The organism is Rahnella sp. 1L-D-7-B-C2 (assembly GCF_057290995.1).
This window is the reverse complement of the sequence record NZ_JBXAVQ010000007.1, coordinates 1-56,596: the sequence shown is the minus strand read 5'-3', so window position 1 is coordinate 56,596 and position 56,596 is coordinate 1. Positions and strand designations below refer to the sequence as shown.

Here is a 56,596-nt window from a genome sequence, read left to right as displayed (position 1 = left end):
CATGCGCCCAATACCACGCGGTGGCCGGTTTTATCACCGAGCGGCACGTCGTGGACTGCGGGGCGATGCGTGTGGCCGTGAATCATCCATTCAACGCCTGCCGCCTGCATTTCGCTGACCACCGCCTGAGGATTGACATCCATAATTGCCAGTGATTTTCCCTGATTTGAGGCTTTGCTGTTGGCGCGCATTTTGGCGGCAATGCCCAGACGCCATTTTAGCGGCAACATCAGGAACAGCTTTTGGATCAGCGGATTGTGCACTTTTTTGCGGAAGTTCTGATAGGCGACGTCATCGGTACACAGCGTGTCACCGTGCAGGATCAGCACGCGGCGACCATAGAGTTCGAGGACTTTCTTTTCCGGCAGAAGCGTCATCAGGCTGTCGCGCGCGAAACGTCTGCCGAGCAGAAAATCGCGGTTGCCGTGGATGAAGAAACAGGGCACGCCTTGCTGATGGAGGTGGTTTAACGCCGCAGCGATTTGCTTATGCAACGGCTCAGGATCATCGTCACCAATCCAGGCTTCGAATAAGTCACCGAGAATGTACAGCGCGTCGGCCTGCGGCGCATCTTCGCGTAAAAAACGCAGAAAACCGGCAGTGATTGCCGGTTCCTGTGCGCAAAGATGAATATCTGCGATAAAAAACGTGGTCATCCCGACGTGTTCTTAATAAACGTCGGTTATTCGCTGACTGTAACGCTTTTGATCACAACATCTTCTTTTGGAACGTCCTGGTGCATGCCGCTGCGACCGGTTTTTACCGCTCTGATCGCATCAACCACGTCCTGACCTTCAACCACTTCTGCGAATACGCAGTAACCCCAACCTTGCGCGTTTTTGCCGCTATGGTTCAGGAAATCGTTGTCAGTCACGTTGATGAAGAACTGTGCAGTGGCAGAGTGCGGATCGTTGGTACGCGCCATCGCCAGGGTGCCTTTGGTGTTTTTCAGGCCGTTGTCTGCTTCGTTTTTAATCTGAGCATCAGTATTTTTCTGGTTCATGCCTGGCTCAAAACCGCCGCCCTGGATCATGAAACCGTCGATAACACGGTGGAAAATTGTGTTGTCGTAGAAGCCTTTACGGCAATAGTTCAGGAAGTTTTCAACCGTAACGGGCGCTTTGTCAGCAAAAGTTTTTACTACGATGTCGCCGTGGTTGGTGTGGAAAGTGACCATATTAATCATCCTGCTTATGTTGATGTGTGCTCTTAGTAAGAGTCGCTACTATAGCCTTTTCTTATACCATAACTCAAAAGTTGCCGTAAGCAGACGGTTTGTGACGACTAAAGCCCGTCCTGCGGCCTTATGCCGTTTCGGTGAAGGCGTTTTCGTTATATTATGAGGCGGAGTGTCGCGTAAGCGCACAACCATCATTTTCTACGCCCAACACACGGAATAGCCTGATGCTGAAGATTTTTAATACCCTGAGTCGCCAAAAAGAGGAATTCAAGCCAATTCATGCCGGTAAAGTCGGGATGTACGTGTGTGGGATCACTGTTTACGACCTGTGTCACATCGGCCACGGTCGCACCTTTGTATCTTTCGACGTGGTTTCGCGCTACCTGCGTTACCTCGGTTACGACCTGAAATATGTGCGTAACATTACCGATATCGACGACAAGATCATCAAACGTGCCGCTGAGAAGGGCGAACATTTTTCGGCCTTAACCGACCGTATGATTGCCGAAATGCACAATGATTTCGCTGCACTGAACATTCTGCCGCCGGATTCTGAACCGCGTGCCACACAGCACATTGATGAAATCATCGAAATCGTGCAAAAGCTTATCGATCGCAACCACGCTTACGTGGCGTCGAACGGCGACGTGATGTTCTGGGTGGAAAGCGATCCTGATTACGGTTTGCTGTCCCGTCAGGATCTGGATCAACTGCAGGCCGGCGCGCGCGTGGAAGTTGAAGCGAATGTGAAACGCAACCCGATGGACTTCGTGCTGTGGAAAATGTCCAAACCGGGCGAACCGAGCTGGACGTCCCCGTGGGGCGAAGGCCGTCCAGGCTGGCACATCGAATGTTCGGCGATGAACTGCAAACAGCTGGGCGATCATTTTGATATCCATGGTGGCGGTTCTGACCTGATGTTCCCGCACCATGAAAACGAAATCGCTCAGTCAAGCTGCGCGCACAACGGCCCGTATGTGAATACCTGGATGCACTCCGGCATGGTAATGATCGACCGTGAGAAGATGTCAAAATCACTGGATAACTTCTTCACCGTGCGCGACGTGCTGAAATATTACGATGCTGAAAGCGTGCGTTACTTCCTGATGTCCGGCCATTACCGCAGCCAGCTCAACTACAGCGAAGAGAATCTGAAACTGGCGCGAACCTCGATGGAACGTCTGTACACCGCACTGCGCGGCACCGACGCCAGTGCGACTCCGGCCGGTGGCCAGGCGTTTGTCGCCCGCTTCCGTGCGGCGATGGACGACGATTTCAACACGCCGGAAGCCTATTCCGTGTTGTTCGATATGGCGCGTGACATCAACCGCCTGAAAACGGAAGACATGGCGGCGGCCAATGGCATGGCGGCAGAATTGCGTCAACTGGCGGCGGTGCTCGGCTTGCTGGAGCAGGATCCGGAGCAGTTCCTCAAATCTGGTGCGCAGGCGGATAGCGACGACGAAGTGGCTGAAATCGAAGCGTTGATCAAACAGCGTAACGACGCCCGCGCCAGCAAAGACTGGGGCATGGCGGATAAAGCGCGCGACCGTCTGAATGAAATGGGTATCGTTCTGGAAGATGGAGCGGCAGGCACCACCTGGCGCAGAAAGTAGTCCTTTCTCCGTTTTTTCAGCTACGCTCAATGGCTCCCAACCGGGGGCCATTTTTATAAGGATCGTCCTGTGACAACCATGCTTCTGACCTATCAGCCACCCTATGACTGGCAATGGATGACAGCCTTTCTTGGCGCGCGCGCTTTGCTGGGCGTTGAGCAGCAGGACGGCGAATTCTACCAGCGCACGCTGGCGGTAATGCACAAGGGCGAACGTCTGACCGGCTGGTTCAGGATCCGACCATTGCCTGATCTCAACAGCGTTGAACTCGAGGTCTCGCCGTCGCTGGAACCCGTTGCGGATAACGTGGCGAAGCACGTGCGGCGGTTGCTGGATCTGGATGCTGAACCGGAGCAGATCGCCGCCGGGCTGGGGGCGCTGGCGGAAAATGCCATCGGGCTGAGATTGCCGGGCTGTGTGAACCGTTTTGAACTGGTGGTCAGGGCGATCCTCGGACAACTGGTCAGCGTGAAAATGGCCGCGACGCTGGCGACGCGGCTGACGCAAAAGTGGGGTGAACCGGTGAGGACGCCCTTTGCGGCGCTGACGCATCTATTCCCATCCCCGGCAACCCTCGGGCAACTGACGGTGGACGATTTACGCGGAATTGGCGTGCAGGCGAAACGCGCGGCCTGTCTGATCGGGCTGGCGCAGGCGGTGGAAGAGGGGCGGTTGCCGCTTGATGAAATGACCGATGCGCAGGAAGGAATCAAAATGCTGCTGGCGATGCCCGGCATTGGCAGCTGGACCGCCAGTTATGTGGCGATGCGCGCATGGTCAGCGCCGGATATTTTCCTTGGTGGAGATTATCTGATCAAACAGCGTTTTCCGGGCATGACGCCGGGTAAAATTGCCCGCTACGCCGAAATCTGGCAGCCGTGGCGCACTTACGCCACGTTGCATTTATGGTTCAACCATGACTGGCAGCCGGACACACCTCAGTGAATGCCGAAATAGCCGGTGTTGAGCAGTTTTTCCAGTGAGGTTTCCGGGGCGATGGTGTCGCCGCCAACCAGATCGATGCCGATCCCGGTCAGTTTCTCCAGCGTCTCGGTGATATCGGCCGGTCCCGCCAGCGTCTGAGCATTCAGCCGGTGGGTGTTGCCGTGCAAAATAGTCACCAGTACTTCATGCATCTGGTTGTAATGGATCTGCGCCATAAAGCTCGGGTCGATCTGCACGTAATCCACCGTATCAGCCGGCAGCTGGTTAAATTCCACCATGTTCTTACCAATGTTCTGCACCACAATTTTGCAGCCCCGACGGCGGATTTGTGCAATAAACACCCGTAAATCTGGATGCTTTAGCAGGACTGCGTCGTCAATCATCAGGTTGATTGATGACATTGGCAGCGGCGTTTCATTGAGCATCTCCAGCAAATCAGCGCGCAGCGATGGCAGCAACAAGCCTTCCGTCGACACCGGGATCGCCACGCAAATGCCTTTATTAGCGATGCCCTGTCCGTAATCGATCAGCACGCGGTGTAACAACCAGCGATCAACCTGCGGCATCATGTCGTAGAAATGAGCGGCCTGCAGGAACAGATCGGCGGTTTGCGCCATCTGATTGGGGAGCGCGAGCTGTAAAGACATCTGATAGAAGCACACCGACAGCGGCGTTTTGGGCGGCGACGCCGCACGGCAGTGCAGGGTTATCTGATTTTCACTCAAAATACGGGTGACGTCTTCGGGGCGGAACAGCGCCGTGTGCGAGGAAAGTTGCAGTTTTTGCCGTGATTCAAAGGTGAAAACCCGTCCGCGCCCGTTATGTTTGGCGGTGTAACAGGCGACATCAGCCTGTGCCATGTACTCACTGCCGCTGATATTGGCATTGTTAATCAGCGTGAGCCCGGCGCTGGCACCGATGCGGTAAATCTGATCTTCCCAGATAAACTGGTACGCATTGATCTTATTGACCAGCTGCTGAAGGGTATTCAGCCCCTGATCCAGCGGACAATCGAAAAGGATCAGCGCAAATTCATCGCCACCCAGCCGCGCCAGACGATCGCTGTTGCGAATGTGATCCTTCATCAGCGTACTGATTTGACGCAGTAATTCGTCGCCTGCTGCGTGGCCCGCCGTATCGTTTATAGCCTTGAAACGGTCGAGATCGATAAATGCCAGACTGTGCGCCTGCTGCTGTACCGCCGTCAGGCTGAGGGCTTTTTTCAGGCTTTTTTCGAAACTGCCGCGATTGGCTAAACCGGTGAGCAAATCATGCGAGGCGCTGTAGCTGAGTTTGCGCATCAGCTCACGGGATTTGCTGACGTCCTGCAAGACCAGCACAATGCCGATCGGTTCATCTTTCAGCGTGCGCAACGGCGATACTGCCAGCTGAACGTCAAACAGGCCGGTGCCGTGGCCGTGCAATACCAGAGACTGCTCGACCGAAGAGTGCAGATTCTCGCTGATATCGAACTGCTGCAAATTATCGAGCAACGGCCCTTCCGGCCCTTTGGTGATATGTACGATAAGGCCAACCGGCTGCCCTTGCGCCTCAGACTCTTTCCAGCCGGTCATCTTCTCGGCGACCGGATTCATAAAGGTGATGTTGAGATCCCGGTCGGTCGAAATCACGGCCTCGTTGATGGAATTGAGCGTGATGTGCAGCAGCTCTTTCTCTTCATGCAATGCTTCGGACAGACGTTTATTGGTGATTTCGGTGTGTTTCAGCTCGGTGATATCTTCAATCTGAGAGATGAAATAGAGCGGATTCTGGTTCTCATCGCGCACCAGAGAAACCGCCAGCAGCACCCAGACCATTTCGCCGCTGCGGCACAGGTAACGTTTCTCCATGTTGTAGCTCTGAATATCGTCGTCTAACAACTGCTGGAGCAGAGCGAGATCTTTACCTAAATCTTCCGGGTGAGTGATCTCCTGAAACGACAGTGTTTTCAGATAATCTGCCTCGTAGCCCAGCAGTTTGCACAGTGATTTATTCACCTGTAGCCATTTGCCCTGCGGCGAGACCAGTGCCATGCCAATCGCCGAATACTCCATCGCGTTACGAAAACGGTTTTCGCTCTGTGTGATGTGCGATTTTTCCGTGCGCAGGGCATGCATCGCCATCGCCATCGCATTCGCGGGCAGCAGAATCAGTAACAGCGGCAGGAAGATCAGCCCTTGTGGGATCTGGATGGCATGAGGCTGGACAGTAATAATGCCGCTGGTTTGCAGCAGGGCAATCATCAGCGTCATCGACAGGAAAATAATAAATGCCTCAATGCGCGGCAAACGAATGGCAGCCCAAAGCAGGGGGATCGTGATAAAGGCGAAGGTATAAGGCAGCCATTTGAGCGCCATAAAACCGAGCGACAGCGTCACAATCAGCGTGACCAGCAATTCAACCAGACGGCGGGAAGTCAGAATTTGCGTGAAATAACCTCGCTGATAGATAAGCCCCAGAGGAGTCAGCGCGAGGATTGCTACCGCTTCGGACATAAACCAGGTCGCAAAACGCTCCTGCAATTGCGCCGAGGTGTGGATGTGCAGAATGTACATCACCATGACCACTGAGCTGAACAGTGGACAGAAAATCACGGCAATGACTAAAAATTTCACCCAGTGACTCAGGCCGGAAAGCGGATCTTGTTGCGGCAATGCCCGACGCAGCAGCAGGGCGCACAGCGTGGCCTCGATCAGATTGTTGAGGGTGTAGGGCAGATAACCCAGGATGTGTGATCCCATAAGGGTATGCGCGGCGGCAATACCTAACGCCGCAGCGCAAAGCAGCGGGATCCAGTCCAGATAACGGTGATGGAACAGCACGGGGATCAGAAACGCCGTGGGTAACCACAATCCTGCCAGACTGGAGGTTTTTTGGATGATATTCAGACAGGCCAGAGCCAGCAGACAAATGGCGATGCCAGTCAGCAGAGGCACTTTCCAGTTGACCTTTTCCACAAGGAACGCGGTCGGTTTGCTTTTTTCCACGGTGAAAACCTTTTTCTGTCTGGCAATGAGCAGCAGGCAGTAACATTGACGTTTGTTTTTGCTGTTATTTATCACCGGCTCACTGGAGATAAGGCCTGTTCAGGCGATTCACTTTGTGTCGGTGTGAATGATTATTATTTTAGGATTATTAGTATGAATTCTACATCACTCTTTCGGCGATAACGAATAATCCGTTAATCGAAATAAAACGAGGTTTTCAGAGCTATTGTTGTGATTGTTTTGCGAAAAGGGGAATTCCCGGCCCGAGGGCCGGAAAACGCCATCAGATCAGGAAGATTGTGGCGAGGCCGAGGAAGATAAAGAAGCCGCCGGTGTCGGTCAGCGCGGTAATCATCACGCTGGAACCGATAGCCGGATCGCGGCCGATGCGCACCATGGTTAACGGAATAATTACACCCATCAGAGCCGCCAGCAGCAGGTTGAGAATCATCGCCAGCGTCATCACACCGCCCATCTCCCAGTCGCCGTAAAGCAGCCAGGTGACGATGCCCATCAGGCCGCCCCAGACCAGGCCGTTGATCAGCGCCACGCCGAGTTCCCTGAACATCAGAAATTTCAGGTTTCCTACCTGTACATGGTGCAAGGCCAGACCGCGCACGATCATCGTGATGGTCTGATTACCGGTGTTACCACCAATCCCGGCGACAATCGGCATCAGCGCAGCCAGTGCTACCAGCTGCGAAATCGTGTGTTCGAACAGGCCAATAACGCGCGACGCAATAAAGGCGGTACACAGATTGATCGCCAGCCACGCCCAGCGGTTACGTACCGCTTTGCTGACCGGAGAAAACACATCCTCTTCCGGGCTCAGACCGCCCATGCGGCGCAGATTGCTGTCAGTATCGTTATTGACGAAGTCGACGATTTCTTCCACCGTCAGTCGCCCCATCAGCTTGCCCTTTTTATCTACTACCGGTGCAGTAATCAGGTCATAACGTTCGAACGCGCTGGCGGCATCTTCGGCTTTATCTTCCGGTTCAAAGCTGGTGAGATCGGTAATCATCACGTCGGCGACTTTCGTCTCCGGCGGATTAAGCAAAATCGCGGTAAGGGGCAGTTCGCCGAGCAGGGTGTTTTTGCGATCGGTGATAAACAACTTATCGCTGGCCTGCGGAATACGTTTTTGCAAACGCAGAAAGCGCTGTACGGTCGCGAGCGTGACGTCCGGGCGGACGGTCATCAGCTCGAAATCCATGATACGGCCCACGCAATCTTTGTTGAACTTCATGACTTCGCGGACTTTTTCCCGCTGCTTCGGTTCCAGCGACGTGAGTACGCGGCCTGTCAGATCACGCGGCAGGTATTCCGCCAGATATACCTGATCGTCCACGTCGAGCAGCGACATGGTTTTCAGCAGGTCTTTGTCGCTCATTTCTTCGATCAGGCTGTCCCAGACGGTTTCTGAGACTTCGACCAGCGCTTTACCGCGCGCGGCCGGTTCGACCAGCCGCCACAGCGCCAGACGTTCGCGGATCGGTAACGCTTCGAGTACGTCGGCGACGTCGGCTGCGTGGAGTTTTTGTACCCGCGCGCTGAGCTCTGCGGTGTAGTCCATAAGCTGTGCGCGCGTGGCGTCATCAACTTCAATCTCTTCCCCGAGAATACTGTCGGCGAGTTCATCGGTGTTAAGCAGGAGATCGAGGATCCGGCGGCGACTTTCCGCCAGCTTTTGGCCGTAATTCTTTGGTTTTTCGGCAGACATTCAGGGCCCTTTCTCTTTTTTACGTCCGGCAGGCCTTCAGGGCGCCGGTATGGATTTCGTCGTATCGGTGTGTTCAGGACGGGCTTCGGTCTGCGCTTCGCGTTGAATTTGCTTTTGATTCTGATGATGCGAATACGCGCCGACAGCGGAGTAGACCAGACGTCCGAACAAAATAATAAAGCTTATCGACAACACGATTTTCGTCATCAACTTGATGTTGGATTTTCGAGACATAGTAAAGTCCGTTAAGGGGATCTTTGCTCCGGTGGCAGTGATAAAAGATGTAAATGATAACGGTTACAATATAACGCACAACTAAACGACTCTCCAGATAAAGGCAAAAAGCAAAAAGTGCGGTTTATTTTCACTGATAAGTGAAGTCGCACGATGACATTACCATTCAGAAAATCTATACGTTTAAAGTTAATCTCATGGATTTGAATGTATTTGTTAATTTGTTAATAACGTGAGAAATTGTTTAAGGTCTTTTTGGTCAAAAAATTGAAGAATGTGTTTATTGATCAGTATCAAGAGCATTAATATAAAGCCCATTAGAATTCAGCTCTATTTTAAGATTTTTGACACCGACCTCCGCTGTTTTTCTTTTTTCTGCTGGTTTCTGTGAAATGACATTTTTGTGACGATAATTGAATGCGGAGCCTGTCGTCACTGTCGCCCGGCGATTTCATGACGCCCGTTTCATCCTGATACCTTTTACAGCGGCATGACTCCTGTCCGCAAAACTTACGATGAACCCGATGCAAAAATTCTTTTCCTGGAATGAACTGCGCCATAAATGGTGGGGACTTCCGATCTTCTGCGCGCTGGTGCTGATCCCCATCACCTCTTCGCTCTCTCCGATCATTATGTTGCCGGAAGGTCGAACGTATCTGATTTACATGCCGCTCGCGACCTGCGTGGCGCTGCTGATGGTCTTTGACTGGGCGGCATTCCCCGGCATTGTGCTGGCGCTGTTTCTGCGCTATTACCTGCGCGTAGGGGCGGAAATGGGCACGCTGATGACAGTGATTTACTTCACGTCACTGTTTCTTGCCTGGCTGGGATATCGCTGGCAGGCGGGAAGTCGCTGGTCCGCCCCGCTTGGGTTGATGAATCAGCCGTGGGTGCGCGTCGGCTGGCTGCTGATTTTCCTGACGTTCTTCTTCATCATCGTGCTGCAAATCGTAGTGGAAAGTGGTCTGCTGCCGCAGTATCTGGGCATGGCGACCCGCGAATTCATGACGCTGCGCACGCTGATTAATCTTCAGTCCATGATTCTGGGGATACTGCTTAACTCGCATCTGATTTATCTGGTGATCCGTATTCTGCGACAGCCACGTTACTGGCGCGTGTTACGCATGATGCTGCGTAAGCAGTGCGCGCCCAGTGTGAAGCCTTGGGAAATCGTGGTGTGGTTTATCCTCCTTAGTGGGATGGTCGCGTTGCTGTGCATCGAGGGGCTGAGCGAGCCCTTCATGAAAATTTTGCTCAGCGATTATACGCTCACACTGTTGTTCCCGGTGCTGCTGTTCGGCGCACTGCGTTACGGCTATTACTTCATCAGCATCGTGTGGACCGTCACCCTCACCATTTTATTCCATAACTATCAGGGCTTTATTACTGAGCAAAACTTTATTCATAATCTGGTTTTTGTCTCTGCCCTGATGCTGGTTTATACCTCCACGCTGTTGCTGATGGCGGTGATTTCTTCGCGCCAGCGGTTGCTGATGAAAAAGTTCAAAGCGGCAGCGCTGCAGGATCCGGTATTCGGACTGCCTAATCTGCGCGCTTTTAACCGGGATTTGGCGGTATATCCGCGTTCGCTGCTGTGCTTTGTACGTGTTTCAGATATGGATGTGCTGAGCCGTAATTACGGGATGCAACTGCGTATTCAGTTCAAACGGCAGCTGGCGATGGGGCTGAGGCCTTACTTACGGCCCGGTGAAAAAGTCTATCACCTGCCGGGCTACGATCTGGTTCTGCGGCTGAACTGTGACAATGTCGAAGAAAAGCTTATTCAGTTGTATGAGTACGTTGAAGATTTTCGGCTGATCTGGAATGGCCTACCGCTGCATCCGAATATCGGTTTGTCATATTGCACCGTCTATTCGCCGGTCGAACATCTGCCGATTTTACTGGGTGAACTGAGCGGAATTGCCGAAATGTCGCTGACCACCGGGAAGCCGGAATCGAATAAAAGCGATCATAGCCAGGTGCAGACTGAAATCAGAGATAAAGTTGATATGCTGCATAAGATCCAGCGCGCGCTGGATGATGACCGCTTTGTACTGATGGCACAACCGATCCTGGGCGTGCGCGGGGACAGCTATCATGAAATTCTGCTGCGCTTGTCGGAAGGTTCAGATAACGCGCTGATCATGCCGGATAAATTCCTGCCGGTAGTGCATGAATTTGGTCTGTCGTATCAGATGGATATGTGGGTACTCAGGCACACGCTGATGTTTATCAGTCAGAACCGTGTGCGCCTGCCGAGCCTGCGTTTTGCCGTCAACTTTACGCCATCGACTCTGTGTCGCCCGACCTTCACCCGCGATTTCAAAGCGCTGATGAAGGAGTTCGAGGTGGAACCCTTCCAGATCGTGCTGGAAGTTACCGAGTCGCACTTATTGCAGGATGTAACGTACGCTAACCATGCCATGCGTGAGCTGCGCCATTATGGCTGCCGTATTGCTATCGACGACTTTGGTACAGGCTACGCCAGCTATGGCCGCCTGAAAGCGATTGAGGCCGATATCCTCAAGATTGACGGCAGCTTTGTGCGCAACATGCTGACAGATTCGCTGGATGGTTACATTGTGCAGTCGATTTGCCAGGTGGCGCGGATGAAGCATCTGGCGATTGTGGCGGAATATGTGGAAACCGAAGAGCAGAAAGCGGCGTTGCACGCACTGGGCGTGGATTACATGCAGGGTTATCTGGTCGGAAAACCGCAGCTTTTATCGGCGCTGCTGGAAGTACCGCAAGCCTGACAGCAGAGATGACACGTAAGAAAAAGCCCTCAGTGCACAACGTGCCTGAGGGCTTTTTGTTTCGCTATCCTGCGTCATGGCGTGACGCAAAACCGCTTAACTTTCTTTCGCTTCACCGTCTTCTTCTTCCAGCATCAGTTTCCAGCCGGTCACGTCATCCCAGTAACTTTGTTCGCGCTCAAAATCGAGCTGAACCAGGTTATTCTGCGCCAGATATCCCGCGGGGAAGCGTAGCGTCCAGTGATTGTCATCCGTCGACAATCGCAGTGACTCCGGTGTGGTGGTGGACTGACGCTGGTTATTGAGCAGGGCACCGAGGCGCAATAACTGGATCAGAGGAATATAATGCTTCTTCTTGAACAGGTTAAGGCGCGGCAGCTCTTCCAGCTTGATCGCTTTGCGATGGAAACGCACGAGTGTTGCCAGCAACGTTTGTTGTTCCTGATTAAACCCCGGCAGATTGGTGTTTTGCAGGATGTAAGAAGAGTGGCGGTGCATACCGGTGTGGTTAATGCTCAGGCCCACTTCATGCAACATGGCGCTGAATTTTAGCAGCGACTCCAGCTGTGGCTGAACCAGCTTGGTGTTTTGCGCCAGCCACTGGCTGTAGAGCTGCTCGGTGGTTTCCAGCACGCGGCGCGCCTGTTCCCGGTCGATATTGTAATGCTCGGCCAGACTTTTCGCGGTACGGGTACGGATATCCTGATGACGGAAGCGGCCCTCCATTTCGTACAGCACGCCTTCGCGCAGCGCACCATCGGAAAGGCGGAGTTCTTTAACCGCCAGCGCATCAAACACGCCGCGCAAAATAGCCAGGCCCGGCACGAATACCGACTGACGATCTTCCGACAGCCCCGGTAAATCCAGCGCATCGAAACTCTTAAAATCCAGCACCGCTTCGGTGAGCATTTCCAGGCGTTCCGGCGTGATGAGGCCATCTTTCTCGCCCATTTCCACCAGCACTTCATGGGCGGCTTTGATGCTGCCGGACGCACCGAGCGCATATTGCCAGCCTTGCAGACGATACTGCCACGCCAGCGTTTCCAGCTTTTGTGCGGCGGCGAGCTGCGCACGTTTGAAATTGCTGCGGGTGATTTCCCCGTTCGGGAAAAACATCTGCGCAAAGCTGACGCAGCCCATGCGGCGGCTTTCGGCAAGCAACGGCTCGAAGTCTTCGCCGATAACCAGCTCTGTGGATCCGCCCCCGATATCAACGACCAGTTTGCGGCCTTTTTCTGGTTGCGTGTGTTCCACGCCCATGAAAATCAGACGTGCTTCTTCCTGACCGGAGATGATTTCGATCGGGTAGGGGATGACTTCTGCGGCGCGCTTGAGGAATTCCTCAGCATTCACCGCCTGACGCAGAGTATGCGTCCCGACGATAGTGACGTTGTTATCCGGAAAGCCCTGCAGGCGTTCGGCAAACAAAGCCAGGCAATCCAGCCCGCGTTGAATGGCTTCTTCACTGAGCACATTTTTACTGTCGAGGCCGTCAGCCAGATGAACGCGCTGTTTCAGGCGGCCTAACACCTGCAAGGCGCCGTTGACGACGCGCGCAATCACCATGTGGAAACTGTTCGACCCGAGATCGATCGCCGCAATTTCCTGTGGCTTGGCACTCAATGAGCTGTTTTTAAGGGGCATAATCGTGTAACGCTCCAGGGGGTTCAGGCTTGCTGACTCTGTTGTTCCAGATCTTTCAAATACTCGTAAATCGCCAGTTGCGCACGGACTTTGCGGCGATTTCCGCGTGGAACATACCGGTTGCTCAGTTCTTTATCAATCACTCTGGCTTTGACAGTGTCATTAAACAGCAACTCCAGAATGTCCAGCACGCGCTGTTTGAGACGCGGATCGAGCAGCGCCACCGCCACTTCGATACGGTAATCGATATTGCGCGTCATCCAGTCGGCGGACGACAGGAAGACTTTGGCATCGCCGCCGTTTTCGAACACGTAAACGCGGTCATGCTCGAGATAACGGTCGATGATGCTGGTAACCTGAATGTTTTCGCTGAACCCCGGTAAATTGGGCACCAGTGAACACATACCGCGGATCAGCAGACGGATTTTTACCCCCACGTTTGACGCCACGTAGAGACGGTCAATCAGTCCTTTATCCACCAGGTTGTTGATTTTCAGCGTAATACCACCGGTTCCACCGGCCTGAACGTTAGCGATTTCACGGTCTATCAGACGGTAAAGCATGTCGCGCGAGTTTTGCGGCGACACCATCAGATGCTCGAATGAAACCGGGCGGTAAGGGTTCTCGATGAAGTTAAACACCCTGCGGACTTCGTTGGTGATGCGCGCATCAGCCGTAAGCAACGAATAGTCGGTATAAAGACGGGCGGTTTTTTCGTTAAAGTTTCCGGTCCCAATATGAGCATAGCGGACAATTTCGTCGCCTTCGCGGCGGGAAATAAGAAAGAGTTTGGCGTGAATTTTCAGGCCAGGCGCAGAGAAAATAACGTGCACACCGGCTTCTGTCAGACGTTTCGCCCAGTGAATATTCGCCTCTTCGTCGAAACGCGCCTGCAATTCGACCACTACGGTCACTTTCTTGCCGTTGTGCGCTGCATGGATCATCGATTCGATAATCCGCGAGTCTTTGGCGACACGGTAAATATTGATTTTGATCGACAGCACGTTCGGATCGAACGATGCCTGACGCAGCAGCTCCAGCACGTGCTCGAAGGTGTGATACGGATAATACAGCAACACGTCCTGCTCGCGGATGGCAGCGAAGCCGTTGCGGAATTTATCGAACCACAGATGGCGCAGTCTTGGCAGCGGACGGTTCACCAGATTGGCTTTACCGACGTTCGGGAAGCCGATGAAGTCTTTGAAATTGTGGTAACGACCACCGGCTATCACCGAATCGTAGTTGGAGATCCCGAGCTTGCCGCGCAGTAATTCCACCATTTCATTAGGCATATCGCGCTGATAAACAAAACGCACCGGCTCCGCGGTCAGTCGCTGTTTCAGGCTTGAAGACATCAGCTCCAGCAGGCTCGATTCCATTTCCGTGACCAGATCGTATTCGGCATCACGGGTCATTTTCATCGAATAGGCGTTCAGCGTGTCGTAATCAAAGAAGCCTTTGAAAATGTCGTCGAGGCAATAACGCAGGATGTTATCAAGCAGGATCATCGGCTTGCGACGACGCGGCGCTTCCGGCGGCAGATTCACAAAGCGCGGTACTTTGTCTGACGGAATTTCCAGCAGCGCGTAATGGATCTCATCGCCGCGAATAATTTCGACCGCCAGATAGGTGTAATCGTCTTTAAGAAACTGCACCAGATTGGTGTCGTGATTGATGAGGATAGGCGTGATGTGCTGACGCAGGTGATGTTTGAAATACTGACGCAGCCAGAGCTGCTGATTTTCCGACACCTGACGCTCGTTAATCAGGAAGATCTGATTACGTGCCATCTCCAGTAACAGGTCGTTATAGAGGCTATCGAATTCCTGATCGATCCTTAGGACTTTCGCCTGAATCTTTTTCAGCAAATGCCGCGATGCGCCGAGAAAACCCTGCTCTTCACTGATGAGGATCCGTCGTTTTAAATCGGCAAAGCGGACTTTATAAAACTCATCAAGGTTATTGGAATAAATGCCTAAAAACCGCATCCGTTCGATCAGGGGATTACTTTTGTCCGCTGCTTCCTGCAAAACGCGTTCATTGAAGGACAGCCAGCTTAGTTCTTTCTCGATATAAAGCTTTTCCTGACCCATTTTCACTCCGTTCGTTTAGCGTGCAACCTGGCCCATACAGGCGAAATTCGCCTGAAAACACCGCAATTTAGCTCACCATCATCTTCGTGCTGTTCGCTTTTCCAACGGTCAGCGTAACAGGAAGCCTTTTGTGTGAGGGGCCTAGTGTCTACTAACAATATTGCGAAAGATTGACAGGAAAGTCCAACATAACAGGGAGAGATTTATCAGATGAAATAAAAGAGGGGAAAACGCAGGAAAAGTCTTACCGGTGAAGGACATTTACGCCCTTCACCAGCAGAAAATTGACCCGGACTGTATATATCAAATCAGACCGCGCTGGCACCAATCACCGCTTCTGGTTTGATCTGTACCGGTTTGGTTTTGTATTTTGCCAGGAACTGCGGCTGGAAAATACACATGCGGATGGCGCTGCGATATTCGCCGTTCACAAAGAATTCCTGTTTCAGTTCGCCTTCCAGCTCAAACCCTAATTTACTGTAGATGTGGATCGCCTTTTTATTTTCTTTATCGACGATTAAATACAGTTTGTAGAGGTTAAGCACCGAGAAGGCATAATCCATCGCCAGGCGCACGGCGTCGCCTGCAAATCCTTTGCCCTGATGTTGCGGGTCAATGATTATCTGGAATTCTGCACGGCGGTGAATATGATTAATTTCCACCAGTTCGACAAGGCCGACCGGCCCGCCCTGGAATTCGATAATAAAGCGGCGTTCGCTTTGGTCATGGATATGTTTGTTATACAGATCGGTCAGTTCGACGAATGCCTCGTAAGGCTCTTCAAACCAATAACGCATGATGCTGGCGTTATTATCAAGACGGTGAACAAACGACAGGTCATCCTTTTCCAGGGGACGTAATCTGACGCTGTTATTGCTAAACATGGGGTGTTCCTCAAAAAATAAAGCCGTTTTACCTGAGGTAACCTTCTTGGAAATGAAATCTGAAACAACCGTGTTCCAGATGAAGGTCGGCGCACAAACGACGTTTAAACGTGCGCCGGGAACGCCATTATATCGGCTGAACTGTAAACAAGTGTCAAATGACAGGAAATAAAAAACCGGCACGAAGCCGGTTTATAGTGAAATCATCGCGCTTAAGCAGGTTAATCCGCTGCGTAACCCTGAACAGGGAGTGGATTGTTATCCAGCAATGCCCGATCGTTTTTCAGGGATAAACGGCCTTCAACGAACCAGCTGACCACCAGCGGATAGATATTGTGCTCCTGCGTTTGTACGCGGGCCACCAAATCATCTTCGCTGTCATCGCTAAATACCGGCACTTTGGCCTGCAAAATCACCGGGCCGCCATCGAGCTGCTCCGTCACAAAATGCACCGAGGTGCCGTGTTCCGTATCCTGATTTTCAATCGCCTGACGGTGAGTGTGCAAACCCGGATATTTCGGCAGCAGGGAAGGGTGGATGTTGATCATACGTCCGGCAAAGCGCTGAACGAAGTCGGCAGTCAGGATACGCATGTACCCCGCCAGCACGACCAGGTCCGGCTGGTACTCATCGAGAGCATCGGCCAGCGCGACGTCAAACGCCGCGCGGTCTTCGTAAGCTTTGACATCCAGCGCATGCGCTGCAATGTTTGCCAGTCGTGCACGTTCCAGACCGTAAGCGGCGGATTTGTTGCTGAAGACAGCGGTGATTTCTGCGTTAATTCGTCCCTGCTGGCAGGCATCAATCAGGGCCTGAAGATTACTGCCTTCGCCTGATACCAGAACCACAATCCTTTTCATATCGCTACCTGTCTTCAGTCAGTTGATTTACCGGATTACTCAATTACCACGCGTTCAGCGGAGTCAGAGGCTTTAACATAGCCAATTTTCCACGCTTTCTCGCCATTGTCATTGAGTAAAGCAATCGCCTGATCGGCGAGTTCTGCCGGAAGTGCCACGACCATGCCCACGCCACAGTTAAAGGTGCGGTACATTTCGTGACGGCTGACGTTACCGGTGGTCTGCAACCAGGTGAATACATCCGGCCACTGCCAGCTGGATTCGTTGATGATGACCTGGGTGTTGTCCGGCAGAACGCGTGGGATATTTTCCCAGAAGCCGCCACCGGTCAGATGTACGATGCCGTGAACATCAACGTTTTCGATAAGGTTCAGGATCGATTTCACATAAATCTTGGTCGGTGCCAGCAGGTGATCGGCAAGCGGTTTGCCTGCCAGATCGGTGGTTTCCGGATTAGTGTTGCTGACTTCGAGAATTTTGCGCACCAGAGAGTAGCCGTTGGAATGCGGGCCACTGGCGGCAAGACCGATCAGCACGTCGCCGTCAGCAACTTTACTGCCGTCGATAATTTCTGATTTTTCCACCACGCCGACGCAGAAACCTGCCACGTCATAATCTTCGCCGTGATACATACCCGGCATTTCAGCGGTCTCACCCCCGACTAACGCACAGCCAGACTGCTTGCAGCCTTCGGCGATACCGGTTATCACGCTGGCGGCGATATCGACGTCCAGTTTGCCGGTGGCGTAGTAATCGAGGAAGAACAGCGGTTCAGCACCCTGAACGATCAAATCGTTGACGCACATCGCGACCAGATCGATACCAATAGTATCGTGGCGTTTCAAATCCATCGCCAGACGCAGCTTGGTGCCAACGCCGTCGGTGCCCGAAACCAGTACGGGTTCACGGTATTTTTGCGGCAATGCGCAGAGGGCACCAAAACCGCCCAGTCCACCCATTACTTCAGGGCGGCGAGTCTGTTTTACTACACCTTTAATGCGATCTACCAATGCGTTACCGGCATCGATATCTACGCCTGCGTCTTTATAGCTGAGAGAGGTTTTGTCGGTCACTGCGAAGTCCCCACGGCGGTTTGGGTTGGTGGTTGAAGAATAAAGCGGGGCAATTCTAACAGCGCAGGCAAACGTTTGCGAGCGCCTTATGCGATGACGCTTTTTGGGCTGTCTATACTCTATCCGGGTTCCTGATGATCCAGATCAGGCAATTGGCTGTAGCATTGAAAAAAAATGGCGTTATAATCTCGCGATTTTTTTTTGCAGCTCAACCACCTTAGGAGAATAAACAATGAAGATCGTCGAGGTGAAACACCCGCTGGTGAAACACAAGCTGGGCCTGATGCGTGAGAACGACATCAGCACGAAACGTTTTCGCGAACTGGCTTCTGAGGTGGGAAGTCTGCTGACGTATGAAGCGACTGCCGATTTAGAAACTGAGAAAGTCACCATCGAAGGCTGGAACGGTCCGGTTGAAATCGATCAGATCAAGGGTAAGAAAATTACCGTTGTCCCTATCCTGCGTGCCGGTCTGGGCATGATGGAGGGTGTTCTGGAGCACGTACCGAGCGCGCGTATCAGCGTGGTGGGCGTGTACCGTGATGAAGAAACCCTGAAACCTGTACCCTATTTCCAGAAGCTGGTTTCTAATATCGAAGAACGTCTGGCATTGGTGGTTGACCCGATGCTGGCGACCGGTGGTTCAATGATCGCGACCATCGACCTGCTGAAAAAAGCCGGTTGCCAGAGCATTAAAGTGCTGGTGCTGGTGGCTGCACCGGAAGGGATTGCCGCGCTGGAAGCCGCGCACCCGGACGTTGAGCTGTACACCGCCTCCATCGATCAGGGGCTGAACGAAAAAGGCTACATCATCCCGGGACTCGGTGATGCGGGCGATAAGATATTTGGTACGAAATAAGCAATAGCCGACTGAGAAGTCGGCTTTTTTTTGATTTTTTTTTACTCGTCAAAGACAACATCATTTCACAGAGGATCAATCCATGACCCGTCGTGTCATTGGGGTAAGCGAACGTCCGCCTTTGCTGCAGACAATCCCCCTGAGTTTCCAGCATCTGTTTGCCATGTTTGGTGCCACCGTTCTGGTCCCCATTCTGTTCAAAATCAATCCGGCAACGGTGCTGCTGTTCAATGGCATAGGGACTTTGCTGTACTTATTTGTGTGTAAAGGGAAGATACCGGCTTATCTCGGTTCCAGTTTTGCGTTTATCTCACCGGTGCTGTTACTGCTGCCGATGGGTTATGAAGTGGCGCTGGGCGGATTTATCGCCTGCGGGCTATTGTTCTGTCTGGTGGCGCTGATCGTCAAGAAGGCCGGTATCGGCTGGATCAACGTGATGTTCCCGCCGGCGGCGATGGGCGCAATCGTTGCCGTCATCGGGCTGGAGCTGGCGGGCGTGGCGGCGAATATGGCCGGCCTACTGCCAGCCGATGGCGCACCGGTGGATTCTACTGCGGTTACCATTTCCGTCGTCACGTTGTCGGTGACCATTCTGGGTTCAGTGTTGTTCCGCGGTTTCCTGGCGATCATTCCGATCCTCATCGGTGTATTAGTCGGGTACGCGCTGTCGTTCTTTATGGGCGTGGTCGATGTGTCTGCCATCGCGAATGCGCACTGGTTTGCGCTGCCAACGTTCTACACCCCGCGCTTTGAGTGGGTGGCGATTTTGACCATTCTGCCTGCCGCGCTGGTGGTCATTGCTGAACACGTCGGGCATCTGGTGGTGACGGCAAACATCGTCAAAAAAGATCTGCTGCGCGATCCGGGCCTGCACCGTTCGATGCTGGCAAACGGCCTGTCCACCGTACTGTCTGGTTTCTTCGGCTCCACGCCGAACACCACTTACGGCGAAAATATCGGCGTGATGGCCATCACCAAGGTTTACAGCACCTGGGTGATTGGCGGTGCGGCGATTCTGGCGATCCTGCTGTCGTGCATCGGAAAATTAGCGGCGGCTATCCAGGCTGTGCCGGTGCCGGTGATGGGCGGTGTCTCCTTGCTGTTGTACGGCGTGATCGGCGCATCCGGTATCCGCGTGCTGATTGAATCGAAAGTCGATTACAACAAAGCGCAGAATCTGATCCTGACGGCGGTTATCCTGATCATCGGCGTCAGCGGTGCCAAGATCCACATCGGCGCGGCGGAGCTTAAGGGCATGGCGCTGGCGACCATCGTCGGCATCTTCCTCAGCCTGCTGTTTAAAGTGATTGAGATCTTCCGCGGTGAAGAAAAGATCATTGATATTGAAGACGAGCGGGAAAATCCGCCGGTCTGATCGGTGAATTTCAGCCAAAACACCTGACCGGCGGGCGCAGTGCTTTCCGGTCAGGTGCTCGGATCACAAGCGGTTGCACTCGGCACAGTTCAATTTGCTGCGGATCCTTGCTAGAATTCTGTCGTTCCTTTTTATTGACATGACAACATCTGCGGTCTTAATACCGCTTCGGTTGAGGTGCTTCTGAATACGCCGGCACAGCTTTCCCTGCCACTTTATCTTCCCGATGATGAAACCTTTGCCAGTTTTTATCCGGGTGAGAATCCCTCTCTGCTTTCTGCGATTCAGACCGCATTGCATCAGGAACACGGCACTTATATTTATTTCTGGTCACGCGAAGGCGGCGGCCGCAGCCATCTTCTTCACGCAGCCTGCGCAGAATTATCCCAGCGCGGCGAAGCCGTGGGTTACGTACCTTTAGACAAACGCGCCTATTTTGTGCCTGAAGTATTGGACGGCATGGAGCATCTTGCACTGGTCTGTATCGATAATATCGAAGGGATCGCCGGCGATGACGAATGGGAAGCCGCGGTTTTCCATCTGTATAACCGCATTCTTGAAACTGGCCGCACGCGTCTGTTTATTACCGGTGATCGTCCACCGCGTCAGCTGAATCTCAGCCTACCGGATCTGGCGTCACGTCTCGACTGGGGACAAATCTACAAACTTCAGCCGCTTTCCGACGAAGAGAAACTTCAGGCTTTGCAGCTGCGTGCGAAACTGCGCGGATTTGAACTGCCGGAAGACGTGGGGCGTTTCCTGCTCAAACGTCTGGATCGCGAAATGCGCACGCTGTTTATGACGCTCGATCAGCTCGACCGTGCTTCTATCACCGCGCAGCGTAAACTGACGATCCCGTTCGTGAAGGAAATTCTGGGGTTGTGATCGCAGGATGTCCGGGTTCGCATCACGAACCCGAACGGACGAGCGGAGTTACAAAATTTCTTTCACCTGTTCCGGCGGGCGCCCTAAACGGGCTTTGCCGTTGGCCAGCACGATCGGGCGTTCAATCAGCTTCGGATTTTCCGCCATTGCCTGCAACAGCTGCGCTTCGCTCAGACTTTTATCGGCCAGGCCGAGTTCCTTATAAATCTCTTCGCCTTTACGCATCAGCTGGCGCGCAGAGCTGAACCCCAGCTTTTTCAGTAAATCCTGCAACGTGGCAACCGTCGGCGGCGCTTCCAGATACAAAATCACCTGCGGTTCGATCCCGGCGTCTTCCAGCAATTTCAGCGTTTCGCGGCTCTTGGAGCAGCGCGGATTGTGATAAATCGCGACATCATGTGCCATAACGTTCTCCCTTAAAGATTCAAAATCAGCCTTTCTGATACTGACGGAAACGGCCCTGTAGCTGACGAAGCTGGTCGATACGCGCGTCGTAGCGGGCCTGTTCCAGACTGCCTAATTTCTGCAATGCGCTGGCGTTACTCAGCATTTCAATAGCCTGATCCAGACGTCCGATCAGCGCCATGCTTTCCGCGCGGGCGGCCAGCTCCTGTGCGCGTAAACCCTGTGCGGCAGACGCCTGCGACAGCAGATCCCAGCCGTTCGGATCGCCCGGATAGGTGAAGGTGTAGCGGTTAAGGATCTTACTGGCGTTAGCCGGCTTCGCGCCTTCGAGATAGGCATTCGCCAGATTGAGCTGAAGCACCGGATTAGAACTGGTGGCCGCACCGGCCTGCTCCAGACGGGCGATGGCCTGCGGTGCGCGTTTGCTCTCCAGATCGTTATCGGTGGAGAGATCCAGCAACCATTCATTGCCCGGATTCTGCACCATCAGCGGTTCCAGAATTGCCCGCGCCTGATCGTATTTCTTCGCTTTGTAAAATTGCAGCGCCTGACCGTATTTCGCCGCCAGCTGTTCGCGCACGTTGCCGTCGCTCAACTTTTGCAGATAATCATCGGTCAGCGGGAAACTTTCAGAACCGTACATTCCTAACATACGCACTTTCGCCATCAGGTATTTTTGCGAAGACTGTACGACAATGTGTGGCATCTGATTGGCACGGTTACGCACGTCGGCGAGACGGCTGTCGGGAAGAGGGTGCGTCAGCAACATTTCCGGTGGACGGGTAGAATAACTCGCCTGATCGGCCAGTTTTTGCAGGAACGCGGGCATTGCCTGCGGATCAAAGCCCGAGCGCTGGAGAACCTGCAAACCGATACGGTCGGCTTCCTGCTCGTTGCCCTGCGTGAAACTGATCATTCCTTGCTGCGTGCCGGCCAGCGTACCGGTCAGCGCTGCCATACCCATTTGCGGGCTGGCCATTGCCAGCAGGATCGAACCGAGCGCGCCGACCCAGGTCAGCGGCGCATTACGTTGCTGATCTTCCATCGCACGGGCCAGATGGCGCTGGGTAACGTGGGAGATTTCATGCGCCATAACCGAGGCTAGCTGGCTTTCGTTATCGGTGTAACGGAACAACGCCGAGTGAAGAACGACGTTACCGCCGAAGAAGGCGAAGGCGTTCAGCTCGTCATTATTGACGATGAAGAAATGGAACGGCGTGCGCACGGAATAGGCGTGTGCCACCAGACGCTGCCCCAGTTCATTGATGTACTGATTGAGCAGCGGATCGTTAATCAGTGGCGTACTGGCGCGCATCTGACGGACGTAAAAATCGCCCATCTGTAATTCCTGATTAATGCTCAGCGTGCCGCCCGCCGTGGTACCGATATCCGGTAACTGATCGCTCACCGGCGGTGCCAAAGGCGAGTTGGTGTTTTTGGAGGAAGAGGTCACCGGCGTTGACCAGAATGAACTGTCGTCAGCGCCTGCCGGGAAAATTGCACCAGTGAACAGACTGCCTAAACACAGGGCGATCACCGTTTTTTTCAACCGCATTACCATAAACATTTGCTTCCCAATAAGTGAACCGCACATCGATGAGCTTTAAGAGCTTTTATTTCATGAACTGGCGAAGTGAGCATTATTTTCTGGCGCTATTATTGGCGCTGAACTCTATAGTAGCTATCCTCGTGGGAGTTTAAAACACTCCGCTGTCTACAGTTGTGTGACAACGAATTTAAAAGATAGTTACTTGTGTCTGAGCGCGCAGGGAACGAACAGCGCAACCCAACAGGCAATACAAATCTCAGGAGCCTTCTCAGATGTTAGACATGTTATTACAGTGGTATCGTCGCCGCTTCACCGACCCGCAGGCCATTGCGCTGCTGGCGATCCTGGTCGCCGGTTTTTGTATTCTCTATTTTCTGAACGGTATTTTAGCACCGCTGCTGGTAGCGATTGTGCTGGCGTATTTACTGGAATGGCCGACCGTGCGCCTGCAACACATCGGGCTTTCACGCACGCTGGCAGTGAGCGTGGTGCTGCTATTGTTTGCAGGGATACTGATGTTAGGAATTCTGGTTATTGCGCCGGTAACGTGGCAGCAGGGCGTCAATCTGCTGGCGGATTTACCGAGCATGCTTAACCGTTTCTACGATTTTGCCGCCACGTTGCCCAAGCGTTATCCGGCGCTGGTGGATGCAGGCATTATCGACATGATGGCCGAAAATATGCGCAGCAAGCTTTCGGGGCTGGGTGAATCAGTGGTGAAATATTCCCTCGCGTCGCTGGTCGGGTTATTGACGCTGGCGATTTACCTGATTCTGGTGCCGATGATGGTCTTCTTCCTGCTCAAAGACAAAGAGAAAATGCTCAACGCTGTGCGCCGCGTGTTGCCGCGCGATCGCGGGCTGGCAGGGCAGGTCTGGGCGGAGATGAATCAGCAGGTCACTAATTATATTCGCGGCAAAGTCCTTGAGATGATTATCGTCGGCGTTGCGACTTATCTGGTGTTCTGGGTGATGGATTTACGTTATTCGTTGCTGCTGGCGGTTCTGGTAGGGATTTCGGTGCTGATCCCCTACATCGGTGCGATGCTGGTCACCATTCCGGTGGTGATTGTCGCGATGTTCCAGTGGGGGCTCGGCGCAGATTTCTGGACGCTAATCGTCGCCTATCTGGTAGTGCAGGGGCTGGATGGCAATGTGATCGTACCTTTGCTGTTCTCCGAAGCGGTGAACCTGCATCCGCTGGTGATCATCTTGTCGGTGGTGGTGTTCGGCGGTCTGTGGGGATTTTGGGGCGTGTTCTTTGCGATACCGCTGGCGACGCTGGTCAAAGCCGTCGTTCACGTCTGGCCGGATGAATTGCTGAACGAAACGGTCTGAGGCCAACATTATCCCACTCAAATAAAAAAAGCGCGTCTGCGCTTTTTTTTATGAACGTGGATCAGGCTTGAATAATCAGGCCGATTTCTCGTTCAGATAGGCCATCACGATGTCATGGTGATTGGTGGTTTTGAAGTCGTCGAACACTTTCTCAACCTTGCCATTACCGTCGAGCAGGAAGCTGATGCGGTGAATGCCGTCGTAGGTTTTGCCCATAAAGGATTTCTCACCCCAGACGCCAAACGCCTCGCATACCTGATGATCTTCATCTGACAGCAAGGTGAAGTTCAGCAGTTCTTTCTCGGCAAAACGCGACAGTTTTTCAGGTTTATCGGTGCTGATCCCCAGCACTTCTACACCCTCACTTTTCAACTGATCCATGTTATCGCGCAGTCCGCAGGCCTGTACGGTACAGCCCGGGGTCATAGCTTTTGGATAAAAATAGACCAGGACTCTCTGTCCCTGGAAGTCGGCCAGATTAATTTGTTCACCGTCTTGATCGGGTAAACTAAATTGCGGCGCAGGATCACCGGCTTTCAGTGGGCTCATTGTCTTTCTCCGTATCACTTAGCGATTACTGCAGTTTATTTTCATTCTCAGAATAACTAACGACGTTAATACTGCCTTGCGCATTCAGTTCTGTACATAGCTGATGAAAGGCTTGCTCAATAATTACCGGATCGGTATTCGCCGCGCTGTGCGCCGTCATCTGGATAGAGAGCTGCGCGGGCGTGGTGGTATCGGCCGGCCGGGTTTTTGAGGCCAGTTCTGCAATGTTCATCTGGTGCGTGTCGAACAAATCGGTAAAGCGCTCGATCAGGTGCGGAGAGTCTTTGACTTCCACTTTCACCCACACGGTGGCGGGCATCGGCGGGCGAACCGGCGCGCTGGTGCGTTTCATCACGATCAGTAATTCCAGCTCGGCGCCTTTTTGCGGCAGGGTGGATTCAATCAGCGTGATGGCGTTCCAGCTGCCGGAGAGCAGCATGATGAAGGTGAACTCGTCACCGAGCATCGCCAGACGGCTATCCTCGATATTGCAGCCGCAGCTGCTGACCTGGCGGGTAATGGTATTGACGATACCAGAGCGATCGGCACCTAAGGCGGTGATAACCAGATAATGTTGTTGTGGCTGCGGCAAAATGGCTGTTCCTGTCGTGCTTGGGAGTATTCCCAAGGTAAACATAAAAAAAACCGTCGGACAAGCGCTTACAACACGTTGATTGCTTGCTTTTGCAGTGGTGTCAAAAGTACCATGAGTGACCTGTTTGTGGAGGGGAAGGTCAATGTTTACGGGAAGTATTGTTGCACTGGTTACGCCGATGGACACCAAAGGTGCTGTCGATCGCGCGAGTCTGAAAAAACTGATTGATTATCATGTGTCCAGTGGTACTGCGGCGATCGTTTCCGTTGGCACGACAGGCGAGTCGGCTACGCTTAGCCATGACGAACACGGTGACGTGGTCATGCAAACGCTGGAACTGGCCGATGGGCGCATCCCTATTATCGCAGGCACCGGTGCTAATGCCACCGCCGAAGCGATTTCTCTGACGCAACGTTTTGAAAAGAGTGGTGTTGTGGGCTGTCTGACAGTCACACCGTATTACAACCGTCCGACGCAGGAAGGCCTGTATCAGCACTTCAAAGCCATCGCTGAAAACACCTCGCTGCCGCAAATTCTCTACAACGTGCCTTCACGTACCGGCTGCGATATGTTGCCGCCGACCATCGCGCGTTTAGCTAAATTAAAGAATATTGTTGCTGTTAAAGAAGCAACAGGGAACTTAAGTCGTGTTAGTCAGATCCAAGTGCTGGTTGATGATGAAGATTTCATTCTGCTGAGTGGCGATGACGCCAGCGGTCTGGACTTTATGCAACTTGGTGGCAAAGGCGTCATTTCCGTCACAGCCAACGTGGCTGCCCGTGAAATGGCCCAACTTTGTGAACTGGCGGCCAGTGGCAATTTCGCCGAAGCACGTCGCCTGAATCAGCGCCTGATGCCGTTGCATCAGCATTTGTTTGTAGAAGCAAACCCAATCCCGGTGAAATGGGCCTGTAAGGCACTGGGATTGATGGCAACCGATACTCTGCGTCTGCCTATGACGCCGTTAACAGATGCTGCCCGTCCGGTCGTGGAACAAGCATTAAAAAGCGCCGGTTTGCTGTAACTCTTAGGAAGATTTGATGGCCTCTTTATTTGACAAGAATAGTTTCCAGATGACCCGTTTGCAGAAAACAGCCGTAGCCAAAGTGGTCGGGGTTTCCCTGATTATGCTGCTGGCGGCCTGCTCCAGCGACCAGCGCTACAAGCGTCAGGTCAGCGGTGATGAGTCCTACCTCGATGCCCCTGCTCTTAGCGAGCTGAAAGCGCCGGCGGGCATGATTCTGCCTGTGCCGAATGGCACTTACGAAATCCGTCAGGGCGCAATGCAGGGCGCGGTGGGCAAACAGCTCGATATCCGTCCACCAATGCAGCCACTGGCCTTGCTGAACGGTTCACAAACGCAGTTCTCCGGTGATAGCAGTACCGTATTGCTGGAAAACACCGCGCAAAACCGCGATTTGTGGAACAGCGTGGTGAAAGCCGTTCAGCAAAATAATTACAAAATTGCTAACCGCGATGACGCTAACCAGACGCTGACCACCGATTTCGTCGACTGGAATCGTGCAGATGAAGACTTCCAGTATCAGGGCCGTTACCAGATTAGCGTGAAACAGCAGAGCTACCAGTTAGCGCTGACTGTGAAAACGCTTGAACTGAAACAGCAGGATAAAGCGGTGACCGCATCAGCTGAAATCCAGCGTTATAACAGCCAGATGATGAACTCCATCACCTCTAGCCTGGATAAAGTGCAGCAGGATACGCAAGCCCGTCTCGATAACCGTCGCGTTGGCGAAATCGACGTGCAGAGCGGCGCGGATGATACCGGTCTGCCGGTACTTATCGTGCGTTCCAGCTACGGCGTCGTGTGGGATCGCTTACCGAATGCACTGGCGAAAGCCGGCATGAAAGTGACCGACAGCAGCCGTCCGCAGGGGACATTGTCCGTCACCTACAAACCGTTGAATGACGATGCGTGGCAGACACTGGGTGCGAAAGATCCGGGCCTCACTTCCGGTGATTACAAACTTCAGGTTGGCGACCTCGACAACCGCAGTAGCTTGCAGTTCCTTGATCCGAAAGGACATGCTCTCAGCCAGTCGCAGAACGACGCGATGGTGGCGGTCATGCAGGCCGCATTTAGCCAGAGTAGTGCAAAATAATACCAAGGGGCTCCGGCCCCTTTTTACATCTGTTTTTTCCACTGGAGTAAGTAAAGATGCAAAAGTTAGCTGAGTTGTATCGCGGCAAGGCGAAAACCGTCTACACCACTGAAAACCCGGACCTGCTGGTGCTGGAATTCCGTAACGATACGTCAGCACTGGATGGTCAGCGTATTGAGCAGTTCGACCGTAAAGGTATGGTTAACAATAAATTTAACCATTTCATCATGGCTAAGCTGGAAGAAGCCGGGATTCCTACCCAAATGGAACGCCTGCTGTCTGACAATGAAGTGCTGGTGAAAAAACTGGATATGGTCCCGGTTGAATGCGTTATCCGTAACCGTGCTGCCGGATCGCTGGTAAAACGTCTGGGCATTGAAGAAGGTCTGGTTCTGAATCCGCCGTTGTTCGATCTGTTCCTGAAAAACGATGCGATGCACGATCCGATGATCAACGAGTCTTACTGCAAAACTTTCGGTTGGGTGAACGAAGAACATCTGGCGCGCATGAAAGAGCTGAGCTACAAAGCTAACGACGTGCTGACCAAGCTGTTTGACGACGCCGGTCTGATCCTGGTTGATTTCAAGCTTGAGTTCGGTCTGTTCAACGGTGAAGTGGTGCTGGGTGATGAATTCTCACCAGACGGCAGCCGCCTGTGGGACAAAGAGACGCTGAACAAGATGGATAAAGATCGCTACCGCCAGAGTCTGGGTGGCCTGATCGAAGCTTACGAAGAAGTCGCTCATCGTATCGGCGTAAAACTGGACTAAGCAACGCTTAGTTTTTAGCCCGGACGCGCAATCGTTTCCGTCGCGGGCTTATGCCAGAACGGGTGGTAGTTTCGCCACCCGATTTTTTATCCCGCATTTAATTTCCTCTTTTTCGCCCTGTTTTATTTCATTTAATTCCTTCTGACCTAAAATTACGTCCCTGCGCGGATGGTATTAACCGCGCGCGCTGGCTAGTCTTTATAAAAACAGTCTGGAGGTGGAGTATGCGTTGGCAAGGGCGTCGCGAAAGCGACAATGTAGAAGACAGACGCGGACAGGGATCCAGCGGCGGTGGTCTGGGCGGCGGCGGTATGCGCATCCCTCTGCGCGGCAAAAGCGGCATTGTGATTATCATCGTCGTGCTGGTCGCCGGGTATTACGGCATCGACCTTTCTCCGCTGATTGACGGCGGACAGTCCGGCAATGCACAGCATCAGACGCAATCCCAATCCATCAGCCCGAAAAATGATGAGCAGGCGAAATTCACTTCCGTCATCCTCGCTTCGACGGAAGATACGTGGAAAGAGATTTTCCAGAAACAGGGGATGACGTATCGCGAACCGAAACTGGTGATGTATCGTGGCGCGACCCGCACCGGATGCGGCACCGGACAGTCGGTCATGGGGCCGTTCTATTGCCCGGCGGACAGCACAGTGTATATCGATCTCTCTTTCTATCAGGAATTGCAGAACAAACTGGGCGCGGGCGGTGATTTTGCACAGGGTTACGTCGTCGCCCACGAAGTGGGCCATCACGTGCAGAATCTGCTGGGCATTGAGCGCAAGGTGCGACAGATGCAGCAGGGGGCGTCGCAGGCGGTGGTGAATCAGCTGTCGGTGAAAATGGAATTGCAGGCCGACTGCTACGCCGGTGTCTGGGGGCATTCGATGCAGGAGCAAAATGTTCTTGAAGAGGGCGATCTGAAAGAAGCGCTGAACGCTGCGCAGGCAATCGGCGATGACCGTCTGCAACAGCAAAGTCAGGGGCGCGTGGTGCCGGACAGCTTTACGCACGGCACGTCACAGCAGCGTTATGACTGGTTCAAACGTGGTTTCGATACCGGTAATCCGGATCAGTGCAATACCTTCGCCAGCCGCTGATTTCGCGGCGTCGCGACCATTCAGTTCTGGTCTGCCTGCAAAAACTGTTCAATAATCAACGACCGATACAGAAAGGCTCTGCGGAGCCTTTCTGCCTTTCTGACAGGAAACGCAGGGAACGCTATGGCTTTTCTCGATCCAACCCTTTTGATCTTACTGGTCTTCGCCGGACTGGGCATCATCAGCCACAACAGCGCAGTGACTATCGCGATGTTTTTCCTGCTGACGGTGCGCATCACGCCGCTCAATACCTTCTTCCCGTGGATTGAAAAATATGGCCTGACCATCGGCATTATTATTCTGACCATCGGAGTGATGGCCCCGATAGCCAGTGGAAAAATCAGCGCCAGCACTGTCGTACATTCATTTTTCCACTGGAAATCCATCGCCGCCATTTTGGTCGGCGTGCTGGTATCGTGGCTCGGCGGACGCGGGCTGACGTTGATGGGTACGCAGCCGCATCTGGTCGCTGGTTTGCTGGTTGGCACGGTGCTTGGCGTCGCGCTGTTTAAAGGCGTGCCGGTCGGGCCGCTTATCGCCGCCGGACTGCTCTCCATGCTGGTCGGGAAAACCTGAGATGATTGCCGTATCGGCCACATCGTTACAACAACAGATGCTGCGCCAGGGCGTGCGGCGCGTGCTGGTGTTCAGCGGTGAGGCGGACTGGTGCATGGCGCAGGCTCTCGAATTTTCGGGCCATAACGCCGGAGACTGGTTGTGGATCAGTGATTCGCCGCCCGTGGGAGTGAACGCCTGCTCACCGTCTGCGGCGCATTCGCTGCTCGGCCAGGATATTTTGCACGGCATTTTTGATGCCCGCGCCGGGTTGAACGTGGACGCGCTGGCGGCGTTTTCCGGAACACTTAAGGCCGGAAGCTGGCTGATTTTGCTGGTGCCAGACTGGTGCCGCTGGTCGCAGTTGCCCGACGCCGACAGCCTGCGCTGGAGCGAACAACCACAGGCGATCCCCACGCCGCGTTTTATCCGCCGTTTTCAGGCATTACTGGAAAGCACGCCGCACGTCGCGCTGTGCAGGCAACATCATCCTTTTTTACTTTCCCCTTTACCGCCTGCGCCTGACTGGCTGCCGCCGGACGGCCAGCCGACGCCTGAGCAGCAACAGATTTTACAGCGGCTGATGCAGGCCAAATCCGGTGTGTGGGTACTGACTGCGCCACGCGGACGCGGCAAGTCGCGTCTTGCGGGAATGCTGGCCGCACAGTGGCCGGGTACCTGCCGGGTGACGGCACCGGGTAAAGGTGCTGTGAGTCAGATCCTCATTCATGCGCCTGAATCCACCCGTTTTATCGCCCCCGATGCCCTGCTGGCGCGATGCCGTGAAGCCACGGTAGATGATGCGGACTGGCTGATTATCGATGAAGCCGCTGCTATTCCCGCACCGATGCTGACGGAGCTGGTGGCGGCTTTTCCGCGCATATTACTGACTACCACGGTGCAGGGTTATGAAGGCACCGGGCGTGGATTCCTGCTGAAGTTTTGCACTTCGCTGCCGCATTGGCACGATCTGCGGCTGACCGCGCCCATTCGCTGGTCGGAACAGGATTTACTCGAACCCCTGATAAGCCAGGCATTGCTGTTCGACGAACCTCTGACAGAGGTTAAAAACACAGGCGAACCTTCTGCTATTTTCGCCCCCGATGCTGAAGACTGGATGAGCGAACCCGCCCTGTTACAGGATTTCTATGGCCTGCTGACCAGTGCGCATTACCGCACGTCGCCGCTGGATTTACGTCGTTTGCTGGATGCACCGGGCATGACCTTCAGCGCAGTCCGACAGGACGAAACCTTAACCGGCGCGCTGTGGCTGGTGGAAGAAGGTTCGCTGAGCCCGGCGCTTGCGCATGACGTCTGGGCTGGAAGACGACGTCCGCGCGGCAATCTGGTGGCGCAGTCACTCGCGGCCCACGCCGGATTGGAGCAGGCTGCTATATTGCGGTCGCGGCGCGTCAGCCGTATAGCGGTGCATCGGGCATTCAGGCGTCAGGGCATCGCCCGTGCGTTGCTGGCGGAACAAAAACAGCGCGCAACTGAGCAAGGTTTGGATTTCATGTCGGTGAGTTTTGGTTACTCCGATGAGCTGACGGCGCTTTGGCAGCAGGCGGGTTTTCGCCTTGCGCGTATCAGCACGCAGAAAGAGGCCAGCAGCGGATGTTATGCCGTGATGGCGATATTACCGCTGAGCCCGGCAGGGCAGGCGCTGGCGCAGGCGGCTGAACAACAGCTGCATCGTGACTGGCGCTGGCTGGCACCGCTGATAGACATTACTTTGCCGCTTCCATTTGCCGCAGAGACAGCGCTCACTGAGGCTGACTGGCGCGAGCTGGCCGGCTTTGCCTTCGCGCACCGGCCGCTGGAAAGCAGTCTGCCGGCGCTTAACCGCCTACTGATCAACAGTCAGCTGCCACTTACGGCGCTGCGTGCGCACCTGCAGCAAGGGAAAAATGCGGCGGAAGTTGTGCAGGCGGAGGGGATATCGGGGAGAAAAGCGCTCGTTCAGCGCTGGCGACAAGAGACGCAGCAGGCGATGGCGGAACTGGATCCCGCAGCGTGTGAACACTGTAGGCAAGGGATTTAGCCGCGCGGAGTCATTGCAAAAAATGGAAAGACACGTTCAATAAATCCCGGTTTCACTGTCCGGCAGGCGGCGTATAGTGGCGGAATTAGCCTAAAACAGGAGAGAACCATGAGCTCAGAACAGATTATTGTCCAGCAGCCGCAAGAGCGTGCAAAACAGCTTATTTTATTATTTCACGGCGTGGGCGATAACCCGATTTCCATGGGCGAAATTGGCAAGTTTTTCGCGGTGTCCTTTCCGCAGGCGCAGGTGGTGAGCATCGGCAGCCCGGATATTTGTGATTTTGGCCGCGGCTTCCAGTGGTTTTCCGTGCAGGGTGTGACCGAGAAAAATCGTCAGCCGCGCATTGATGCCGCGATGCCGCTGTTTATTGAGATTGTGCGTGACTGGCAGCAGAAAACCGGCGTGTCGCCGGAACACACCACGCTGATTGGTTTCTCGCAGGGGACTATCATGGCGCTGGAATCTACCAAAGTGGAAGAGCATCTGGCATCGCGCATCGTCGCGTTCAGCGGGCGTTTCGCCAATTTGCCGGAAAAACCGATTGCCGCAGGTACCGTGGTGCACTTTATTCACGGTGAGCAGGATCCGGTGATCAACCCGTTCCAGTCTAAAACTGCCGCTGAGCGACTGAAATCTTTAGGCAGCATTTGTACCCTGAACATTCAGGCAGGCATGGCGCACGGGCTGGACTCGCAGATGATCAATACCGCTATCTCGCATTTGCAAAACGACCGGTCACAGTGATCTGATCATCGCCATCAAAAAAGGCAGCCATCCCGACTGCCTTCACTTTTACCGGCCTTACTTCTTCTTCGGCCAGTCATCGTCTTTATCCCACTCTGCATTATTATCGCGATGAGGCGGGATTTCAGGTTTGTCGTTGAGGTACTTTTTCACATCAACGCGTCGCAGTTCTTTAATGCCGCTGATCAACATCCCGAACAGAATGATCAGAATGATCCACCAGTAATCTTTAATCCACTCCATGGCGTGCTCCTTAAATTGTTATGTAGGTAGGGCGATGAATCTTGGGAAGATAGTCGCGATCTCGCTGATTATCCAGTCGCAGCCCGCTAAATCTTGTCCTTGCCATGCACTGATAAGTACGTCCGGCGTTAGTTGCGCTGCGCACAATGCGGCCAGTGGGCGATAACTCAGATGCCAGGGTTCAATGGCAACGCCGCCACGGTCTTCGGCATACGGTCGGAAAAAACCAAACTCCGCCATATGGTCCGACATCCAACAGTTCAGTGGATAAAAATACCCGCCTGGCTCATATTCCCACGGCTCCAGCTGTAACGTCTTTCCTTCGGGCAGCAGGTGTGGATCATACACATCCAGATCACTGCCCCAGTGGTGGCGGCTGGCGCCCGGTAGCGCCGACCAGCGCAGGATAAGCCCGCAGCGTTCGGCATCAGAATACTCGCTGATATCCACCGGCTGACTGTCTTTATCTAATACTGGTCGCTCGCCGCGAAATTTGCCATTCCAGATAGCCTGCTGGCGCTCAAAATCACGAAAAGTGCTGGCAGGCTGTAAATCAAACCCGGCTTCACGGGCTGCCTGCTGCATCCTGACGAACGCTTTTGCCGCCTGCTTTTGCAGACGGTGCGGCCCGTCGCCCAATGTGACCAGATGCGCGGTTGAGCGCCCGGTCAGCATCTCGTTGGTGATCATGCGACTAACTGTTCCATGATGCGCTGATACATGCGACTAAGCACCTGAAGATCGGCGGCATGTACGCACTCGTTGATTTTGTGGATAGTGGCGTTGACCGGCCCCAGTTCGACCACCTGTGCGCCCATCAGCGCGATAAAGCGCCCGTCTGAGGTGCCGCCGGTGGTTTGCAGCTCTGGCGTCATTTCACTGTAATGGCGGACTGCGTTGACCACCGCATCCACCAGCTCGCCGCGCGAGGTCAGGAACGGCTGGCCGGAGACCACCCAGTTCAGCGTGTATTGCAGATTGTGACGATCAAGTAACTCCGCCACGCGCTGTTTGATGATGTCATCGGTCAGTTCGGTGCTGAAGCGGAAGTTAAATTGCACATACAGCTCGCCGGGAATGACGTTATTACTGCCGGTGCCGGCGTTGATATTGGCGATTTGCATGCTGGTCGGCGGGAAGAATTCATTGCCATTATCCCAGACGGTAGCCACCAGTTCGTTCAGTGCAGGCATCGCGCGGTGCACCGGATTATCGGCCAGATGCGGATAGGCGACGTGGCCCTGAACCCCGTGAATGTGCAGGTTGGCGGTCATTGAGCCGCGACGGCCATTCTTTACGATGTCGCCGACGCGTGAGGTGCTTGAAGGCTCGCCGACCAGGCAATAATCCAGACGCTCGTTGCGCTCCATCAGCGCATTGACCACTTTTACCGTGCCGTTAACCGCGCTGGCTTCTTCGTCGGAGGTGATGAGAAACGCCAGACGGCCTTTATGATGAGGATTGGCAGCCACGAAACGTTCGGCAGCGACGACCATCGCCGCCAGCGAACCCTTCATATCCGCCGCACCACGACCATAAAGCATCCCGTCGCGCAGCGTTGGCTCGAACGGACCGGTAACCCACAGCTTATGATCGCCGGTTGGCACCACGTCGGTATGGCCGGCAAACGCCAGCGTTTTACCTTCACCGCGCGTGGCCCAAAAATTCAGGGTATCGCCAAAAGGCATCAGTTCGATATGAAAACCCACCGCGCGCAGGCGGGCAATCATGATGTCCTGACAGCCAGCGTCGTCCGGGCTCAGGGACGGGCGGCGAATTAACTGTTGGGCGAGATCGACAACGGGGCAGCTCATGTTATTTCACCTCCGCGAGGAATTGCTGATAGCTCTCTGGTTTGAATCCCAGCAGAGACTGGCCATCGGGGGCCAGCAAAAACGGGCGTTTGATGACGGCCGGATGTTCAAGCATCACCGCTTTGGCGCTGGTTTCGTTATCGCAGGCGGTGCGGGTGGCGTCATCAAGTTTGCGCCAGGTGGTGCCACGGGTGTTCAGCATTGCTTCCCAGCCCTGTTTATCGATAAGCTTTTGCAACAGCGCGTCGTCCAGCCCCTCCACACGATAATCATGAAACTGATAACTGACCGCGTTTTCTTCCAGCCAGCGACGGGCTTTTTTGACGGTATCGCAATTTTTGATGCCATAGAGAATAAATGAGGCTGAAGCTGAAGTCGTTGCCATAGAAAAACGTAACCTGTCAGTAATTATGAACTTTTCACCAGCACAGAATGCTGGCGCGAGGATAGGGCACATAATGAGGCAAAACGCAGGCAGGATCCAGACGGGGCGGGAATGTGATCGTGATTAAAGAAACATGCGAGAAGTTTGGTTTGTACAAAAAGCAGACGTATAATGCCCGCGTCCAATAAAGGGGAGTCAAATGTTAGCGCAAGAATTAGGTAACTGGAAAGACTTTATCGACCGTATGTTGAACGCGTAATTGCTGTAAAACTCAGGCCCTTAAAGCAAGACAGATTTATTCGTAGTGTCAGCACGTCATTATAAAAACGTTTGTTCAGGAAGACCATTACGTCCGATTTAGCGACGATTCTTACACCAGTAAATCACTAATAAAAAAGGCGTTAATTCACATTAACGCCTTTTTTGTGGGCTTTTTTCGCCGTTATTTCGCGTCGACGGGTGCTGTTTCTACGATGTCGGCAATCAGCGGTTCACCGGATTTTCCCGGAAAACGGCGGCGGATCAGCACGAAGAACAGCGGCACGAAGAAGACGGCGAGTACGGTTGCAGAAATCATCCCGCCGATAACGCCGGTTCCCACTGCATGCTGGCTGCCGGAACCTGCGCCGGTGCTGGTCGCCATCGGTAACACGCCGAAGATAAACGCCAGCGAGGTCATCAGGATAGGACGGAGGCGCATTCTCGAGGCCTCCAGCGTAGCCGCCAGCAACTCCTTACCTCTGACGTTCAGATCATTGGCAAATTCGACGATCAGAATGGCGTTCTTCGCCGACAGCCCGATGATGGTCAGCATCCCGACCTGGAAATACACGTCGTTTTCCAGCCCGCGCATCCATGTGGCGATCACTGCACCGAGCACGCCGAGCGGCACCACCAGCATGACGGAGAAAGGAATCGACCAGCTCTCATACAGCGCCGCCAGACACAGGAACACCACCAGCAGGGAAATTGCATACAGCGCCGGAGCCTGCGAACCGGACAAACGTTCCTGATATGACAGACCGGTCCATTCGAGGCCAATCCCCACCGGCAGCTTCGCCACCAGTTTTTCCATATTGTCCATTGCCGTACCGCTGCTGACGCCCTCGGCCGGTTCACCGACAATTTCCAGTGCCGAGTAGCCGTTGTAACGCTCCAGACGCGGCGATCCGGTCAGCCAGTACGACGTGGCGAACGCGGAGAACGGCACCATGGTTCCGGCAGAGTTTCGGACATACCAGCGGTTAATATCATCCGGCAACATGCGGAATTTCGCCCCGGCCTGAACGTACACTTTTTTAACGCGGCCGCGATCGACGAAGTCATTGACATAGGAAGACCCCCACGCGGTGCTCAGCGTGCTGTTGATATCAGAGACAGCCACGCCCAGCGCTTGTGCTTTGACCTGATCGATGTCGATTTGCAACTGCGGGCTGTCATCCAGCCCGTTGTGACGCACGCGGGTCAGACTGCTGTCTTTGGCGGTCATCTCCAGCAGCTGATCGCGGGCAGACATCAGCGCGGCATGGCCCAGCCCTGCGTGATCCTGTAATTCCATATCGAAACCGGTGGCACTGCCAAGCCCGTTGATGGCCGGCGGGCTGCTGGCGATCACGCGGGCTTCGGTAATCTTATTAAACTCTTTAGTGGCCTGCTCAATCAGGGCGAACGAGGAGTCGCCCGCGCCGGTGCGGTCATCCCAAGGGGTCAGACGTACGAACATACGGGCCACGTTCTGCCCGTTTCCGCCAGGCCCGGCACCGATGGTGGAGAACACCGACAGCACATCTTTCTTGTCGGTATTAAGAAAGTATTTTTCGACTTTCTCGACCACTTTCTGCGTCTGCTGCAACGTTGAACCCGGCGGCAACTGGATCTGAACGGTAAACACGCCGCGGTCTTCCAGCGGCAGGAATGAGGTCGGTAATTTGATAAACATGAACGCCAGCGCTCCGACCAGCAGCGCATAACCGAGCATCCAGCGCACGCTGTTTCTCAGGATACCCGCCACGCCGTTTTCGTAGCGACGGGCGTTGCGGTCAAACATGCGGTTGAACCAGCCAAAGAACCCGCGTTTGCCGTGATGATGGCCCTGTACAATAGGTTTGAGAATGGTGGAGCATAACGCCGGGGTCAGCGTCAGCGCGACGAACACTGAAAGCACCATTGCTGAGACGATGGTGATCGAGAACTGACGGTAAATCGCGCCGGTGGTACCGCCGAAGAAGGCCATCGGCACAAAGACTGCCGACAACACCATGGTGATCCCCACCAGCGCACTCTGAATTTGCCCCATCGATTTACGTGTGGCGTCTCTGGGGCTGAGCCCTTCCTCGCTCATCACGCGCTCGACGTTCTCCACCACTACGATGGCATCATCCACCAGCAGCCCGATCGCCAGCACCATGGCAAACATGGTTAACGTGTTGATGCTGTAGCCGAACTGATGCAGCACGGCGAAGGTCCCGAGCAGCACCACTGGCACTGCGATAGTCGGGATCAGCGTCGCGCGGAAATTTTGCAGGAACAGGTACATCACTAAGAACACCAGCACGATCGCTTCAAACAGCGTTTTCACCACGTCGGTGATTGCCGCTTTAACGAACGGTGTGGTTTCATAAGCGACTTCCGCTTTCAGGCCGTGAGGGAAGTAGTGAGAAAGTTCCTCAAGACGGGCGCGCACGGCTTTATCGGTTTGCAGTTCGTTAGCACCTGACGCCAGTTTCACGCCCATACCGGATGCCGCCTGACCGTTGTAACGGCTGAGCAGACTGTAGTTTTCCGCACCCAGACCAATTTCGGACACGTCGCCGAGTTTCACCTGCGAACCATCCTGATTCACTTTCAGCGTGATCTGGCGAAACTGCTCCGGCGTTTGTAGCTGGGACTGGGCGTTGATGGTGGCGTTCAGTGCCTGAAAATCCACTGAAGGCGCACCGCCGAGCTGGCCGACCGCCACCTGACTGTTTTGAGCTTTGATGGCCGCTACTACGTCGGCAGTGGTCAGCTGATAGTTATTCAGCTTGTCCGGATCGAGCCAGATGCGCATCGCGTATTGTGAACCATAGGCATCGATGCTGCCGACGCCGTCCACGCGGCTCAGCGGATCCTGAATGTTTGAGGCCACATAGTCGGCGATATCTTGCTTATCCATACTGCCGTCGGTGGAGACGAACGCCACCATCATCAGGTTGGTATCACCGGTTTTGGACACCGTTACGCCTTGAGTTTGAACATCCTGCGGCAAACGCTTCAGCGCCTGTTGCAGCTGATTCTGTACCTGTTGCAGCGCTTCGTTCGGGTCTGTCCCGGCGGTAAAACTCAGGGTGATTTGTGATTTGCCATCGTTACTGCTTTGCGAAGACATGTACATCAGATTGTCGAGGCCGGTCATGTTCTGCTCGATAATCTGCGTGACGGTATTTTCTAAAGTTTGTGCTGATGCACCGGGGTAAGTCGCAGAGATGCGGACATTGGGCGGAGCCAGATCGGGATATTGTTCGACCGGCAAAAAGTAAATAGCCAGTGCGCCGGATAAGGAAAGGATGATCGCTAAAACCCAGGCAAAAATCGGGCGATCGATGAAAAAATTGGCCATGCGTCAAGAACCTCGTTATCACTCAGGCGGGAGTGAAGAACATCAGCAAACAAACAGAACGTCAGTAATCTGACAAAAAAATCCACTGAGAAGCGTTTCCCAGCGGCAGTACTGTCCAAAGAGGACGGAGCGAGTGTTAGAGTGTAGTTCTACGTCCAAGCACTTTACCTGCTCACATTGAATAAAACGTGGAGAAATAAAGGAGATAATGTAAAAAACCCACTCCTGACACGGGGTTATGTTGCTTAAAATCTTCTACGCTTGGTGTGATCCTTTCCAAATAACATGACCGGAGTACGTTTGATGAATTTGAATTCGGTGTTTGCCCGCCGTCTGTATCTTTGCTGGTTGCTGGAAAATGAACAAAAACCTAATGTGCCGAAGTTGATGGAAATCACCGGCTGGCCACGCCGGACCTTACAGGACGTGCTTAAAGCGCTGCCGGGCATGGGCGTCGAACTCGATTTTGTGCAGCAGGGTATCCGCAACAATGACGGCTACTATCAGCTTTCCAGCTGGGGGCCGCTCGACAGGCAGTGGATTGCACGCCATCGTGAACAACTTCTTAAGGCGATTTCGCAAGGATGAAGATAGCAGGGGGAGAATAATCCGGCTAAGATGACGGGCTTCTCTCACCACTTCTGAGCGGGGGCATTGAATGTCATCTCAAGACGATTGTTTATCTGACAAGTCATCAAAGATCGAAAACGTCCAAAGCGAGCTGTTGTCCGACAACTGGTACGTTCTGCGTAAATTCTCTTACGATTTAATCAAGCGCAATGGCGAACGCCAGCCGCAAACCCGCGAAGTGTATGACCGGGGCAACGGCGCTACGATCCTGCTCTACAGCAAAATCAAAAAAACCGTCCTGCTGATCAAACAGTTCCGTATGCCGACCTATGTCAACGGCAATGCCACCGGCATGCTGCTGGAAACCTGCGCCGGTCTGCTGGATAACGATTCGCCGGAAGACTGCATCCGCAAAGAGGCAATCGAAGAGACCGGTTTTGCGGTGGGTAAAGTCGATAAGCTGTTTGAGGCTTACATGTCACCGGGCAGCGTCACTGAGATCGTTCACTTCTTCGCGGCGCAGTACGATGAGTCGCAGCGTCAGAACGCCGGCGGCGGGGTAGAGGACGAAGATATTGATGTTCTGGAAGTACCGTTCGCCGAGGCGCTTGAGATGATCAAAGATGGCCGCATCAAAGACGGCAAAACCATCATGCTGTTGCAGTATGCGCAAATTCAGGGCTGGATGGCGTAACCGTTTTTGAAACGGCAACGTGATGAATGAAAAAGGCACCCGCGGGTGCCTTTGGTATTTTGAGCTGGATTAACGTTTACTGAGCCGCTGCAACCGGCGTGCTGACAGCATGACTTTTGATGGCTGACCAGGGCAGAACCGACCACTCCGGCCCTTCACACGAACGCTGAACCCGGGCGAATGACGGATCAAAATACAGCCCCTTTGGCGTGAAATACCATGCCGGGAACTGCCAGATCTCCGGCTGAGAGTAATCACAATCGTCATCACTCTCCTCGGTCGGTTTCTTCATTTCCTGCGGATAGGCTTCGGTCAGCTGTTTCACCAGCCACGGTGCCCATTTCTTGTCGCGGTACTCGGAGAACGTATCAAAATCCACATCATTTTTGCCGGTAGAGACGCCGTCTTCGGCATTGAGATAATGGAACGGCGTACCTTCGCCGACCCAGACCACATCTTCCAGCGTCAGCGATTCAGCCGTTTTCGCATTCATATTCACCGGCGCTTCGCCGAAATCAGGATGCGCACCGCCGCAGTCGTAGGATGTAAAAATGCTGATACTGACCACGTCATTGCTCAGGAATTTCGGCGTCACGGTCTGCATATATTCACCTTTGCCGAACCGGCTGGCGCCAAGCATACAGGCATGCCAGCCGCTGACTTCCTGCAACAGGCGGGCGCGCAGCTTTTGGTTGATCGCGTGCAGCGCTGGTTCCGGATAACCGGAAGCAATTTCAAACAGCGTGATTTTGGATTTCGGCTCAGTCCACCATTGCAACTGATAGCCCATGAAGTTTTCGCTTTTACCGGCAGTCAGCTGCAACCCGGAAAGGCGTAAAAACTCATAAGGCTCGGTGTGGGCGAGGGTGGTCAGCCAGGCATCATCCGCCGGTGAGGCGGGGATTTGCGCTGGTTGAAGTTTCACCGGCAGCGTTTTGCCCTGCGGATTGGTCCAGCTCCCTTGCCAGCCACCTTTTTCGTCTTTGGTCAGTGAAAGCTCAGGGCGCGGCGTGTCGTCAAAATCATCCAGCCCTTCCTGAAGTTTGAGTTCCTGACCGTCGAGTGCGCCGTTTAACGGCAGATCCAGACGGTATTTCTGATAAAAGTAGCGACCCGTGACTTCATCAGGTTTATTTAAATCCAGCTCGACGACAATAGCGGTTTTACCCAGCGTGCCGGAGTAGACCACCGGCGGCTCTTCGGCCAGCGCAGGCAGGGCCAGCAGGGCTATCAACCAAATCCACAACTTCATCTGTTTCTCCCGGAGAAATGAACATCATCCTTTACGCCATTATTTTTTGTTATAGGCAACGGCGTGCGAAAGCCAGTGTACTGAAAGTTTTGTTACGCCACCATGACGTGATTTCGTTAATGTTAAAAATTTTTCGTGACTCAAAAACCAGTCTGGCAAGGTATCTCTTTCTAAAATCGAATAAAAAAATGCTGCTTTGTTAGCAGTCTCCCCGCAGAGGTTACGCTATTATCAAAAAGATAACTTCGAGAAGAGCTGAACCTCATAATGAGCAGATGGATAACCGCCCCTTTATGCCTGCTGGCCGCAATGCTGACTTTTCGCACGCAGGCCGAACCGATGCAGGCCATGTATAACGACTGGCAGGTAAGTTGCGACAACCTTAATCACTGTACCGCGCGCAACAGCCAGGACGGACAGGAGCTGGTGATGAAGCTCACCCGCGAAGCCGGGCCGGAAGGCAAATCGACAATCAGTATTGATTACCAGCGCAACAGCGATGAGCAGAGTACCGACGCGCCCATCGCTAACCGGTTACAGATGAACGGTAAAACGCTGAGTTTTAATCACCGCGAATGGGATGTCAGTAAAAAACGCCTTTCCACCAGTAACCGTCTGGTGGTCAACGACTTTATCGCCGAAATTCGCGAAGGCAGCAGCATTCAGCTGGCTGGCAAAGCCGATCCCGCACAACCGGTCAGGCCAATGATTTCGCTCAAAGGCCTGAAAGCCGCTTTGCTGGTCATTGATGATCGACAGGGCCGCGTCGGCACTAAAACCGCCTGGGCGAACCGCGGCAATAAGCCGGTGAGCACCGTGCCGCCAGCCCCGGCAGCGCTGGTGCTGCCGCGTTTTAGCGAACCGCACGCGCTCTCCGAGACGGAGATCTCCGCCATCACGCAAAATGCCGCGACCACCATCGAGAACAACGATTGCAGCCTCGATCCTTCCGAACGCGAAGTGCATATTTTCGCCCTCAGCAATGATAAAGCGCTGATGACCGTTAACTGCGATATGGGGGCCTACAACCTGTTCGCATTAGGGTTCATGGTGTCACGACAGGCTCCTTACAAAATGGAGAACCTGACGCTCAATATGCCTTTCAGGCTGGGCGACGACGAACAATCACCCGAGCTGATTAACGCAGATTTCGACCCAAAAACCGGCATGCTGTCGACATACGATAAAGGGCGCGGGATTGGCGACTGCGGCGTATCTTCGCGCTGGGTGTTTGACGGTAAAGCGTTCAGGCTGGCGGCGTTCGCATCGGAACCGGCCTGCGACGGCTACAGCAGTGGCGGTGAATGGCCGGTGCTGTGGGTGACTCAGAATCCGTAACTTTCTTTACATCACAAAAATGCCCTGCAAGCATGACGCTTTCAGGGCATTTTCTTTTCTATCTTAAAGCGCGGTGAATATTATTCAGCAGACGCTTTAACGACGACCGTGTTGCTGGCAAATTCGACCTGCTGATCGGCTACAATTTTGCAGCGTCTGCGGGTTTCAACTTTACCGTTGACCTTTACCTGGCCTTCGCTAATGACGGATTTCGCACTACCGCCGCTGTCACACCAGCCCATAAATTTGAGCAGGTCGCAGAGTTCAACGTGCGGGTGCTTTTCGAGAAAAAAAGTTTCCATGTATTCCTGACTTTGTTTGGTACGAATGAATTAAGACTTAGTGGCGCTGATGTCGTGATATTCCTCACACGCCTGCAAGGTATTCTGAATCAGCGTCGCGACCGTCATCGGGCCAACTCCGCCCGGCACCGGTGTGATAAAGGAAGCGCGCTCAGCGGCGGCATCATATTCCACATCGCCGACAACTTTACCACTTTCCAGACGGTTAATACCGACATCAATGACAATCGCGCCCGGTTTAATCCATTCACCCGGAATAAAGCCTGGTTTACCGACGGCTACCACGACCAGATCGGCATTTTCGACGTGATGACGCAGATTTTTGGTGAAGCGGTGCGTCACGGTCGTCGTACAACCGGCCAGCAGCAGTTCCATGCTCATCGGACGGCCCACAATATTGGATGCGCCAATCACCACGGCATTCAGCCCGAAGGTATCAATGCCATAGCGTTCGAGCAGGGTGACGATGCCACGCGGTGTGCAAGGACGCAGGGTAGGCGCACGCTGACACAGGCGGCCGACGTTATACGGATGGAACCCGTCGACGTCTTTATCCGGATGAATGCTTTCCAAAACCTTGATGTTATCGATACCTGCTGGCAGCGGAAGCTGTACCAAAATGCCGTCGATTTCGCCGTCATTGTTTAGCTGGTCGATGAGTTTGAGCAGTTCGCCTTCCGTGGTGGTGGCAGGCAAATCATACGAGCGGGAGATAAACCCGACTTCTTCGCACGAGCGGCGTTTGCTGGCGACATAAATCTGTGACGCAGGATTTTCACCCACCAGCACCACGGCCAGGCCAGGGGCGCGTTTTCCTTCCGCCAGTCGTTGTTGAACACGCGCTGCAACTTCGTTTCTGACTTGCTGCGCAATCGTTTTACCGTCAATAATCTTTGCTGCCATCAGGGAGTAAATCCATCAATTAATAAATGCAGGGGATGCGCCTATTTTGTCAGAAGCGGCGGGCGCTGTCAGGCGTTGAATGCGAATAACTTTCCCGAAGATTCACTGAGACAGTCTCTTTAAAAGTGTCTATTTTAGAAACAGGGCTTTTTAAATCATAAGGAAAGGAAACAATGACACGCAAAGTGGGGATTATCGGCGCAGGCCACGTGGGCGCAGATGTTGCATTTTCTTTGGTCACACAGGGTTTGTGCGACGTGATTGTTCTGCTGGATGAAGACGAAAAGAAAGCCGCCAGTCAGGCGCTGGAGTTGCGCGACATGGCGTCGCTGACTGCCTCACGCGTTAAGGTAATCACCAATGATTACAGCGAGCTGCACGACGCCAGTGTGCTGGTGATTGCCGTTGGCCCAAAAACGTTACTCCGTGAAGACCGCCTCGAAGAGCTGGCCGAGACCCGCGCCGCCGTGCGGGACATCATTCCCCGCGTGATCGGCAGCGGTTTTGGTGGCGTTATCGTCAACATCACCAATCCGTGCGACGTCATCACTCAGATTATTCAGCAGACCAGCGGTTTCCTGCATTCGCAGGTCTTCGGCACCGGCACGTCGCTCGACACTGCGCGCATGAAACGCGTCGTCGGTGAGTTTTTCGATATCGACCCGAAAAGCGTCACCGGCTACGTGATGGGCGAACACGGCGAATCCCAGTTTGTCGCGTGGAGCACCGTCACGCTCGGCGGACGTCCGGTTGCCGAGGTGGCGGGCAGCCGTGACGTCGACTGGGCGAAAATGAATGACGCCGTGCGCGGCGGCGGTTGGGAAATTCTGCAAGGCAAAGGCTGGACCAGCTTCGGCATCGCTACAGCGACGGCACGTCTGGTGGACGCGATTTTGTCCGATGCGCACAGCGTGTATCCGGTTTCGGCATGGGATGAAGGGCTGAACGTCTATATCGGCCAACCTGCGGTAATCGGCAAGTACGGCATCGTGCAGACCCTGCAACCGGAACTGACCGCCTACGAAGGCGTGGCCTACCATGCGTCGGCACGCGTGATTACTGCGGCGCTGAAGTCAGAGAAATAAGGTAAGCGCCCCACATTGTGCGGCAGGGCAGGCCGGGAAGAACGCCAAATTGTTCAGGTATTAAGCAGAGAGTTCGAAAGCCATTGACTCAACCCGGTCTGCCCGTATAATCCGAACCCGCAACGCTCCCGAATCGGGACAACAATGCGCCCTTAGCTCAGTTGGATAGAGCAACGGCCTTCTAAGCCGTAGGTCACAGGTTCGAGCCCTGTAGGGCGTACCACCCTTACTTATTTTAACGTCTCCCAAAGCCCACTAATCCCTCTAGTATCAAGGCTTTCAGCCATATCCCATTATCTCAACGTCTATTGCCATCCATTGAAATCAACATGCAAATGGGGGTATAAATGGGGGTATCCTCAGGTTCAATGATGTGAGATACCCCCAATTGAAACTCAACGCCCGTCAGGTCGATACTGCCAAGCCTAAAGATAAACCCTACAAGCTCAGTGATGGCGGTGGCCTCTACCTCTTGGTCAATACTAATGGATCACGCTATTGGCGCCTGAAATACCGGATAAACGGAAAGGAGAAACTGCTTTCCATTGGAGTTTATCCAGACGTTCCACTCGCTGCTGCGAGGTCAAAACGTGATGAGGCTAAACGAACCTTAGCTGCCGGCGGTGATCCGGGGCAGGAAAAACAGGCTGAGAAGCAGTCGAGAAAGGTTAGCGTTGAAAATACCTTTGAAGCCTTAGCCAGAGAATGGCACGCCTATAAAAAACCGAACTGGTCTAAAGGTTACTCTGAGGATCTCATGGAGTCCTTCGAGAACGATATTTTTCCGTATGTCGGAAAGCGTCCTGTTGCTGAAATTAAGCCGCTTGAAATTCTTGAGGCGCTGCGAAAATTAGAAAAGCGTGGCGTTTTAGACAAAATGCGCAAGATCCGTCAGGCATGCAGTCAGACCTTCAGATATGCCATTGTGACTGGCAGGGCAGAAAATAACCCTGCTGGTGATCTTGCTGGTGCATTGGCAGTTCAGAAACATCAGCACTACCCCCATCTATTATCCTCAGAGCTTCCTGAGTTTCTCCGATCGCTGAATCAATATTCCGGTAGCCAAATTACATTAAGAGCAACAAAGCTGCTTTTACTAACCGGCGTTCGTACCATTGAGTTACGTGCTGCCGAATGGGCTGAGTTCGATCTCCATAACGATACCTGGGAAGTACCCGCATCCAGAATGAAGATGAAGCGCCCGCATCTGGTTCCGCTTTCGAAACAAGTAAAAGAACTCCTGCTAGAAATTCAAGACATCACCGGGCGGTTTAAATTAGTTTTCCCTGGTCGCAATGACAGCCTGAAGCCAATGAGTGAGGCAAGTATTAATCAGGTTATTAAGCGTATTGGCTATCGTGGTAAAGCTACTGGTCACGGCTTCCGTCACACCATGAGCACAATTCTTCACGAGCAAGGCTACAACACAGCTTGGATCGAACTACAGCTCGCTCACGTCGATAAGAACAGCATCAGGGGAACCTATAACCACGCGCAGTACCTTGAGGCTCGAAGAGAGATGTTGCAATGGTATGCCGATAACATGGATACCTTAGAACGTTCGTAGGGCAACTAGCCAGAAGAACGGATTCTCTAACACGGAATTCCTTCACATGAGAGAAAAGTAGGTAGGTTCAGTTGGTTCAGTAGGTTCAATATTTTATTTGAATGATTTATAAGAGATTTTAGTGAGATATTGAACCGACCCTGAACCGGCTTTAGGCCGTTTGAACCGACCTTACTGTGATCAATGTAAATCTGGCGTTTTCTTTTAAGTTGCTTAAATTAAATTTTTTGCAAAAAACTCAAAAACACTGGACGAGTAACCAGTAGTGATCTAAAGTGAGCATTAGTAGATTTTTTGTTCTTTAAGACAACTTCACTGAAAAGTGTCAGCAATCGAGCGCTGAAAAGTACATTGTTCTTTAAATAACGGGCATTTGCCCTACGTCGCTGCAAAGCGAGTAGCTCTTTAAAATTACTGGAAGCTCTCTGAACTCAGGAGCAATCGCCGAAATGCGATTTTTATTCGGATTACTTTCCATATCCGAACGTCTGGACGAGAACTTTCACGTAACTAAAAGTCGGGTGATTCACCCAGTGCTAAAAATTGCAGCTCGCATGGGCTGACGATGATTATGTAGCTCTATAAAATTATGATATGGGATGTTTCGTCCCTACCAGCCATTTTAGTTCCCATCTTTACACAATTTGATATATCACCCTATGCCGAGAAGGTGTTTGGTGAAAAACCAAAGTGATCGCCCCACAGCAGTTATCACATGCTTCCAAGTGTCTTTTCCAAAATATAAATTAATTACCATAAACCGCACATGATTTCATGCTGTGGGTTTTGCTGTATATAAAATCTGAAAAAAAAGCCCTTCCAAATCGGTCGGGCTTTTTTTATGCCAAAAATTCATAAATATGAGGTGATAAATGACCCAGTCTTTAATTCGATTATCGGAAGTATTACGCCGTACTGGTTACAGTAAGGCGTGGATCTATCGGCTTATGTCTCAGGAGAAATTTCCCAAATCCATCAAGATTGGTACCCGATCCATTGCCTTCGTTGAAAGCGAAATTGACGAATGGATCAATCAACGTATTGCAGAATCCCGCAAGGATGTCGCCTGATAAATACCGGGTGTTCATTACTTGCGAGAGTTTGCGGCTCGGTTCATTCATCATTTCGATGCCGTCGCGACAGCTAAAAAAAGCTTAAACGGAGAATAACCAATGAAACTGAAAATTAACCACTTAACTGTGGGCGGGCAAGCTCAGTCCAAAATCAGTCCGGAAGATATTCTGAATACCCGCCGGCATGTTATTTCCGGCGACTGGACGGCCATTAATAAATGTACCTGCACACTCACCGATCTCGGGCTGCGTCACAATGGTAGTGGGCTGGTGTGGTTGGGTTCTGGCGTATCGGTGCATCAGGCTGATCATGATGCGGGGGTATCTGGCAAAGATAAAACGTCGGGAAGTGTTAACGGGCTGCCGTGGGACTTAGTTTGTCAGTGGACGGAATACACCACCAGGCTAAGTTTTGCAGTATCCATCCCAGCCGAAGTGCGCCGACAATTTTATCAGAACGATGCAGAGTTTGGTGTTGCAATGCGTAAAGCGGGTTATGTCCCGGTCCGCACCCGTAAGTTGACCGGAAAAAAAGATAGCTTCTGGCTTTACCGAATTACGGGTAATGACAAGGGGGTGTGTCCAGAAGAACCCGCAGAGCATAAGGCTTCCCACGTATTTGTCCAGACCTCAAACAAACCGCGCAAAGCATTTAAGCGTCTCGTTGTTGATGGAAAATGGCTGTACGTTTACGACGACCATGTTCGTTTTCTGACAAAGAAACGTCATCGTATCGATGGTGTCCGTGTCCAGGGCTTCACCGCTAAAGGTTTGCGCGTAGAGGTGGTGGCATGATGCCGACGACTACATCCCCGGCAATATCGGGTCAGTTGCGAGTCAGTAATCCTGACGCACAAATCAGCTTCGGGTGTTCAGCGAACAGACCTATTTTTGATTATCGCGAAACGCGAGAATTGGCTAACTGGATGATTTTGTTTAATTCCGGTGAATCGCCGGAATCAGCTAACCCGTTGGTTTCTTCGAAAACCTGCAATGCAGATGAGGATGAACACGAACACGAACAGTATTCGGGTTTGGTTAAACCGGAAAACTATTCCGGTTCATCTGAACATTACCATTACTCAGGTTTGACCGAACATAAACATTGTTTAGGTTCAGCGAATGAAAAGGGCCGGACTGCGAATCCGACCCTTTGGGGTGTTTACTCATGCAACTACGAAAGTATCGTAGTTCATATTTCAACCTACAAAAATTTCGTAGGTCAGTCCTCTGGCGATTCCTTGGCTTTCTTGCGCTGCCTGCGCTTGATCTCGCCTAACATTGCCAACGAAATAAATTGCCCCGTGCTTTCACCAGGAGTTTTCACTAGCTCCATGTCATTAATAATTTCATGTGCTATTCGCGCAGTTACGGATTGTGATTTTGTATTCTTGGGACCGGTTGCCATATCTACACCTTTTGACCTTTGGTGTAAGACAATATACACGCAAATATATTTGAATAAAAGCTTGACGTGTAAGACACCTTTATCTTACCGTGTGTCTTACACCTTGGTTGTCTCAAGGTCTGAAGTAACAACGTCCCAAGGTGCTACCAACACCAATGGGACGTCTATCCACAATGTAACGGAGACTTACACTATGGCATTACAACATAGTACCCAAACTCGCCCCGAGAAAAAATACCTCTGGCGCTTTCTTGCCCTAAATCGCTCAGATATGTGCGCAAAACCTTGCCGTATTTCGGTTGAAGCACCAACTGAGCACGATGCTCGCCGGGTTCTTGCACCGTTCTTCATTCTCTCTCTGTCCGCTCGCCTGTCTGCACAGGGGGTGTGCAATGTCTAAAACCAAAACGCCTTTAGCACCTTTGCATCTCGATCTCTTGGATAACATGAATCGCATCTCGTCTTATCTGGACACAGCCATGTTCCTGGTTGGTCACGATGAAACTCATGCGCTGGGTATCGAGTTGATGGAACTGGCGCTGGTCGTCATTAAAAAAGCCAACGATGCCCATGACTTTGCAAAAGGAGAGCCAGCCAATGCGTAATCTTTCTGCAAAACGAGCTGCTGGAAAAATGGAGCGTAAAACTTACGACGTCCCAACGGATCCTCAGCTCTACGCAATCATGACCGCTGAACTGTTGGCATGTGCGCACCAGCTAGCAATCAACAACGATAGCAGCACCAATCACTGGATTGAGGCTTTACTGTCGGTTGCCGCAGAACGAGCCAAAGACTTGGCAGATATGTTGGAAGACGGGGAGGTTACTAATGGCTAAGAAAACTGAGCTGGCACTCGTGAACGCCAAAGACTTGCAGGTTATTGAGTATCGCGGTCAACGTGTGGTGACCAATGAACAATTGGCAGCCGGATATGGCACAACGGTAGACCGGATCCGCCAAAACTTTAATCGCAATAAATCCCGCTTTGTTGAGGGTAAGCACTACTTCCAGATTGAAGGAGATGAGCTTAATGATTTGCGCGTATCTTTTAGCGACGCACAAATTTCCCCGAAGACGCGTTCCCTTACCCTTTGGACTGAGCGTGGTGCCGCCAATCACTCTAAGATGCTGGAAACCGATCAGGCATGGGATTACTTCAATGACCTGAGTGAGTTTTATTTCACTAATCGTGACGCGTTGCCAGCCCCTACCGACCTTAGCCGTCTTGAGATCCTTCAGATGGCAATTGACTCAGAGCAGGGACGATTGGCTGAAAAGCAACGTGCCGATAATGCTGAACGTACCAAAGGCCAGATTAGCCGCAAGCGCGAAGCTCAGGCATTGGGCAAGCTGGGTGCCGTAACCCGTAAGTGCAATGTCCTTTCGGAACGTCTCGGTGAAAGCACCAAACACGCGACAGTGACCGCAGTCCTCAATGCCACCGGCACTGAGTATAAGTGGGCTCCGCTGCGCAAATGGTGCCGTGCCAATAACATGGAAGCCAAGTTTGTCGCCGACGAACGTTGGGGAAGTGTCAAATCATGGCCCGCTGAAGCGTGGCTGGCAGAGTACGGTGTCAATCTGCGTAAGCTATTCGGAGGTGAAGCATGAGCCATATCGAAAATATTTTAATCCGCAGCGACATGCAAAAAGAAGAAACCGCATCGCTGAAGAACATCCGTATGCACTCAGAGGCGGCTTATGAAGGCTTGATTTCTGGTTTGGGTGCCATTGGCAACATCGCATTCTGGGCTTGTGACAATAAGAACTACAGCGACGATATGGCGCGTTCTGACTTATGCGCTCTCGGTGAAATGTTGATGTACGTTCCTGGCATCACGGCTGCACTGAAGTTTAATGCGGAAGAGGCAGATTTTAATATCAAGGAGCGCGAACAGAAAAAGAAACGCTAACGCCAAATATTAATTTTCTCTGTTCAAAAATTTAATACCGACTCTGGTCGGGGGATCCCCTCGGCCAAAATTCGGTAAGGAGCATATATGAATAACTCTCTTGAATTAAATCGTAACCGTATTGCCGGTGCATTTGTTGAGTACTGCAAGCGTCGCAGCGGCGGACACCCCGTGTGCACCGTGATAGTAAAACGCAAACAGGTGATTCTCGGTGACCTGAGCGCTGACGCCGTGTGCCGCTGCCTGAAGGACTGTTTTGAAGTGCAGTGCCACAAAGAATATGGGCAGGCCAGCAGCATTGAACTTCTGGCTTCTACGTATTCCAGCATGACGAATAAGGACAACAGCAAGCTGACGGAGGAGGGCATTGAGTTCATGGCGGACATTATGAGCAATGCAGTCGAAATAGCGTTGAAGGATCCAAAGAATAATTCTCTCGGACTGGAGATGTATTAATGACAACCAGCTTAACTATCCGAGATGTAATACGTTCAGCGTCGGGTCGCTGGAGAGAGATTTATGAGTCATTAGGTATCGATGTACCACGAACAGCGGGTGTTCATGGGCCTTGCCCGGCCTGTGGCGGCAAAGACCGGTTCCGGTTTGATGACCAGGAAGGACGGGGAACGCACTTCTGCAATCAGTGTGGTGCCGGGGATGGTTTGGATTTGATCACAAAGGCGAAGACCTGTTCTGCACCTGAAGCGACGGCGATGGTAGCTGAAGTGCTTTCCTTACCTATGCGAACCGCGCCCATCGTCACTAAAACGGTGACAATTGATGTCACTGCAAAAGTGACAAAACTGCTTAAAGACTGTACGCCCGGCGAGTCAGAGTACCTCGCTAATAAGGGGCTTCCAAGCCCCTTCGATGCCCTGCTGAGTGATGGCTCGATGGTGATCCCGCTGCGTTCAATGGATGGGATGGTGACAGGTGCACAGATCATCAAGCCGTTGGGAGAAAAGAGGCTGCTGGCGGGAACCAAAAAGAAAGGCTCTTTTGTCGCACCTTTGCCACTTCCTGAGCAGGTTGAATCGGTGGTGATCACTGAAGGTTACGCCACCAGCGCTACGACCGGATTGCTGATGCCGGATGCACTTTTTGTTGCATCGATTGACGCCGGTAATTTGTTGCCGGTCGCGCAGTTGTTCCGTGAAAAATACCCAGAAGCTCGGATCATTATTGCCGGGGATAACGACTGGCATGAGCCCGGTGAGGTTGATGAGCAGGGTAAACCGAAAGTGAATACCGGCAAACTGTCAGCAGAAAAGGCGGCTCTCGCAATCAACGGTTGGGTGACTTTGCCACCGGGTGAAATTAAAGCCGATTGGGATGATCATCGCCAACAACATGGGCTTGAAGCCGCCAAGCAGTCTTTTATCAGCGGCCTGTATCAGCCTGAGAGTGGAAGCGAGAAAGTATTGCTGACCGTCATCGAAGGTGGAAAACGTACAGCCAAAGATGACCTTAAGCCTTATGTCGATGGTCGCCGCGGTGGTTTGTACTGGATTGAACCGAAACTGGATAAAGACAGCGGCGAGGTGAACGAGAAAGAAGCGTGGCTTTCCTCTTACGTGGAAGTCGTCGGAGTCGGAGAAGATGATGCAGAGCGTTACCTCATTCTTGCCTGGACGCCAGAGGGCAGTAATACGCAGCGGACTGAGGCTATTCCGCTGCGTGATATCGGTGAGCGCGAAGGATGGGCCAAGCTCAAAGCTGGTGGAATGCTCATTACTTCTAAAAGCGGATTGAAGGCCATTCTTGCCGACCACTTACAGCGCAGCGGTAAGCGTGAGATGTGGGCAATTGCCAGCGCCAGCGGGTGGCAGTGCGGCGCTTATATCATGCCCGACGGTGAGGTGTTGGGATGTCCTGAGAAACCGGTTCTGTTCAACGGGCGTTCTGCCGCTGCGCGGGGTTACACAGTTAAAGGAACGGTGGATAGCTGGCGCGATAGTGTTGCGAAACTCGCACAGGGCAATCCTTCCATGATGTTGGGTATCGCCTGTGCGCTGGCGGCACCACTGATTGGCATTGCTGGCGCTGATGGGTTTGGTGTCCACCTGTTTGGTGGTTCATCAGCGGGTAAAACCACGACTGGCAACGCGGCCAGCACTGTTTATGGTGAGCCTGATGCGCTGAAACTAACGTGGTACTCCACTGCACTTGGATTGGTGAATGAAGCGGCGGCACACAATGACGGGTTTATGCCGCTGGATGAAATCGGGCAGGGCAGCAACCGTCGTGCGGTGGCCGATGCTGCCTATGCACTGTTTAACGGTGTCGGGAAAATTCAGGGTGCCAAAGAAGGTGGAAATCGTGATGTTAAGCGCTGGCGGGCAATGGCGTTCAGTACCGGTGAAATCGATATGGAAAGCTACATCCGTGCAGATGGCGGCAAAATAAATGCGGGACAGCTGGTACGGCTGCTGAACGTGCCCATCACCAAAGCAACGGAATATCACGGTTACGCTGATGGTAAAACTCACGCTGATGCGATGCGGGATGCGTGCAAACAGAACTATGGCGCCGTCGGTCGGGTGTGGATCAACCAACTTGCGAGCCAGAAAAAGCATGCTGTCGATACTGTCCGCGCTGCCGAGCGCCGGTGGTTGGGGCTGCTGCCGGAGGAAGCCAGCGAACAGGTGCGGCGCGTCGCTTCACGTTTTGCAGTTCTTGAGGGGGCATTACTACTTTCCCAGCGACTCACCGGATGGAGCGAGCAGGAGAGTCGTGACGCTCTGCAACACAGTTTCAACGCCTGGGTAAATGAGTTTGGTATGGGGAACCGGGAGAATAAAGCATGGGTAGAGCAGGCTGAGTCTTTCCTGCAACGGTTTGGCTATAGCCGCTATTTACCCCATCCCCACACTGACCCGCGTGATTTGCCGATCCGCGACCTTGCCGGTTACAGGGAAGAAAGAGAAGGGCTTGAAACTCTGGTGTTCCATACCTTCCCCTCCGTATTCCGTGACGAAATCGCTGCGGGTGCTAACCCCGTTGCCTTTGCACAGGTGCTGGCTGAAGCCGGAATGCTGGATAAACCTGCCAAGGGGATAAGCAAAAAGACGCTCAGAATTGACGGGAAGCAACCGCGCTTTGTGGTTCTGATGATGCCAGATGATACCGAGGAGTAACCCTGATGACAGCACATATTGCAGCACATGGCCGACTGGTGGCAGATATCCAGACCAAGACAACCAGCGGTGGCTCATCGATGGCGCTCGGACGAATGGCAGTCGCGCTACCGTGTCGTGATGCGGAAGACGGACAGTTAACTTTCTGGCTGGCTGTCACTGCTTTCGGAAAGCAGGCTGACTTCCTGGCAAAACACAGCAAAGGCGACCTTATCAGCGTTTCAGGTTCGATGAACATCAGCCAGTGGACTGGTAGTGATGGTCAGTTGAATACCGGGTATCAGGTGCTGGCTGATTCCGTTATTAGCGCCAGAACGGTACGCAGCGGCGGTAAGCGTCCGTAATTAAGATGGCGGCCTGAGTGCCGCCTTTAACCATCTGAATACAGGGTGTGCAAATGACTCAAGAGCAGAAAGACGAAGTCCTGCGCCTCAAGCGTCAGGGGAAGGGCTACAAAACGATTTCTAAACTCACCGGTATCAATGTCAATACGGTAAAAACGACCTGTCGCCGTTCAGGGCTGTTTCGGGACAATCCTGAACACAGGGTGCTCTTTACTATTCCGGAACAGAAATACAGTACAGCCCTCGCGATCCCTAAACCGTTGCCGCCTCAGCGTTCTGTCACTGGCGACAAACAAACCGATGCTTATCTGTGGGTACTGGAAGTAATCAAGACTGGCGAGCCTGCCCATATTGCCGCAGCAGAGGATGCGCTTAAAAAACTGACCATCACACCGAAGCAGGCGCAGGAGACTTATAGCCGATACCTGCAACAGGGTGGTGCGGGGTGGACTGCCATATTTTCAACTATGTGGATGGACAACCCGCAGCATTATATTGATGCGTCTAAGGAGCAATATATCAAAGCGGGTTCAGTCCGGGGGATTTTTGGCAGCCTTCAATCAGCTTTTGAACCTGTGGGAGCAGAGGTGCGTATTGAGGCGGTATACGGTAAATATCAGGATATTTATTGCGATTATATGAAGAAAGGGCCGGGTGAATTTGTTTTTACAGATGTGTTGCCCGAGCCATTCACTTTAAGTGATGTCGTAAGGGAGATCCTGTATTGGGATTGGCTGTACTCGATGCGAAGCAGCGCTTACAAAGAGCTCTACCCAGATGAGAACTTATATGAGGGTACCCACCTTTGGGATCGGGAGCGTTATCTTGACGGTCTTTTAGAAACGATAAAACCGCTTACCCGTGGTGAAGCTCTGGACGTGCTTAAGTGGTACCTGAAATATCCGCGTTTTCAAGACATGAATGCGGACAGTGATGAGGTGTATCTCAACCTGATAGGCATGTATGAAGTGGCGTAATTACTGGTTGTTTTAGTGTTTCAATATACGCAATGAAATCGAATTATATTGCGTTTTATGCAATAATTAATGCATCAAAAACAGCCTCCCGGTGGTCGACTGATGAAACTCGAAAACGCACTTAAACAGTTCAACCCTAAAACCCAAACGTTCACCAACGTGCCGCCAGCAACGGCCTCAGATTCTCTGACGGGGCCAGATCTCGCCGCCTGTCTGGGGATGGCAGAGGCAGAGGCTGAATTCGGTATGGGGGCTTTCCTCGGTAAAAACGGCATCAGTCAGGAAGACGGGCTGCGCACCATTGAGCGCCTTGCTGTCTTCGCGATGAAGAACTCCGGTAAGCACGTGGGCAAAGCAGCTGGCCGCAGGATGGCGCATTGCATGGTGATCCTCGCGAAGATGGCTTACGCGGAGTATTGCCAGTCTGCGGGAAGCACAAGCGATTGCCCACATTGCCAAGGTCAGGGACTCATCTCAAAGGTGCACGAGGTGACCACTTATAGTGGTTATGTCGGTGCTGATGGAGAAGAGAAAATTCCGTCAGTCGTAGAGAACCAGCGTGTTTATGTACTGTGTCAACACTGTAATGGGAAAGGGGAAATTTCTCACCGCTGTCGCTGTAATGGTACCGGCCGCGTTCGTGACCTAGAGAAATCGAGCCTGCTCGGCGCACCGGTCGATAAGACCTGCGAACGCTGCAAGGGGAGGGGATTCAAACGGACACCCGGCACAACGGCCTATAAAGTGATTACGGCGCTGCTGCCAGATCTGCATGAAAGGACATGGAATCGTAACTGGCGACCGCTGTATGAGTCGCTGGTGACCAAATGCGAACAGGAAGAGAACCACGCTGATGCTGTGTTCCACAGAATCACAAGCAGATAGGATGATCGGGGATCTTATCGATTGTTTTGGATATAAGTCTTGCATTTTGTCCGAACTTGGCGTAATTTCTCTAAATCATGGGCGTTTCTGTAGATGACCCCCACGAAAAACGTAATAACCTCGCTTCGGCGCAATGCCGTTCACTTAAGCGGAGCGGCATGAGGATTCACCGGATAGCGGGTTTTTGACATCTTAACCGCCCTCGGCCTTGACGGTCGGGGGCGT

General features: G+C 52.9%; 55 protein-coding genes and 1 tRNA gene (1 of these 56 cut by a window edge). 33 read left to right on the top strand and 23 right to left on the bottom strand.

All coding sequences use genetic code 11. The features are described from left to right. Both lpxH and ppiB read right to left on the bottom strand, forming a co-directional pair. Positions 1–656 carry the 5' portion of a UDP-2,3-diacylglucosamine diphosphatase gene (gene lpxH, locus AC0Z7K_RS13530; RefSeq protein WP_485614863.1) on the bottom strand. Its footprint begins 67 nt before the window's first position, so the window shows 656 of its 723 coding nt (coding positions 1–656); the start codon lies at positions 654–656; its stop codon lies beyond the left edge, outside the window. 26 nt (positions 657–682) lie between these two features. Beyond that, a complete protein-coding gene (ppiB, locus tag AC0Z7K_RS13525; protein WP_056771274.1) occupies positions 683–1,177 on the bottom strand; it encodes a peptidylprolyl isomerase B in 495 nt (164 codons plus the stop codon). Between the two features lie 227 nt (positions 1,178–1,404). On the opposite strand from ppiB, the gene cysS reads away from it, so the two are divergent. Together cysS and alkA are read left to right on the top strand one after the other, a co-directional pair. Continuing rightward, complete coding sequence (gene cysS / locus AC0Z7K_RS13520; RefSeq protein WP_485614862.1) at positions 1,405–2,796, top strand: cysteine--tRNA ligase; 1,392 nt, start codon at positions 1,405–1,407, stop codon at positions 2,794–2,796. A gap of 78 nt (positions 2,797–2,874) precedes the next feature. Beyond that, a complete protein-coding gene (gene alkA, locus AC0Z7K_RS13515) occupies positions 2,875–3,741 on the top strand; it encodes a DNA-3-methyladenine glycosylase 2 (RefSeq protein WP_485614954.1) in 867 nt (288 codons plus the stop codon). Here alkA and AC0Z7K_RS13510 read toward each other — a convergent pair. From AC0Z7K_RS13510 to AC0Z7K_RS13500, 3 genes are all read right to left on the bottom strand, one after another. Then, positions 3,735–6,728 (bottom strand): PAS domain S-box protein, encoded by a 2,994-nt coding sequence (locus tag AC0Z7K_RS13510; RefSeq protein ID WP_485614860.1) that lies wholly within the window; start codon positions 6,726–6,728, stop codon positions 3,735–3,737. The two genes, alkA and AC0Z7K_RS13510, sit on opposite strands and share 7 nt — an antisense overlap. A 283-nt stretch (positions 6,729–7,011) precedes the next feature. Next, positions 7,012–8,451, bottom strand: coding sequence for a magnesium transporter (gene mgtE, locus AC0Z7K_RS13505; RefSeq protein WP_413528160.1), 1,440 nt, complete (start codon positions 8,449–8,451; stop codon positions 7,012–7,014). A 36-nt stretch (positions 8,452–8,487) separates the two neighbouring features. Beyond that, positions 8,488–8,685 (bottom strand): YfgG family protein, encoded by a 198-nt coding sequence (locus tag AC0Z7K_RS13500; protein ID WP_485614858.1) that lies wholly within the window; start codon positions 8,683–8,685, stop codon positions 8,488–8,490. Between the two features lie 524 nt (positions 8,686–9,209). Here AC0Z7K_RS13500 and AC0Z7K_RS13495 point away from each other — a divergent pair. Then, positions 9,210–11,441, top strand: a complete 2,232-nt coding sequence (locus AC0Z7K_RS13495) for a sensor domain-containing phosphodiesterase (RefSeq protein ID WP_485614857.1) — start codon at positions 9,210–9,212, stop codon at positions 11,439–11,441. A 96-nt stretch (positions 11,442–11,537) separates the two neighbouring features. Here AC0Z7K_RS13495 and ppx read toward each other — a convergent pair whose 3' ends face one another. The 5 genes from ppx to purM form a co-directional block, all read right to left on the bottom strand. Then, positions 11,538–13,085 (bottom strand): exopolyphosphatase, encoded by a 1,548-nt coding sequence (gene ppx, locus AC0Z7K_RS13490; protein ID WP_413528162.1) that lies wholly within the window; start codon positions 13,083–13,085, stop codon positions 11,538–11,540. 23 nt (positions 13,086–13,108) lie between these two features. Continuing rightward, on the bottom strand, positions 13,109–15,178 hold the full coding sequence (gene ppk1, locus AC0Z7K_RS13485) for a polyphosphate kinase 1 (protein WP_112168634.1): 2,070 nt from the start codon (positions 15,176–15,178) through the stop codon (positions 13,109–13,111). A 308-nt stretch (positions 15,179–15,486) separates the two neighbouring features. Next, on the bottom strand, positions 15,487–16,062 hold the full coding sequence (gene speG, locus AC0Z7K_RS13480; protein WP_112168633.1) for a spermidine N1-acetyltransferase: 576 nt from the start codon (positions 16,060–16,062) through the stop codon (positions 15,487–15,489). 221 nt (positions 16,063–16,283) lie between these two features. Next, positions 16,284–16,922 (bottom strand): phosphoribosylglycinamide formyltransferase, encoded by a 639-nt coding sequence (purN, locus tag AC0Z7K_RS13475; RefSeq protein WP_485614854.1) that lies wholly within the window; start codon positions 16,920–16,922, stop codon positions 16,284–16,286. Positions 16,923–16,957: 35 nt separating this feature from the next. Beyond that, positions 16,958–17,995 (bottom strand): phosphoribosylformylglycinamidine cyclo-ligase, encoded by a 1,038-nt coding sequence (gene purM, locus AC0Z7K_RS13470; protein WP_112168631.1) that lies wholly within the window; start codon positions 17,993–17,995, stop codon positions 16,958–16,960. A 232-nt stretch (positions 17,996–18,227) separates the two neighbouring features. On the opposite strand from purM, the gene upp reads away from it, so the two are divergent. From upp to hda, 3 genes are all read left to right on the top strand, one after another. Beyond that, entirely contained in the window at positions 18,228–18,854 is a 627-nt protein-coding gene (gene upp, locus AC0Z7K_RS13465) for a uracil phosphoribosyltransferase (RefSeq protein ID WP_056771320.1), read from the top strand. Positions 18,855–18,936: 82 nt separating this feature from the next. Beyond that, on the top strand, positions 18,937–20,229 hold the full coding sequence (gene uraA / locus AC0Z7K_RS13460) for a uracil permease (protein ID WP_413528164.1): 1,293 nt from the start codon (positions 18,937–18,939) through the stop codon (positions 20,227–20,229). Between the two features lie 177 nt (positions 20,230–20,406). Beyond that, a complete protein-coding gene (gene hda / locus AC0Z7K_RS13455) occupies positions 20,407–21,114 on the top strand; it encodes a DnaA inactivator Hda (protein ID WP_101075803.1) in 708 nt (235 codons plus the stop codon). A gap of 48 nt (positions 21,115–21,162) precedes the next feature. Here the strand turns inward: hda and arsC are convergent, their stop codons facing one another. After that, a complete protein-coding gene (arsC, locus tag AC0Z7K_RS13450) occupies positions 21,163–21,519 on the bottom strand; it encodes an arsenate reductase (glutaredoxin) (protein ID WP_485614851.1) in 357 nt (118 codons plus the stop codon). Positions 21,520–21,544: 25 nt separating this feature from the next. Continuing rightward, on the bottom strand, positions 21,545–23,080 hold the full coding sequence (gene bepA / locus AC0Z7K_RS13445) for a beta-barrel assembly-enhancing protease (protein WP_485614849.1): 1,536 nt from the start codon (positions 23,078–23,080) through the stop codon (positions 21,545–21,547). A 260-nt stretch (positions 23,081–23,340) separates the two neighbouring features. Between bepA and AC0Z7K_RS13440 the strand changes: the two genes are divergently transcribed. Continuing rightward, entirely contained in the window at positions 23,341–24,405 is a 1,065-nt protein-coding gene (locus AC0Z7K_RS13440) for an AI-2E family transporter (RefSeq protein ID WP_485614847.1), read from the top strand. Positions 24,406–24,480: 75 nt separating this feature from the next. Here AC0Z7K_RS13440 and bcp read toward each other — a convergent pair whose 3' ends face one another. Next, complete coding sequence (gene bcp, locus AC0Z7K_RS13435; protein ID WP_112168626.1) at positions 24,481–24,954, bottom strand: thioredoxin-dependent thiol peroxidase; 474 nt, start codon at positions 24,952–24,954, stop codon at positions 24,481–24,483. A 25-nt stretch (positions 24,955–24,979) separates the two neighbouring features. Then, positions 24,980–25,546 (bottom strand): glycine cleavage system transcriptional repressor, encoded by a 567-nt coding sequence (locus AC0Z7K_RS13430; RefSeq protein ID WP_485614844.1) that lies wholly within the window; start codon positions 25,544–25,546, stop codon positions 24,980–24,982. A 145-nt stretch (positions 25,547–25,691) separates the two neighbouring features. Here AC0Z7K_RS13430 and dapA point away from each other — a divergent pair, with 145 nt between their 5' ends. From dapA to ypfH, 7 genes are all read left to right on the top strand, one after another. Beyond that, positions 25,692–26,573, top strand: coding sequence for a 4-hydroxy-tetrahydrodipicolinate synthase (dapA, locus tag AC0Z7K_RS13425; RefSeq protein WP_413528170.1), 882 nt, complete (start codon positions 25,692–25,694; stop codon positions 26,571–26,573). A 16-nt stretch (positions 26,574–26,589) separates the two neighbouring features. Then, positions 26,590–27,669 carry an outer membrane protein assembly factor BamC gene (gene bamC, locus AC0Z7K_RS13420; RefSeq protein WP_485614842.1) on the top strand — a complete coding sequence of 360 codons (1,080 nt, stop codon included), beginning with the start codon at positions 26,590–26,592 and terminating at the stop codon, positions 27,667–27,669. Between the two features lie 56 nt (positions 27,670–27,725). Further along, positions 27,726–28,439 carry a phosphoribosylaminoimidazolesuccinocarboxamide synthase gene (gene purC, locus AC0Z7K_RS13415; RefSeq protein ID WP_413528172.1) on the top strand — a complete coding sequence of 238 codons (714 nt, stop codon included), beginning with the start codon at positions 27,726–27,728 and terminating at the stop codon, positions 28,437–28,439. A 224-nt stretch (positions 28,440–28,663) separates the two neighbouring features. Continuing rightward, positions 28,664–29,539: a KPN_02809 family neutral zinc metallopeptidase gene (gene ypfJ / locus AC0Z7K_RS13410; RefSeq protein WP_485614840.1), complete on the top strand. Its 876-nt coding sequence runs from the start codon at positions 28,664–28,666 to the stop codon at positions 29,537–29,539. A 123-nt stretch (positions 29,540–29,662) separates the two neighbouring features. Continuing rightward, positions 29,663–30,115: a DUF441 domain-containing protein gene (locus AC0Z7K_RS13405; RefSeq protein ID WP_112168621.1), complete on the top strand. Its 453-nt coding sequence runs from the start codon at positions 29,663–29,665 to the stop codon at positions 30,113–30,115. A 1-nt stretch (position 30,116) separates the two neighbouring features. Then, on the top strand, positions 30,117–32,135 hold the full coding sequence (locus tag AC0Z7K_RS13400; protein WP_485614838.1) for a tRNA(Met) cytidine acetyltransferase TmcA: 2,019 nt from the start codon (positions 30,117–30,119) through the stop codon (positions 32,133–32,135). A 108-nt stretch (positions 32,136–32,243) separates the two neighbouring features. Next, on the top strand, positions 32,244–32,882 hold the full coding sequence (ypfH, locus tag AC0Z7K_RS13395; protein ID WP_485614836.1) for an esterase: 639 nt from the start codon (positions 32,244–32,246) through the stop codon (positions 32,880–32,882). A gap of 57 nt (positions 32,883–32,939) precedes the next feature. On the opposite strand, the gene AC0Z7K_RS13390 is transcribed toward ypfH, so the two are convergent. From AC0Z7K_RS13390 to AC0Z7K_RS13375, 4 genes are read right to left on the bottom strand one after another with little or no spacing between them, the layout of a single operon-like run. Next, positions 32,940–33,125 carry a YpfN family protein gene (locus tag AC0Z7K_RS13390; RefSeq protein ID WP_112168618.1) on the bottom strand — a complete coding sequence of 62 codons (186 nt, stop codon included), beginning with the start codon at positions 33,123–33,125 and terminating at the stop codon, positions 32,940–32,942. An 18-nt stretch (positions 33,126–33,143) separates the two neighbouring features. Beyond that, the gene (locus AC0Z7K_RS13385; RefSeq protein WP_485614834.1) at positions 33,144–33,815 is read right to left on the bottom strand and encodes a M15 family metallopeptidase; all 672 of its coding nucleotides are present in this window, start codon (positions 33,813–33,815) and stop codon (positions 33,144–33,146) included. Then, positions 33,812–34,939, bottom strand: coding sequence for a succinyl-diaminopimelate desuccinylase (gene dapE / locus AC0Z7K_RS13380; RefSeq protein WP_413528177.1), 1,128 nt, complete (start codon positions 34,937–34,939; stop codon positions 33,812–33,814). Before dapE ends, AC0Z7K_RS13385 begins: the two co-directional genes overlap by 4 nt. Before the next feature lies 1 nt (position 34,940). Then, positions 34,941–35,324, bottom strand: a complete 384-nt coding sequence (locus AC0Z7K_RS13375) for an ArsC family reductase (protein ID WP_485614832.1) — start codon at positions 35,322–35,324, stop codon at positions 34,941–34,943. 199 nt (positions 35,325–35,523) lie between these two features. On the opposite strand from AC0Z7K_RS13375, the gene ypfM reads away from it, so the two are divergent. Then, positions 35,524–35,583, top strand: a complete 60-nt coding sequence (gene ypfM, locus AC0Z7K_RS13370) for a protein YpfM (protein WP_485614953.1) — start codon at positions 35,524–35,526, stop codon at positions 35,581–35,583. A gap of 183 nt (positions 35,584–35,766) precedes the next feature. Here ypfM and acrD read toward each other — a convergent pair whose 3' ends face one another. Continuing rightward, the gene (gene acrD, locus AC0Z7K_RS13365) at positions 35,767–38,922 is read right to left on the bottom strand and encodes a multidrug efflux RND transporter permease AcrD (protein WP_485614830.1); all 3,156 of its coding nucleotides are present in this window, start codon (positions 38,920–38,922) and stop codon (positions 35,767–35,769) included. Between the two features lie 303 nt (positions 38,923–39,225). Between acrD and AC0Z7K_RS13360 the strand changes: the two genes are divergently transcribed. Both AC0Z7K_RS13360 and nudK read left to right on the top strand, forming a co-directional pair. Continuing rightward, on the top strand, positions 39,226–39,510 hold the full coding sequence (locus AC0Z7K_RS13360; protein WP_485614828.1) for a winged helix-turn-helix domain-containing protein: 285 nt from the start codon (positions 39,226–39,228) through the stop codon (positions 39,508–39,510). A 70-nt stretch (positions 39,511–39,580) separates the two neighbouring features. Next, positions 39,581–40,186 carry a GDP-mannose pyrophosphatase NudK gene (nudK, locus tag AC0Z7K_RS13355; protein ID WP_413528181.1) on the top strand — a complete coding sequence of 202 codons (606 nt, stop codon included), beginning with the start codon at positions 39,581–39,583 and terminating at the stop codon, positions 40,184–40,186. Positions 40,187–40,262: 76 nt separating this feature from the next. Here nudK and AC0Z7K_RS13350 read toward each other — a convergent pair whose 3' ends face one another. Continuing rightward, positions 40,263–41,438 (bottom strand): hypothetical protein, encoded by a 1,176-nt coding sequence (locus AC0Z7K_RS13350; protein ID WP_485614826.1) that lies wholly within the window; start codon positions 41,436–41,438, stop codon positions 40,263–40,265. A gap of 267 nt (positions 41,439–41,705) precedes the next feature. Here AC0Z7K_RS13350 and AC0Z7K_RS13345 point away from each other — a divergent pair, with 267 nt between their 5' ends. Then, positions 41,706–42,776 carry a DUF1176 domain-containing protein gene (locus AC0Z7K_RS13345; protein ID WP_413528183.1) on the top strand — a complete coding sequence of 357 codons (1,071 nt, stop codon included), beginning with the start codon at positions 41,706–41,708 and terminating at the stop codon, positions 42,774–42,776. 80 nt (positions 42,777–42,856) lie between these two features. Here the strand turns inward: AC0Z7K_RS13345 and ybcJ are convergent, their stop codons facing one another. After that, the gene (gene ybcJ / locus AC0Z7K_RS13340) at positions 42,857–43,078 is read right to left on the bottom strand and encodes a ribosome-associated protein YbcJ (RefSeq protein ID WP_112164341.1); all 222 of its coding nucleotides are present in this window, start codon (positions 43,076–43,078) and stop codon (positions 42,857–42,859) included. A gap of 30 nt (positions 43,079–43,108) precedes the next feature. Further along, complete coding sequence (gene folD, locus AC0Z7K_RS13335; protein ID WP_112164342.1) at positions 43,109–43,981, bottom strand: bifunctional methylenetetrahydrofolate dehydrogenase/methenyltetrahydrofolate cyclohydrolase FolD; 873 nt, start codon at positions 43,979–43,981, stop codon at positions 43,109–43,111. Positions 43,982–44,154: 173 nt separating this feature from the next. Here folD and AC0Z7K_RS13330 point away from each other — a divergent pair, with 173 nt between their 5' ends. The 5 genes from AC0Z7K_RS13330 to AC0Z7K_RS13310 all read left to right on the top strand — a co-directional run bounded on the left by AC0Z7K_RS13330 (position 44,155) and on the right by AC0Z7K_RS13310 (position 48,501). Beyond that, on the top strand, positions 44,155–45,066 hold the full coding sequence (locus AC0Z7K_RS13330; RefSeq protein WP_485614823.1) for an L-lactate dehydrogenase: 912 nt from the start codon (positions 44,155–44,157) through the stop codon (positions 45,064–45,066). A 146-nt stretch (positions 45,067–45,212) separates the two neighbouring features. Next, a tRNA-Arg gene (locus AC0Z7K_RS13325) sits at positions 45,213–45,289 on the top strand. Between the two features lie 165 nt (positions 45,290–45,454). Then, positions 45,455–46,633 (top strand): tyrosine-type recombinase/integrase, encoded by a 1,179-nt coding sequence (locus AC0Z7K_RS13320; protein WP_485614820.1) that lies wholly within the window; start codon positions 45,455–45,457, stop codon positions 46,631–46,633. A gap of 872 nt (positions 46,634–47,505) precedes the next feature. After that, positions 47,506–47,703 (top strand): helix-turn-helix transcriptional regulator, encoded by a 198-nt coding sequence (locus tag AC0Z7K_RS13315; protein ID WP_485614818.1) that lies wholly within the window; start codon positions 47,506–47,508, stop codon positions 47,701–47,703. Positions 47,704–47,805: 102 nt separating this feature from the next. Continuing rightward, positions 47,806–48,501 carry a hypothetical protein gene (locus tag AC0Z7K_RS13310; protein WP_485614816.1) on the top strand — a complete coding sequence of 232 codons (696 nt, stop codon included), beginning with the start codon at positions 47,806–47,808 and terminating at the stop codon, positions 48,499–48,501. A gap of 427 nt (positions 48,502–48,928) precedes the next feature. Here the strand turns inward: AC0Z7K_RS13310 and AC0Z7K_RS13305 are convergent, their stop codons facing one another. Further along, a complete protein-coding gene (locus AC0Z7K_RS13305) occupies positions 48,929–49,114 on the bottom strand; it encodes a YlcI/YnfO family protein (protein ID WP_485614813.1) in 186 nt (61 codons plus the stop codon). Between AC0Z7K_RS13305 and AC0Z7K_RS13300 the strand changes: the two genes are divergently transcribed. The 10 genes from AC0Z7K_RS13300 (at position 49,041) to AC0Z7K_RS13255 (ending at position 56,371) form a co-directional block, all read left to right on the top strand. Continuing rightward, complete coding sequence (locus AC0Z7K_RS13300) at positions 49,041–49,514, top strand: host cell division inhibitor Icd-like protein (protein WP_485614811.1); 474 nt, start codon at positions 49,041–49,043, stop codon at positions 49,512–49,514. The two genes, AC0Z7K_RS13305 and AC0Z7K_RS13300, sit on opposite strands and share 74 nt — an antisense overlap. Beyond that, a complete protein-coding gene (locus AC0Z7K_RS13295) occupies positions 49,507–49,719 on the top strand; it encodes a hypothetical protein (RefSeq protein ID WP_213051199.1) in 213 nt (70 codons plus the stop codon). Before AC0Z7K_RS13300 ends, AC0Z7K_RS13295 begins: the two co-directional genes overlap by 8 nt. Then, on the top strand, positions 49,712–49,951 hold the full coding sequence (locus AC0Z7K_RS13290) for a hypothetical protein (protein ID WP_213051198.1): 240 nt from the start codon (positions 49,712–49,714) through the stop codon (positions 49,949–49,951). The genes AC0Z7K_RS13295 and AC0Z7K_RS13290 overlap by 8 nt, the downstream gene beginning before the upstream one ends. Continuing rightward, positions 49,944–50,726 carry an ORF6N domain-containing protein gene (locus AC0Z7K_RS13285; RefSeq protein WP_485614808.1) on the top strand — a complete coding sequence of 261 codons (783 nt, stop codon included), beginning with the start codon at positions 49,944–49,946 and terminating at the stop codon, positions 50,724–50,726. The genes AC0Z7K_RS13290 and AC0Z7K_RS13285 overlap by 8 nt, the downstream gene beginning before the upstream one ends. Then, positions 50,723–51,028, top strand: a complete 306-nt coding sequence (locus AC0Z7K_RS13280) for a hypothetical protein (protein ID WP_485614806.1) — start codon at positions 50,723–50,725, stop codon at positions 51,026–51,028. The genes AC0Z7K_RS13285 and AC0Z7K_RS13280 overlap by 4 nt, the downstream gene beginning before the upstream one ends. 87 nt (positions 51,029–51,115) lie before the next feature. Further along, positions 51,116–51,484, top strand: coding sequence for a hypothetical protein (locus AC0Z7K_RS13275; protein ID WP_485614804.1), 369 nt, complete (start codon positions 51,116–51,118; stop codon positions 51,482–51,484). Then, on the top strand, positions 51,484–54,165 hold the full coding sequence (locus tag AC0Z7K_RS13270; RefSeq protein ID WP_485614802.1) for a DUF927 domain-containing protein: 2,682 nt from the start codon (positions 51,484–51,486) through the stop codon (positions 54,163–54,165). Before AC0Z7K_RS13275 ends, AC0Z7K_RS13270 begins: the two co-directional genes overlap by 1 nt. Positions 54,166–54,170: 5 nt before the next feature. Then, on the top strand, positions 54,171–54,509 hold the full coding sequence (locus tag AC0Z7K_RS13265; protein WP_485614800.1) for a single-stranded DNA-binding protein: 339 nt from the start codon (positions 54,171–54,173) through the stop codon (positions 54,507–54,509). 53 nt (positions 54,510–54,562) lie between these two features. Then, positions 54,563–55,486, top strand: coding sequence for a hypothetical protein (locus tag AC0Z7K_RS13260; RefSeq protein ID WP_485614798.1), 924 nt, complete (start codon positions 54,563–54,565; stop codon positions 55,484–55,486). A gap of 102 nt (positions 55,487–55,588) precedes the next feature. Then, the gene (locus tag AC0Z7K_RS13255; RefSeq protein ID WP_485614795.1) at positions 55,589–56,371 is read left to right on the top strand and encodes an antitermination protein Q; all 783 of its coding nucleotides are present in this window, start codon (positions 55,589–55,591) and stop codon (positions 56,369–56,371) included. Positions 56,372–56,596 lie beyond the last annotated feature (225 nt).

What these genes read in the sequence shown, in the direction of transcription:
- ppiB (WP_056771274.1), bottom strand. Translation starts at nt 1,177, where the DNA reads ATGGTCACTTTCCACACCAACCACGGCGACATCGTAGTAAAAACTTTT.
- cysS (WP_485614862.1), top strand. Translation starts at nt 1,405, where the DNA reads ATGCTGAAGATTTTTAATACCCTGAGTCGCCAAAAAGAGGAATTCAAG.
- alkA (WP_485614954.1), top strand. Translation starts at nt 2,875, where the DNA reads ATGCTTCTGACCTATCAGCCACCCTATGACTGGCAATGGATGACAGCC.
- mgtE (WP_413528160.1), bottom strand. Translation starts at nt 8,451, where the DNA reads ATGTCTGCCGAAAAACCAAAGAATTACGGCCAAAAGCTGGCGGAAAGT.
- AC0Z7K_RS13500 (WP_485614858.1), bottom strand. Translation starts at nt 8,685, where the DNA reads ATGTCTCGAAAATCCAACATCAAGTTGATGACGAAAATCGTGTTGTCG.
- AC0Z7K_RS13495 (WP_485614857.1), top strand. Translation starts at nt 9,210, where the DNA reads ATGCAAAAATTCTTTTCCTGGAATGAACTGCGCCATAAATGGTGGGGA.
- ppx (WP_413528162.1), bottom strand. Translation starts at nt 13,085, where the DNA reads ATGCCCCTTAAAAACAGCTCATTGAGTGCCAAGCCACAGGAAATTGCG.
- ppk1 (WP_112168634.1), bottom strand. Translation starts at nt 15,178, where the DNA reads ATGGGTCAGGAAAAGCTTTATATCGAGAAAGAACTAAGCTGGCTGTCC.
- speG (WP_112168633.1), bottom strand. Translation starts at nt 16,062, where the DNA reads ATGTTTAGCAATAACAGCGTCAGATTACGTCCCCTGGAAAAGGATGAC.
- purN (WP_485614854.1), bottom strand. Translation starts at nt 16,922, where the DNA reads ATGAAAAGGATTGTGGTTCTGGTATCAGGCGAAGGCAGTAATCTTCAG.
- upp (WP_056771320.1), top strand. Translation starts at nt 18,228, where the DNA reads ATGAAGATCGTCGAGGTGAAACACCCGCTGGTGAAACACAAGCTGGGC.
- uraA (WP_413528164.1), top strand. Translation starts at nt 18,937, where the DNA reads ATGACCCGTCGTGTCATTGGGGTAAGCGAACGTCCGCCTTTGCTGCAG.
- arsC (WP_485614851.1), bottom strand. Translation starts at nt 21,519, where the DNA reads ATGGCACATGATGTCGCGATTTATCACAATCCGCGCTGCTCCAAGAGC.
- bepA (WP_485614849.1), bottom strand. Translation starts at nt 23,080, where the DNA reads ATGGTAATGCGGTTGAAAAAAACGGTGATCGCCCTGTGTTTAGGCAGT.
- AC0Z7K_RS13440 (WP_485614847.1), top strand. Translation starts at nt 23,341, where the DNA reads ATGTTAGACATGTTATTACAGTGGTATCGTCGCCGCTTCACCGACCCG.
- bcp (WP_112168626.1), bottom strand. Translation starts at nt 24,954, where the DNA reads ATGAGCCCACTGAAAGCCGGTGATCCTGCGCCGCAATTTAGTTTACCC.
- dapA (WP_413528170.1), top strand. Translation starts at nt 25,692, where the DNA reads ATGTTTACGGGAAGTATTGTTGCACTGGTTACGCCGATGGACACCAAA.
- bamC (WP_485614842.1), top strand. Translation starts at nt 26,590, where the DNA reads ATGGCCTCTTTATTTGACAAGAATAGTTTCCAGATGACCCGTTTGCAG.
- purC (WP_413528172.1), top strand. Translation starts at nt 27,726, where the DNA reads ATGCAAAAGTTAGCTGAGTTGTATCGCGGCAAGGCGAAAACCGTCTAC.
- ypfJ (WP_485614840.1), top strand. Translation starts at nt 28,664, where the DNA reads ATGCGTTGGCAAGGGCGTCGCGAAAGCGACAATGTAGAAGACAGACGC.
- AC0Z7K_RS13405 (WP_112168621.1), top strand. Translation starts at nt 29,663, where the DNA reads ATGGCTTTTCTCGATCCAACCCTTTTGATCTTACTGGTCTTCGCCGGA.
- AC0Z7K_RS13400 (WP_485614838.1), top strand. Translation starts at nt 30,117, where the DNA reads ATGATTGCCGTATCGGCCACATCGTTACAACAACAGATGCTGCGCCAG.
- ypfH (WP_485614836.1), top strand. Translation starts at nt 32,244, where the DNA reads ATGAGCTCAGAACAGATTATTGTCCAGCAGCCGCAAGAGCGTGCAAAA.
- AC0Z7K_RS13390 (WP_112168618.1), bottom strand. Translation starts at nt 33,125, where the DNA reads ATGGAGTGGATTAAAGATTACTGGTGGATCATTCTGATCATTCTGTTC.
- AC0Z7K_RS13385 (WP_485614834.1), bottom strand. Translation starts at nt 33,815, where the DNA reads ATGATCACCAACGAGATGCTGACCGGGCGCTCAACCGCGCATCTGGTC.
- dapE (WP_413528177.1), bottom strand. Translation starts at nt 34,939, where the DNA reads ATGAGCTGCCCCGTTGTCGATCTCGCCCAACAGTTAATTCGCCGCCCG.
- AC0Z7K_RS13375 (WP_485614832.1), bottom strand. Translation starts at nt 35,324, where the DNA reads ATGGCAACGACTTCAGCTTCAGCCTCATTTATTCTCTATGGCATCAAA.
- acrD (WP_485614830.1), bottom strand. Translation starts at nt 38,922, where the DNA reads ATGGCCAATTTTTTCATCGATCGCCCGATTTTTGCCTGGGTTTTAGCG.
- AC0Z7K_RS13360 (WP_485614828.1), top strand. Translation starts at nt 39,226, where the DNA reads ATGAATTTGAATTCGGTGTTTGCCCGCCGTCTGTATCTTTGCTGGTTG.
- nudK (WP_413528181.1), top strand. Translation starts at nt 39,581, where the DNA reads ATGTCATCTCAAGACGATTGTTTATCTGACAAGTCATCAAAGATCGAA.
- AC0Z7K_RS13350 (WP_485614826.1), bottom strand. Translation starts at nt 41,438, where the DNA reads ATGAAGTTGTGGATTTGGTTGATAGCCCTGCTGGCCCTGCCTGCGCTG.
- AC0Z7K_RS13345 (WP_413528183.1), top strand. Translation starts at nt 41,706, where the DNA reads ATGAGCAGATGGATAACCGCCCCTTTATGCCTGCTGGCCGCAATGCTG.
- ybcJ (WP_112164341.1), bottom strand. Translation starts at nt 43,078, where the DNA reads ATGGAAACTTTTTTTCTCGAAAAGCACCCGCACGTTGAACTCTGCGAC.
- folD (WP_112164342.1), bottom strand. Translation starts at nt 43,981, where the DNA reads ATGGCAGCAAAGATTATTGACGGTAAAACGATTGCGCAGCAAGTCAGA.
- AC0Z7K_RS13330 (WP_485614823.1), top strand. Translation starts at nt 44,155, where the DNA reads ATGACACGCAAAGTGGGGATTATCGGCGCAGGCCACGTGGGCGCAGAT.
- AC0Z7K_RS13315 (WP_485614818.1), top strand. Translation starts at nt 47,506, where the DNA reads ATGACCCAGTCTTTAATTCGATTATCGGAAGTATTACGCCGTACTGGT.
- AC0Z7K_RS13310 (WP_485614816.1), top strand. Translation starts at nt 47,806, where the DNA reads ATGAAACTGAAAATTAACCACTTAACTGTGGGCGGGCAAGCTCAGTCC.
- AC0Z7K_RS13300 (WP_485614811.1), top strand. Translation starts at nt 49,041, where the DNA reads ATGTCATTAATAATTTCATGTGCTATTCGCGCAGTTACGGATTGTGAT.
- AC0Z7K_RS13305 (WP_485614813.1), bottom strand. Translation starts at nt 49,114, where the DNA reads ATGGCAACCGGTCCCAAGAATACAAAATCACAATCCGTAACTGCGCGA.
- AC0Z7K_RS13295 (WP_213051199.1), top strand. Translation starts at nt 49,507, where the DNA reads ATGTCTAAAACCAAAACGCCTTTAGCACCTTTGCATCTCGATCTCTTG.
- AC0Z7K_RS13290 (WP_213051198.1), top strand. Translation starts at nt 49,712, where the DNA reads ATGCGTAATCTTTCTGCAAAACGAGCTGCTGGAAAAATGGAGCGTAAA.
- AC0Z7K_RS13285 (WP_485614808.1), top strand. Translation starts at nt 49,944, where the DNA reads ATGGCTAAGAAAACTGAGCTGGCACTCGTGAACGCCAAAGACTTGCAG.
- AC0Z7K_RS13280 (WP_485614806.1), top strand. Translation starts at nt 50,723, where the DNA reads ATGAGCCATATCGAAAATATTTTAATCCGCAGCGACATGCAAAAAGAA.
- AC0Z7K_RS13275 (WP_485614804.1), top strand. Translation starts at nt 51,116, where the DNA reads ATGAATAACTCTCTTGAATTAAATCGTAACCGTATTGCCGGTGCATTT.
- AC0Z7K_RS13270 (WP_485614802.1), top strand. Translation starts at nt 51,484, where the DNA reads ATGACAACCAGCTTAACTATCCGAGATGTAATACGTTCAGCGTCGGGT.
- AC0Z7K_RS13265 (WP_485614800.1), top strand. Translation starts at nt 54,171, where the DNA reads ATGACAGCACATATTGCAGCACATGGCCGACTGGTGGCAGATATCCAG.
- AC0Z7K_RS13260 (WP_485614798.1), top strand. Translation starts at nt 54,563, where the DNA reads ATGACTCAAGAGCAGAAAGACGAAGTCCTGCGCCTCAAGCGTCAGGGG.
- AC0Z7K_RS13255 (WP_485614795.1), top strand. Translation starts at nt 55,589, where the DNA reads ATGAAACTCGAAAACGCACTTAAACAGTTCAACCCTAAAACCCAAACG.